Raw genomic sequence first — 56,305 nt, 5'->3', positions numbered from 1 at the left:
CAAGCCTGCATCCGCGCGCGTCCGCCGTGCTGGCGCCACAGGCGCCCACAGCGGCACCTGCTCCTGCACCGGCGCTCGAACCCGTGGATCCGGTCCGCACCGCACCGATCTACCTGCCCGGCCAGGATGCCGGCGCGCCTGGTCTCTCCAATCCTGCCGCCAGTCCCGCCGCCAGTCCGGCCACCGGCACGGCGCGCGTCGCCCTGCTGCTGCCGCTGACTTCCCCGAGCCTGGGCGCTGCCGCCGAAGCGGTGCGCGCCGGCTTCATGGCCGCGGCCGAGCGCGACGGCGCCGGCATCCAGGTCGACGTCGTGCCCACCAGCGACAATGCCGACGAGGCGCTGGCCACCTACACCCGCGCCGGCGCCGCGCACGACATCATCGTCGGCCCGCTGTCGCGGCCGGCGGTCGGCGCGCTGATCGCCAGCGGCAAGGTCGACAAGCCGACTGTCGCCCTGAACCACCCCGAAGTGCGCGGCACGCTGCCGCCGCGCATGCTGGTCGCCGGCCTGTCGATCGAGGACGAGGCGCGCCAGGCCGCCGAATGGGCGGCGCGCGAGCATCCGCACGGACGTGTCTTGATCCTGACCGGCAGCCCGGCCTGGGCCCAGCGCGCCGCCGGTGCCTTCGAAGCCCGTTGGAGCGAACTCGGCCATACCGGCCAGCGCTTCGCCCTGCCCTCGAGCGACGGCCGGGTCGACCCGGCCTTGCTGCAAGACCTCAAGGCACGCCTGGAAGTCGATCCGCCCGAGCTGCTGTTCGCCGCCGTCGACGTGGCCGAATTGCGCCAGGTCCGCACCTTCGTCGGTGCCACGCTGCCCGTGTACGGCGGCGCCTCGATCAATCCCGGCCGCACGCCCGGTCTCGGCGCCACCGAGCTGGACGGCATCCACGTGGTCGACCTGCCCTGGCTGGTGCTGCCGGACCACCCGGCGGTGATGGTCTACCCGCGCCAGGCCGATCCGGAAACCCCACTCTACATGCAGCGCCTGTACGCGCTCGGCATCGACGCCTTCCTGGTCGCACGCCAGCTCGCCGCGCAGCAGGCGGCGGCCCCCGCGGCAGCGTCGAGCATCGACGGCGTCACCGGCCGGCTGACCTTCGGCGCCAACGCCGGCCTGACCCGGCGCGAAGCGGCTGCGGTCTATCGCGACGGCAACTTCACGCCGGTCGAGCCGGGACCCTGACATGTGGCCGACCCGCCTGTCGCAGAAGCAGGAACAGGGTCGGCAGTGGGAAAATACGGCGCAGCTGTATCTTCAGCGTCACGGTTTGGTGCTGATCGAAGCGAATTTCCGGTGTAAACTCGGCGAGATCGATTTGATCATGCGCGAAGGCAGCACCCTGGTCTTCGTCGAGGTGCGCCAGCGCGCCGCCGGGGCCCAGGTCGGGGCCGCTGCCAGCATCGGCCCCGCCAAGATCCGCCGCATCGTGCGCGCCGCCCAGGTCTACCTGCAGCGCTGCCCCCGTACGCCACCCTGCCGCATCGACGTGATCGCGATCGACGGCGGCCGCATCGAATGGCTCAAAAATGCCATCGAGGGCTGACCGGACCGCCTTTACTGGCAGGCTTGCCACCTTTTCAAGTGTAAGCATTTTTTGCAGCACTTGATCGTCTGCCGTTGCCACTGCACTATAATCTTCGACCATGAATACTCAACGCATCCTCGCTCACTTCCAGGAAAGCGCCGACCTCAAACTGAAGTCGGGCGCGCTGCTGGCACAACCCATTTCCGAAGCCATCGAACTGATGTTCAACGCACTTTCGAATGGCAACAAGATCCTTGCCTGCGGCAACGGCGGCTCGGCCGGCGATGCCCAGCACTTCGCCGCCGAACTGGTCGGCCGCTTCGAGCGCGAGCGTTTCCCGCTGCCGGCGATCTCGCTCAGCACCGACACCTCGATCATCACGGCGGTCGGCAACGACTACAGTTTCAACGAGATCTTCAGCAAGCAGGTGCAGGCGCTCGGCCAGTCCGGCGACATCCTGCTGGCGATCTCGACCTCCGGTAACTCCGGCAACGTGCTGGCCGCGGCCGAAGCCGCGCTCGAGCGCGAAATGCGCGTCGTCGCCCTGACCGGCAAGGATGGCGGCAAGCTGGGTCAGCTGCTGACCGAAGCCGACGTCCACATCAACGTGCAGCATTCACGTACCGCCCGCATCCAGGAAGTGCACCTGGTGGCGATCCACAGTATCTGCGACGGTCTCGACGTCGCCCTGTTCGGAGAAGAAGATGCAAGTTAAACCCGCCGCCCTCCACCTGCTGCGTCCCCTGTCCAAGGCCGTGCTGTGCGTCGCCCTGCTGTCTTCGCTGCAAGGCTGCATCGCGGTCGTGGCGGGCGCTGCCGTGGGTGGCGCGTTTGCCACCGTCGACCGCCGCTCGCTGGGCGCGCAGACCGAAGACAAGGCGATCGCCGTCAAGGCGGACACCCGCCTGCCGGGCATCGTCGGCGACGCCGGCCACGTCAACGTCAACAGCTACAACCGCAAGGTGCTGCTGACCGGCGAGGTGCGCGACGAAGCGATGAAGCGCGCGGTCGAGAACGAGGTGCGCAGCATCGCCAACGTCGATACCGTGAGCAACGAACTGGAAATCGCCGGCCCGTCGAGCTATACCTCGCGCTCCAGCGATGCGCTGATCACCAGCAAGGTCAAGCTCAGCCTGGCTGACAAGAACACCATCAAGGCCACCTCGTTCAAGGTCGTGACCGAACGCGGCAACGTGTACCTGATGGGCCTGGTGACCCAGCGCGAAGGCAATATCGCGGCCCAGGTGGCACAGGGCGTGGCCGGCGTCATGCGCGTGACCAAGATCTTCGAATACATCAGCGAAGAAGACCTGCGCTCGCTCCAGCCGCAGCAGGCGCAGGCCCAGTAACAGCCGGTCCGGTACAAAGATGAGGGGGCGGACTATAATGGTTCGTCCCCCCATATGGATGAGATGAGACCATGACTGCTTCCACGCGTTCCTGGATCAAGCCGGCCGCCATCGGCGCGGCCGTGCTGGCGCTTGCCGGCGGCGCCTATGTCGCCGTCTTCAGCCAGCAGCAGGCGCCCGACGTCACCTTCATCGGTATCGATGGCCAGAAGATCAGCTCGCAAGACTTGCGCGGCAAGGTCGTGATGATCAATTTCTGGGCCACGTCCTGCACCACCTGCGTGAAGGAAATGCCGCAGATGGTCGAGACCTACAACAAGTACAAGGGGCAAGGCCTGGAATTCGTTGCCGTGGCAATGAGCTACGACCGCCCCGACTACGTGCTGAACTATGCGGCCACGCGCCGGCTGCCGTTCAAGGTCGCGCTCGACGCGGGCGGCGACCTGGCAAAGCAGTTCGGCGACGTCTCGATGACGCCGACCACCTTCGTCATCGGCAAGGATGGCAAGATCCTCAAGCGCTACCTGGGCGAACCCGATTTCGCCTCGCTGCACGCGCTGCTGGAAAAGTCGCTGCACACGCAAGCCTGAGCGCGCGCAAAGACGCCCCGGCCGATTGCTCCAAGCTTGACGCGCCCGCTGACGCTGTTCCACGCTGGCGCGGCCAAGGAGACTATCCATGCGCAAGCTGATCAGGTATGCCCCTGCACTCGCCTGCCTGCTGGCGGCGGGCTGCACCAGCGTCGATCGCGGTCTGCGTCACACCGTCGTCCTGCACTACCAGCACGTCGCCAACGTCCACCGCATCGATTTCTCCAGCCCCTTGACGCTGGTGCAACGCAGCAGTCCGGTGGACGCCGTGCTGCCGCTGGAATCGCAGGGCTTCTGGGCAGTATTCCTGCTGTGCAGCGTGGATGCGAGCGGCGCGTATGTTCCCAGCTTCTATTTCGACGTCGACCGTTTCCGTGTGCGCTACGGCAAACAACACTTCGGACCGCTGCGGCCCTGGACCCTGCGTCTCGACAACACGACCGACCTGAATACCCGTACCGACACCCCGGCCATCGCCCAGGCCATCGCCATGGAAATCCAGGAAGGCCCGTCGAGCCAGGTCTTCCGGCACGGCTTTTATGGCGGACTGGATTACCGCTTCGCCATCTATATACCGCGCGGCTTGCCCGACTATTCCGGCGATGAATTGACTCTGCGCTATGACGGCGGCCAGACCATGGTGCTGGGCAATGGTTATCCGCCATCGGACATTCCGCTTGCCGGCCTCGGCGGCACGGGCATCGCGTCCAGCTGCCTCCCCTAGTCGGGGCGACTAGGCGGGGGCGCCGAGCCGGGCACGCTGCATGCCATGCCGGCGTTACACTGTCGATCCCGATCGATCAGGCCTGGAGGCGGCGATGGACCAGCAAAACGACGGCATCACGGCGGCGCAGGCTTACCAGGCCATGCTGGCTTTCCTGCAGCGGGAAGTGGAACTGACTGAATCCAGCGACCTGGCCGACCTGGTCAGCGAATACCGGCTCGGCGCCGATGGCCGCCCGGCGGACCCGGCCCTGTGGAACGCATGGCTGGAAGCGGTCGGCAAGGTCGTGCAGGGACGTAAGCCGGCCTGACTGCATACCGAAGCGCACTACCTTCATGCTGATATTGCGTTTAGGGTATTGTTTCCTGCGTGATAGGATGAACCGACAACCAACACCTGGAAGTCGCTTTGCTCTCCAACCTTGAACTCATCGCCCGCCTCGGCCTGGCGGCCCTGCTCGGCGGCGCCATCGGCTTCGAACGCGAACGCCTGTCGTGGGCGGCCGGCCTGCGTACCCATATGCTTGTGTGCGTCGGCGCCTGCCTGTTCATGATCGTCTCCGCCTTTGGCTTCATGGATGCGCTGGCGCACGAGCACGTGTCGCTCGACCCGTCGCGCGTGGCGGCCCAGGTCGTCTCCGGCATCGGTTTCCTAGGCGCCGGTTCGATCCTGCTGCGCGGCGAAATCGTGCGCGGCCTGACCACGGCCGCCAGTTTGTGGTCGGTAGCGGCGGTCGGCCTCGCCGCCGGTGGCGGGCTCTACGTTGCCGCGGTGGCGGCCACCGTCATCATCCTGATCATCCTGGCCGGCATCAAGCCACTGGAACGCTGGTATTTTTCGTCGCGCCAGCGCCGCGAGGTGCTGATCGGCGCCGAACGGGGGCGCCTCACGCTGCACGTGCTGGAACGGGAAATCGGCCCGGTGACTGCGCGCATCAGCACCTTCATCGTCCAGCACAGCGAAGAAGCGGCCAGCAACGACGAGGTACTGATCGCGTTTTCGCGCATGTCGGAAAACGAGTTCCGGGATTTGGCGGACAAGCTGCGGCGGATTCCCGGGGTGCTCAAGCTGGAGGTGAAGGGGCGGCCGGATCGACGTACTACAAGATGAGGTGGAGAGACTGCCGTGTTAGCCCATGAACGTCGTCCCCGCGCAGGCGGGGACCCATACTGAGCTGTCGAAGTCCGTATATCTGAAGCATTCGAGTGGCTTCCAGTTGACCGAATTCTGAGACTCGGTATGGATTCCCGCCTGCGCGGGAACGACGTGCCACTACCTGCGGCCGCTCTCAATGAGCGGATTACCAGCGCCCCTTCTCCTTCTTCGACTGCCGCTTGCGCGCCGCCGCATTCTGCTGCTGCAACAGCGCATCGACCCGCTCAGACGCCTCGCGCGCCAGCTGCTGCGCCAGCTCGAGGCTGGGAAAGTATTCCGGCATCCGGTACGCAAGCCAGGCGTAGGCCGAATACATGCGGCAAGTGTCCTCGACTTCCTGCAGGTTCTGCCAGAACAATTCCTGCTCCTGTACCTGCAGCTTGCACACCTTTTTACGGGCCAGCGATTGCGCCCAGTGGGTCCAGGCGGTTTCCAGCGCCGGTACCCTGGTCGAGATCGGCACTAACGACAGCGTGAATTTCTCGGCCACGCTCAGGTCCAGCGTGTCGAGCCATTCGGCGCGCTCGTTCTGCTCTTCCGTAATGCGTGGATAAAAAAAGCCGTCCGGCACGTCGATGTTGTGGACGAAGCGTTTTAATAGTTTCACCAGCGCCGTTTCGCCGGTCACCGACGAGATCCGGTGCAATTGCTCGATCGACGGTGCCACCGCAAAGCCGCTGGCCTTGACCGGCGGGATCTTTTCCTTCATCAGCGAGCGCATGATCTCGTGGGTGTCGTCGTCGTAGCCGGCAACGAAGCCCTCTTCATGTACGCCGTAGCGCCCGGCACGGCCGGCGATCTGCTTGGCCAGCGCCGCCGAAATCTCTTCCTCTTCGTAGCCGTTGTACTTGACCGCGGTCGTCATCACGATGCGCTGGATCGGCATGTTCAGGCCCATGGCAATGGCATCGGTGCCGACCACGATGTCGGCCTGCCCTTCGCGGAAACGCTCGGCCTGGGCACGCCGCACTTCCGGCGACAGGTTGCCGTACACGGTCGCCACCGACAGTCCCATCTCGGTGATCATGTCGCGCCACATCAGCACGTTGCGGCGCGAGAAGGCAATCACCGCATCGCCGCGCCGCAGGTTGCGGATTTTACGGACGGCCAAAAGCTCCATCGACAGCGGCGCCTTGCGTTTCAGCACGTGCACTTCGAGCGGACATTCCAGGCGCTCGGCCAGCGCCTCGATCGCCCGTCTCGCTTCCGGCGCCCCGACCAGGTAGACGATGGAGGCCGGTGCGCCGCACACGGCGGCGGTCCAGGCGGCGCCGCGGTCGCGGTCGGCCAGCATCTGGATTTCGTCGATCACCGCCACCTGTACCGGGGTTTTGGTGTCCAGCATCTCGACGGTGCTGGCGACGTGGGTCGCGTTCTCGGCCAGGCGCCGTTCTTCGCCAGTGATCAGGCTGACCGCCAGCGGCGCGCCGTCCTCGCGCACCACGTTCTGCAGGCGCTCGTAGTTTTCCAGCGCCAGCAGGCGCAGCGGCGCCAGGTAGACCCCGCTGTCGGCTTGCGCCAGCGCCTCCATCGCCTTGTGGGTTTTGCCGGAATTGGTCGGCCCCAGCAGCGCGATGAAGCGGCGCGCCATCTTGCGCGCGGTCTCGAACGAGGCCGGGTATTCGGCCAGGTTGATGCTTTCCTTGGTGCGCGCGGCGTGGCGTTCTTCCTGGTCGCGCTCGACGGCGTGCTCGAGGCGCTGCTGGATGCGGCCGAACACGTATTCGGCCGGCTCGGACGTCTCCAGCTCTTCCAGCACGTGCAGGAACAGCATCGGATCGAAGCCGGCTTCCTCGCACCGGTCGGCGACGTCGCGCACGAATTCCTCGACTTCCTGGTTGAGGTCATCCATGGCGTCGCGCGTGGCGCGTTCCTCGATCAGTTCACGGCGCGCGGCGAGGTCCATCTTGCGCCATTTGCTCGGCTTGGCCAGCACGCCGCGCGCCGGCACCAGGCGGTATTCGACGTGCAGGCCGTCGACCCGCACCGCGCCCGAAAAACGCAGGAACACGCGGCCTTCGAGCTTGACCAGCTCGGCGCCACGCGCGGCCAGTTTCAGGTCGTGTTCGAGGAAGGCGTCGTCGTCGCCGAGTTGGCTGTCGGAATCTGGATCGTGATTGTTGCGGTTTTGGTTCATGAGGCTGCCAGTGATAACTTGTTGGCAGCATATTAGCGGATACGCGTCCTGCCCGGCACGCATATCCGCCCGTACACAAAACCTCAGCGCAGCGCCGTCTCCAGCTCGCGCACGCGCGCCTTCAAGGCGCGCTCGTCGTTCCAGCGCGGTGTCGTCGCGCACCACCGCGGCGATCCCCGACACCTTTCCGTCACGTCCATGCAGCAGCGCCACCATGAAGCAATGCGCTTTAGAACAGGGTTTCCAGGGCACCGGAGGCAGTGCCGTCGTAGCCCGGCAAGCCGTCCAGTACCTGGCGGAAGGCGGCGCTTGCCATGGCGTCGCGCGCAGCCTGCAGCGGCGGCGTATCGAGTGCGGCACGGTCGCATGCCAGGAAGTAGCGTTCGCGGCAGATCGGGATGAAATCGAGGTCGAAGCGGCGCGCCGCGGTCTCGACGCCGAAGCTGACATCGGCCATGCCGCTGGCCACGAAAGCCGCCACCGCCGCGTGCGTGAATTCGGCACTGTCGAAGCCGGCGATGCGGGCGGTATCGAGCGCGCGGTCGGCCAGCAGCAGCTCCAGCAGCACGCGCGTGCCGGAGCCGTGCTGGCGGTTGACAAAGCGGATGTCCGGCCGCACCAGGTCGTCCAGTCCGCCGATACCTTTCGGGTTGCCCTTCGCGACGAACAGGCCCTGCTGGCGATAGGCGAGGTGCAGGAAGGCGTGGCGCGCCGGGTCCAGCCATTGCCGGTGCGCCGCGGCGGCGGCCGCTTCGAACTTGCCCATCGGGAGGTGGAAGCCGGCCAGGTCGCATTCGCCGTGCGCCAGCGCCGCCACGGCTTCGGTGCTGCTGCGGTATTTGATGTCCACCGCGACGCCCTGCCCGCCCAGCTGCCCGACCAGCGCCGCCACCGCGAAGCCGTGCGATGCGGTCAGGCGCAGCACCTGCGCTTCGAGCGCCAGCACGCGCGCCAGTTCCTGCTGCAGTTCGGACGCCAGGCTGTCGAGCAGCGGGCTCAAGCGCGCGCTAATGCGGCGGTCGGCCCAGATCAGCTTTTCCGCCAGCGGCGACAGCAGCGTGCCCTGCCCTCTCACCTTGTGCGCCAGCTGGGCGCCGAACTGGTCGCCGAACTGCTCCAGCAAACCCCAGGCGTGGCGGTAGGACATGCCGCAGGCCGTGGCCGCCTTGCTGATGCTGCCGCTCTGGCTCACCGCCGTCAGCAGCGACAGCAGCGCCGGCAAGGCGGTGGGGGTGCCGCGCGCATCGCGCAGGATCCAGTCAGGGCGTATCTCGACCTTCAGCATATGCAAATTATTTCCTATTGATTCAGAATTTTGCGGGTGCTAGGCTGGATTTATAACATCAAAACCGGTCCCGCATATGCAGCAGCGAACATAAGCGGGCCAACACGGAGACGCCATGCATATCCAGCCCAGCGCGCCCGCCCCGGACGCCATCCTCGACGACCTGTGCGCACGCCTCGGTACGCGCCAGGACCAGCTGCTGCCCCTGCTGCACGCGCTGCAGGACCGCCTCGGCTACGTCCCGCCCCACCTGGTCCAGCCGATCGCGCAGCATTTCAACCTGTCGCGCGCCGAAGTGCATGGCGTGATCACCTTTTATCACGACTTTCGCAGCGCGGCGCCGGCCGGCTGCGTGGTCAAGCTGTGCCGCGCCGAAGCCTGCCAGAGCATGGGCGGCGACCGGCTGCTGGCGCATGCGCAGCAGGCGCTCGGTTGCGGCCTGCACGGCCGCAGCGCGGATGGCGGCTTCGCGCTCGAACCCGTCTATTGCCTGGGCCTGTGCGCCAGCGCGCCCGCCATGACGGTCGACGACCAGGTGTTCGCCCGCGTGACGCCGGCGCGCTTCGATGCCGTGCTCGCCGATGTGACGCATCCCCAGACCGCGGAGGCCGTATGAGCACGCGCATCTATGTTCCCTGCGATTCGGCCGCGCTGGCCGTCGGCGCCGATGCGGTAGCCGCCAGGATCGCCGCCGAAGCCGCCCGCCGCGGACTCGACATCGAGATCGTCCGCAACGGCACCCGCGGCCTACTGTGGCTGGAGCCGCTGGTCGAAGTCGACACGCCTGACGGCCGCATCGGCTTCGGTCCGGTCGATGCCGCCGACGTCGCCGGCCTGTTCGATGCCGGCTTCCACGCCGGGTTCGACGGCAGCCATGCGCTCGCGCTCGGCCTGGTCGAACAGATCCCCTACCTGGCGCGCCAGCAGCGCTTGACCTTCGCCCGCGCCGGCATCACCGATCCGCTCTCGCTCGACGACTACGAAGCCCACGGCGGCTACCGCGGGCTGCGCAATGCGCTCCTGAAGACGCCGGAAGAAATCGTCGCCGCCGTGACGGCCTCCGGCCTGCGCGGACGCGGCGGCGCGGCCTTCCTCACCGGGATCAAGTGGAACACCGTGCTGAAGGCACCGGGCCTTGAAAAATACATCGTCTGCAACGCCGACGAGGGCGATTCCGGCACCTTCGCCGACCGCATCGTGATGGAAAGCGACCCTTACGTGCTGATCGAAGGGATGACCATCGCCGGCATCGCCGTCGGCGCCACGCGCGGCTACATCTACGTGCGCAGCGAATACCCGCACTCGATCCGGCAGCTGGAAGCGGCGATCGCGACCGCGACGCAGCGCGGCTACCTGGGGCGCAGCCTGCTCTGCAGTGGCCGCAGCTTCGAGCTCGAAGTGAGAAAAGGCGCCGGCGCCTACATCTGCGGCGAAGAGACCGCGCTGTTGGAAAGCCTGGAGGGCAAGCGCGGCATCGTGCGCGCAAAACCGCCGCTGCCGGCGCTGGCCGGCCTGTTCGGCAAGCCGACCGTGATCAACAACGTGCTGTCGCTGGCCACCGTGCCGATCATCCTCGACAAGGGCGCCCAGTACTACCAGGACTACGGCATGGGGCGCTCGCGCGGGACGCTGCCGATCCAGCTGGCCGGGAACATCAAGCATGGCGGCCTGATCGAACTCGCCTTCGGCGTCACGCTGCGCGAGATCCTGTACGAGTACGGCGGCGGCAGCGCATCCGGCCGCCCGATCAAGGCGGTGCAGGTCGGCGGGCCGCTCGGCGCCTACCTGCCGGAATCGCAGTGGGACACGCCGCTCGACTACGAAGCCTTTGCTTCGCTGTGGGCGGTGCTGGGCCACGGCGGCATCGTGGTCCATGACGACAGCGCCGACATGGCGAAGCTGGCGCGCTATGCGATGGAATTCTGTGCGGTGGAATCGTGCGGCAAGTGCACGCCCTGCCGCATCGGCTCCACCCGCGGCGTCGAGGTGATCGACAAGATCCGCGCCGGCACGCAACCGGCGCAGCAGGTGGTGCTGCTGCGCGACCTGTGCGACACCATGCTGTACGGCTCGCTGTGCGCGATGGGCGGCATGACGCCCTACCCCGTGCTGTCGGCACTGAATCACTTCCCGCAAGACTTCGGCCAGCCCAGCACCAATGAGCGCGCCGCCTAGGAGAACAAGATGATCGAAACCATCCTCAAACGCGACCTGGGCACGCCGCCTGCCGCCGTCTTCGCCGACGCCGATATCGAATACGTCACGCTGGAAATCGACGGCGAACGCGTGACCGTCCCCGCCGGCACCTCGGTGATGCGCGCCGCCGCCCTGCTTGAGATCAACATCCCGAAACTGTGCGCCACCGACAGCCTGGAACCCTTCGGTTCCTGCCGCCTGTGCCTGGTGGAGATCGAGGGCCGGCGCGGCTATCCGGCTTCCTGCACCACGCCGGTCGAGCCGGGCATGATCGTGCGTACGCAATCGTCGAAGCTGCAGCAGCTGCGCAAAGGCGTGATGGAGCTGTACATCTCCGACCACCCGCTCGACTGCCTCACCTGCCCCGCCAACGGCAATTGCGAACTGCAGGACATGGCCGGCGTCACCGGCCTGCGCGAAGTGAGATATGGCTACGACGGTGAAAACCATCTGAAGCTGAAGAAGGATGAGTCGAACCCCTACTTCACCTTCGATTCTTCCAAATGCATCGTCTGCAACCGCTGCGTGCGCGCCTGCGAGGAAACCCAAGGCACCTTCGCGCTGACGATCTCGGGACGAGGGTTCGATTCCCGCGTCTCCGCCGGCCAGAACGAGCCGTTCATGGAGTCGGAATGCGTATCCTGCGGCGCCTGCGTGGAAGCCTGCCCGACCGCCACGCTGCAGGAAAAATCGGTGATCTGGCTCGGTCAGGGTGAGCACAGCGTGACCACCACCTGCGCCTATTGCGGCGTCGGCTGCTCGCTGAATGCCGAGATGAAGGGCAACGAGGTGGTGCGCATGGTGCCGGCCAAGGACGGCAAGGCCAACGAGGGCCATGCGTGCGTGAAAGGCCGCTTCGCCTGGGGTTACGCCACGCACAAGGACCGCATCCTGAAACCGATGATCCGCTCGAAGATCACGGACCCGTGGAAGGAAGTCAGCTGGGACGAAGCGCTCGACTACGCCGCCTCCGAATTCAAGCGCATCCAGGCGAAATACGGCGTCGATTCGATCGGCGGCATCGTCTCGTCGCGCTGCACCAACGAAGAAGGCTACCTGGTGCAGAAACTGGTGCGCGCGGCGTTCGGCAACAACAACGTCGACACCTGCGCCCGCGTGTGCCACTCGCCGACCGGCTATGGTTTAAAGCAGACGCTGGGCGAGTCGGCCGGCACCCAGAGTTTCAAGTCGATCGAGCAGTGCGACGTGGTCCTGGTCATCGGCGCCAACCCGACCGACGGCCACCCGGTGTTCGGCTCGCGCATGAAGCGGCGGTTGCGCCAGGGCGCGCGCCTGATCGTGATCGATCCGCGCCGCATCGACCTGATCAAGTCGCCGCACGTGCGCGCCGACTACCACCTGCAGCTGCGGCCCGGCACCAACGTCGCCATCCTGTCGTCGCTGGCGCACGTGATCGTCACCGAGGGCCTGCTGGACGAAGCGTTCATTGCCGAGCGCTGCGAGGAACGCGCCTTCGCCCAGTGGCGCGATTTCGTGGCGCAGCCGGAGAATTCGCCGGAAGCGATGGCCGACGTCACCGGCGTGCCGGCCCAGCTGGTGCGCGAAGCGGCGCGCCTGTATGCGACGGGCGGCAACGCCGCCATCTTCTACGGCCTGGGCGTAACCGAACACGCGCAGGGCTCGACCGCCGTGATGGCGATCGCCAACCTGGCGATGGCGACCGGGAACGTGGGCCGCGAAGGCGTCGGCGTGAACCCGCTGCGCGGCCAGAACAACGTGCAGGGCTCATGCGACATCGGCTCCTTTCCGCACGAGCTGCCGGGCTACCGCCATGTGTCCGACAGCACCGTGCGCGGCGTGTTCGAGCAGGCCTGGGGCGTGCCGCTGCAGGCCGAGCCGGGCCTGCGCATCCCCAACATGTTCGAGGCCGCGCTGGACGGCAGCTTCCTCGGCCTGTACTGCCAGGGCGAGGACATCGTCCAGTCGGATCCCAACACCCAGCACGTGACCGCCGCGCTGCAGGCCATGGAGTGCGTGGTGGTGCAGGACATCTTCCTCAACGAGACCGCGAAGTTCGCCCACGTGCTGCTGCCCGGCTCGTCGTTCCTGGAAAAGGACGGCACCTTTACCAATGCCGAACGGCGCATCTCGCGCGTGCGCAAGGTCATGCCGCCGCGCGCCGGCTACGCCGACTGGGAAGTCACGGTGGCGCTGTCGAACCGCCTCGGCTATCCGATGGATTACCGCCACCCGTCCGAGATCATGGACGAGATCGCGATGCTGACCCCGACCTTCACCGGCGTCAGCTACGCGCGCCTGGACCAACTGGGCAGCATCCAGTGGCCGTGCAACGCCGACGCGCCGGAAGGCACGCCGACCATGCACATCAAGGAATTCGTGCGCGGCAAGGGCCGCTTCATCATCACCCAGTACGTCGGCACGTCCGAAAAGGTGACGCGCAAGTATCCGCTCATTCTCACCACAGGCCGCATCCTGTCGCAGTACAACGTGGGCGCGCAGACGCGGCGGACCGAGAACGTGCAGTGGCACGCCGAAGACCGCATCGAGATCCACCCGCACGATGCCCAGGAGCGCGGCATCGTCGAGGGTGACTGGGTCGGCATCGAAAGCCGCGCCGGCGCCACCGTGCTGCGCGCGCTGGTCACCGAACGCATGCAGCCGGGCGTGGTCTACACCACCTTCCACTTCCCGGAATCGGGCGCCAACGTGATCACGACGGAAAATTCGGACTGGGCCACCAACTGCCCCGAATACAAGGTGACGGCGGTGCAGGTGATGCCGGTGCAGCAGCCGTCCGAGTGGCAGCAGGCCTACCGGCGCTTCAATGCCGAACAGTTGCAGCTGGCCGAGGCGAACGCGGTACCGCCGGTGACGGCTTGAGGAGAACACAAGGATGAATATCGACCACCTGGTCACGATGGCCAACCAGATCGGCGGCTTCTTCGCCTCGTTCCCGGACCGCGAGGAAGCGCAGGTCGGCATCGCCACCCACATCGAGCGCTACTGGGCGCCGCGCATGCGGGTGCGGCTGTACGAGCACATGGACCGCGAGGAAGGCGCCGGCCTGGCGCCGATCGTGCTGGATGCGATGACCCGGCACCGCCGCCGGCAGGAGCTGCCGGTGGCGGAAAACACGTCGGTGCCGAAGGACGAGGATACCGGCGGGGATGCCGGCTGAGGCTTAGAGCGTCCAACAAAGCCTTCAGGGCAAGGGATGCGGCCTACCGACGCGGCGTCGAAGACAGTACGCTAGTACGGCGAGGCGACGCAACGCCGCCATGGAGGCTTTTGTTAGGCGCTCTTAGGCCGCGACGCCGGCTTCGTGCGCCTGCTGGTCGGCGTGGTACGACGAACGCACCATCGCGCCGACGGCCGCGTGCACGAAGCCCATCTCGTAGGCCTTCTCTTCGAACATCTTGAAGACGTCCGGGTGCACGTAGCGGCGCACCGGCAGGTGCGAGTTCGACGGCGCCAGGTACTGGCCGATGGTCAGCATGTCGATGTCGTGGGCGCGCATGTCGCGCATGACTTCCAGGATTTCCTCGTCGGTCTCGCCCAGGCCGACCATCAGGCCCGACTTGGTGACGGCGTTCGGGTACTTGGCCTTGAAGTCCTTCAGCAGGGTCAGCGAGTGCTGGTAGTCGGCGCCCGGGCGCGCTTCCTTGTAAAGGCGCGGCACGGTTTCCAGGTTGTGGTTCATCACGTCCGGCAAGCCGTCGGCGAAGATGTTCAGCGCCTTTTCCAGGCGGCCGCGGAAGTCCGGCACCAGCACTTCGATCTTGGTGTTCGGCGACAGCGCGCGCGTCTTGCTGATGCACTCGACGAAGTGGCCGGCGCCGCCGTCACGCAGGTCGTCGCGGTCGACCGAGGTGATCACGACGTAGCTCAGGCGCAGGTCGGCGATGGTCTTGGCCAGGTTGCCCGGCTCGTTGACGTCGAGCGGGTCCGGACGGCCGTGGCCGACGTCGCAGAACGGGCAGCGGCGGGTGCACTTGTCGCCCATGATCATGAAGGTCGCGGTGCCCTTGCCGAAGCATTCGCCGATGTTCGGGCAGCTGGCTTCCTCGCACACGGTCACCAGGTTGTTCGCGCGCAGGATGTCCTTGATCTCGTAGAAGCGCGACGAGGCCGTGGCGGCTTTCACGCGGATCCAGTCCGGCTTTTTCAGGCGCTCGTGCTGCTCGAGCGGGACGATCTTGATCGGGATGCGCGAGGTCTTGTTGGCGCCCTTCTGCTTGTCGCTGGCGTTGTAGGCGGCTGGTTCGGTGACGGGTGCGGCGACGGGTGCTGCCACTGCTGCAGCGATGCCGGTATCGATTTCGGAAGTCATGTGCTCTTGCCCCAAAGGGTGTCAGTTGGAGTTGATCGTTGCGGCTTCAGGTGCCGAAACAGGTGACGAAACGGGCGCCGGCCCGGTGCTTGCCAAGTGCCGCACCAGCGCATGCGCCAGGGCCTGCTGGACGTCGGCCAGCGGCGCTTCCACGCCCATGGTGCGCATGTCCACGGTGGCCAGCCCGGAATAGCCGCACGGGTTAATCCATGTAAAAGGAGACAGGTCCATCGCCACGTTCAGCGAGACGCCGTGGTAGGTGCAGCCGTTGCCGCGCACTTTCAGGCCCAGCGCGGCGATCTTGGCCCCACGGCGTGGACCTTCGGCGATGTAGATGCCGGGCGCGCCTTCGACGCGTTCACCCACCAGATTATACGCCGCCAGCACATCGATGACCGCCTGCTCGATCTTGTTCACGAACTGGCGCGCATACAGCTTGCCGCCGGGCTTGTTGCGGCGCAGGTCCATCAACAGGTAGATCACGACCTGGCCCGGTCCGTGGTAGGTCACTTCGCCGCCGCGGTCGGTCTGCACCACGGGCACATCGTGCGCGGGGACGCCGGGACCGCTCAGCAGGTGGCCGCGGTCGGCACCGAGGCCGAGGGTGAACACCGGCGGGTGCTCGACGATCCACAACTCGTCGCGCGTGTCCGGGGTGCGCGCATCGGTAAACGCGCGCATGTCGGCGAAGACGCTCTCGTAGTCGGCACGGCCAAGCTCGCGGACAAGCGGGCCACCAATGAGCGGGCCACCAATGAGGGGGCTGTCAACGGCCGGAGCGGCGGGACGATTCGCTTGCATGGAATTTAGAAGGGAAATGGGCTGCCCCGTCATTATAAGCCAGCCGCATTTCCTGTGCCCGCCTTTGCTTGGCCGGGCAGATGAGACGTTGCGCTGTTACAGCACGATCTTGACCATCGGGTGGCCGGAGAGGGCGGTGTACAGGGCATCCAGCTGCTCGCGGCTGGTGGCGCGCACGGTCACGGTCAGGCTGGTGTAGTTGCCCTTGCCCGACGGGCGGACTTCCATCTTGCCTTTGTGGAACTCCGGATCGTGGACGAGGATCACTTCGTGGATGGTGTCGGCAAAGGCGTCATGCGTGGCGCCCATCACCTTGATCGGGAAATCGCTGGGGTATTCGATGAGGGATTCTTTGGGGTCCATGGCCGCTCCATTTAAAAGTGCATTGTAGCCAAACTCGGGACACGGCGTTGGCAGGGCGCCGGGAAGCCTGGCCGAGACAGTTCGATTCTTTTGATTGTTTTGTTTTTGCTGTTTTTTCAGATTTTTTCTTTTGTTTCGCTTGTTCTGTTTATATGTAATTCTTAGTATATAATTTCTAAAATTACAACTTACTTATGATACGTATGCTGAATAACTGGCAGATTTGGGATGAATATATTTCCTAGCGTAAACAAAAAAGCCTTGTCGCGTTTCCACGGCAAGGCTTTGATGACATTCGAAGGTGCCGCGAAGGCCCGGTGAACCGAGTGGCTCAGCGCTCGCGCTGGTCCCGTCCGCGCGCCTCGACATGCGCACGCTGGCCTGCATCGGCGCGCTGGACCGCTGCAGGGGGCGGAGCAGGGCGCGCGGCCGCCACCGGCGGCGGTGCCGGCATGGCCGGACGCGGCGCCGGCGCCATGGCGGGCGGGGCGGGTGCCGGGGCAGGCGCTGCCGGCGGCGGTGTGAAGCGCTGCGGACGCTCGCCGTCGCCGCGGTGGCCGCGCTCGGGGCGCTGCTCGAAACGCGGTTCGGTGCGCGCTTCCAGCACCGGTTGCGCCGGCGCGGGTATCGCCTGGACCGGTGCGCTCTGCGCCGGACGGTTGCGGCGCATCTCTTCCAGCTGTTCGCGCCGGTCCGAACGCTGCCAGCCCTGGCTGCGCCACTCGGCACGCGGGTCGCTGCGTTGATCAACACGGCCCTCGATCTGGCCCGGCTGCAGCACGCCCTGCGGCGGCACGGTCGTGATCGGCGCCGGCGCCGGCTGGCGCGGCGGCGGACTGACAATGGTGCCCGCCTGCGGCGACTGGCGCGGCGGCGGGCTGACGATCGACAGGCCCTGGGCCGACTGCGTCTGGCGCTGCGTCTGCGACATCAGCGCCCCCAGTCCGCTGCCCTGGCGCACGAAACCGTCGCGCTCGACGCGGCCGGTATCGATGCGGTTGGCATCGGCACGCTCATCGCCACGGCGGCCCTCGAAGCGCTCACCACGCTCACCACGCTCGCCGCGGTCGCTGCGATCGCCGCGGTCACCGAAGCGGCGATCGCCGCCACGGTCGCCGTCACGGCGCTCCCAGCCCGGGCGCTCGCCGCGCTGCGGACGGTTCGGCGGTGCCGGTGGCGCGCTGGCCAGCGGCACGCCAGCGCCCACGTTGGTGTTCAGCACCGGCGGCGCGGTGGCGATCGGCGCGCGCGATACATTGATCCGGCCCGGCTGGCGGAAGCGGTCCTGCGGCACCACCGTCAAGCCCTGCGGCCGGAAATCGCGGCCGCGGCCGCGGTCGCGGTCACGGTCATGATCGCGGCCGCCGCGCGGGTCATTGCGCACGTGTCCGTTGAGCCAGCGCAGGTGGTTGTCCGAGGTCCGGTAACCCGGCACGTAGCGGTCGTGCCACGACAGCGGATACCAGCCGTAGCCCGGCGCGCGGGTGCGGTCGCGGAAGGTGATATCCCAGCCGGCGCCGCCGACCCAGCCGACCAGCGCCGGCGCCCACACCGGGCGGCCCTCGCGCCGGCCCGGTGCCCAGGCCCAGCGGTTGCGCACCTGGATCCAGCGGCCGTAGTGGAAGGGCGCATAGCCCCAGGGCGCGTTGTCGACCCAGGTCCAGCCCCACGGATCGAGCCAGGTCCAGCTGCCGTCGCGGTAGGGCACCCAGCTCGTGGCCACGGTGGGCAGCCAGACCGGGCCGTATTCGGCGTCGGTGCTCCAGCTGCCGTAGCGGTCGAGGTCTTCGTAGCCGGTCATTTCGGTGCCGACGTAGCGTGCCGAGACCGAGGTTTCATCGATGCGGTCGCGTCCGGCCGCCCAGTCGTCGAAGGCGTCGCGCTGGGCGGCGAGGGTGCGTACGTCGTCGTCGCTGAAGTCGGCGCCCTTGCCGGCGCGCACCGTCAGCTGCGAGCCGCCGCCTTCGACCAGCGCCACGCCGTCGAACACGTTCACGCTGCTGGTGTCGCGCACGCGCTCGGCATCGATGCGCAGGCTGCCGGGCTGCTGCAGCTGGACGCGCGCCTGCGCCGTGGCCAGTTCGAAGCCGGGCAGCAGATCCGGGTTGCGCACGCGGATGTTGGCGCTGCCGTAGTGCAGGCGCAGGCGCAGGGTGGCGTCGTCCAGCTGCAGGATCTCGAGCGAGGAATCGCCGTCCAGGCGGATCGAGGTCGAGCCGATGCGCAGCTCGGTGCGGGCGCCCGGCGCGGTACTGATCATGTTGCCCGAGGTGACCGGCCAGTTGACCTGGGCCGCCATCATTTCGGCGCCGACGTCGTCGGCGATGCTGACCTGGCCCTGGGTCAGCGCCACCCGGCCGACCTGGGCCGGGACATCGTCCAGGTCGGCGGCCAGCGCCAGCGAGGTCAGGCCGGCCAGGGCCAGCAGGGTCAGGGAAGGTAGGACTCGGTTGCGCATGGTCTCTCCAGGCTCGGGCTTGCTATGTGTATGGACGCAGCGCGTCTACCTGATTACAACGCACGAGCGTTCGAAAGGACAACGTGCGTTACAAACGGTTGCGAAAACCGTCGCAACGGCACCATCAGGCGCCCGATGCGGCGCGCGCAAGACGCCTCAGGCGGCGTGGCGCTTGACGAAGAACAGCAGGGCGCCGACCACGATCAGCACGCCGCCAAAGAAACGGTTCTGGGCCTTGACCGCGCGCTCGTCGCGGAAAAAGCGCTGCATCGACGAGGCCAAAAAGGCGTAGCCGTGCATCACGGTGGCGTCGATGGTGACCATGGTCACCGCCAGGATCGCCAGCTGCGGCAGCACCGGCGCCGTCGGCGCAATAAAGCTCGGCAGCACCGCGACCATGAAGATGATCCCTTTCGGGTTCGTGGCGTTGGTCAGGAAGCCGGTCAGCACGCGCCGGCCGAAGCTCGGATGGGCCGCCATGCCGGCGGTCGACACGTTGGTGGCGTGCGCCTTGGCGCGCCACTGGCCGATGCCGAGCCAGATCAGGTACAGGGCGCCGATGGTCTTGACCACGGTGAAGGCCACTTCGGACGCCAGCAGCAGCGAGCCGACGCCGGCGCCGGCGATGACCAGCACCAGGATCAGGCCGAGCTGCAGTCCCAGCACGGTGGCACTGGCTTTACGGACGCCGTAGGCGAGGCCGTGCGACATCGATAGCACCGCGCCCGAACCGGGAGAAATGGCGATTAGGGTGCCGGCGATGACGAAAGCGATCCAGGTGGCGAAGCTCATGCTGGGAAAGAAATCTGGGAATGAGGAATGAAAAAGAGGCGCAACGCCCGGTCGTCCGTGCGTTGCGGCCTCTCTGGTACGGCAATTACTTCTTTTTCTTCGGGTTGACGGCGGCCTTCAGGGTGGCGCCGGCTGCGAAACGCGGGGTCTTCGACGCAGCGATCTTCATCGCTTCGCCGGTGGCCGGGTTGCGGCCCTGGCGGGCAGCGCGCTTGGTGACCGAGAAGGTGCCGAAGCCGGTGATCCCGACCGTGTCGCCTTTTTTCAGGCGCTCGGTGATGATCTCGATGACGGTGTTCACTGCGTCGTTGGCAGCGGCACCCGACATCTCGGTACGCTTCGCAAATTCAGCGATCAGTTCGCCTTTCTTCATAAATCCTCCGGGGGTAAAAGAGCCGGAAGATTAGCATAATTAATTGCTATATGTAATGTTCTACCGGGCTACGGGTCGGCCGTAAGCCCTTTACTGACGCGGTTTCTGCGGTGTCGACCCTTCAAGCGGCACCCGCGGCCCCTTCCAGGCGCCCGCGCAGGGCGGCGTTGATCAGCGTCTGGTAGCCGGTCCCGGTGCGCTCGGCGCGCGAGCGGAACTCGTCCAGCACCTCGTCATCCAGGTAGATGGTGATGCGGGTCTTGCGCTTCGGCGGACGGGTACGGCGGCGGGGTGCGGTCGGCAGGTCGACATTGCTGTTCATTGCATCTCCTTTGGTCGGTAAAGGCTGCTGCACCGCAGCCGATGGTCCAACTATACGTATTCGCTCCCCATGGCGGCATGGAAAGCGACGAGTTGCAGATTTGCGGGGATGAAACGCAAATAATGCGTCTCAGGCGCGTGCGGACATGACGCCTGAAGCGTGTGCAAGGGGGCGATGCATGTCGGTTAAGATGTGGCCATATTGACATTTGGAGGTAGGCCAATGGCTGCAGGAAGTTTACTGGCACTAATCGACGATATCGCCAGCGTGCTCGACGACGTCGCCCTGATGAGCAAGGTGGCTGCCAAGAAAACCGCCGGCGTGCTGGGCGACGACCTGGCCCTGAATGCCCAGCAGGTCACCGGCGTGAATGCCGACCGCGAACTGCCGGTGGTGTGGTCGGTGGCGCTCGGCTCGCTGCGCAACAAGGCGATCCTGGTACCGGCCGCGCTGGCGATCTCGGCATTCTTGCCGCAGGCGATCACGCCGCTGCTGATGCTGGGCGGCGCCTATCTATGCTTCGAGGGTTTCGAGAAGCTGGCCCACAAATACATGCATAGCGCGGCCGAGGATGCGGCGCACGAGGAAGAACTGGTGACGGCGATGGCCGCCGGCACGGACATGCGCGCGGTCGAGCAGGACAAGATCAAGGGCGCGGTGCGCACTGACTTTATTTTGTCGGCGGAAATCATCGTGATCGCGCTGGGCGTCGTCAATGAAAGCGGTACCAGCTTCGGCGCCCAGGTCGCGGCGCTGGTCGCGGTCGCCCTCGCGATGACGGTCGGCGTGTACGGCCTGGTGGCGGCGATCGTCAAGATCGACGACGTCGGCCTGTGGCTGAGCAAGAAGCCCGGCGCCGCCGCGCGCGGCGTCGGCAACCTGCTGCTGGCGGCGGCGCCGCGCCTCATGAAGGCGCTGTCGGTGATCGGCACCGTCGCCATGTTCATGGTCGGCGGCGGCATCATCGGCCACGCGGTCGAACCGCTGCACCACCTGGCGGAGAGCGCGGCCCACGCGGTGTCGGGCGTGCCGGCGGTCGGCGGCCTGCTGGCGGCGGTCACTCCGACCGTGATCGATGCCGTGGCCGGGGTCGTCGTCGGCGCCGTCGTGCTGCTGGTGGTGACGCTGGTGCAGCGCCTGCGCGGCAAGCACTGAACTTGCACTGAAAAGAACCTTTCCCGGCGCGCCGACTCCAAGGTAAAAGGGGAGGAGGCTGCGTCATGCAGGAAACCCGCTTGCGCCTGCACCTGGCTCTCGGTGCAGCGCGGATGTCGACCTGGGATGCCACGGTCGTCGACAGCAAGGTCACCGACGGCGTCGTCTCGTGGTCGCCCGACGGTGCGGCGCTGATCGGCCTGGCGCCAGTCGAGCAGCAGCAACCCTATCTCGACTTCCTGGCGCGGGTCCATCCGGACGAACGCGCGCACCTGGTCCACTACATGCAGCTGCGCGTCGACCAGGGCGCCCCCTACCATTGCGAATACCGCGTGCTGATGCCGGACGGCATGGTGCGCTGGATCGGCTGCCGCGGCATGGCGGTCTACGAAGACGGCATCCCGGTGCGCACGCTCGGCTTGATCTGGGACGATTCGCCACGCAAGCAGCAGGAAGCCGAGCTGGCCGAACAGAAGGAGCTGGCCGAAGTGACGCTCGGCTCGATCGGCGACGGCGTGATCGCCACCGATGCGCGCGGGCGCGTGCGCTTCATGAACCGGGTCGCCGAGGAACTCACCAGCTGGAACGGCGACCAGGCCGCCGGCATCGACGTCGCCCATGTGGTGCGGCTGCTGGACGAAGCCGACGGCAGCGAGATGGAAAACCCGGTGCACCGCTGCCTGCGCGAACGCAATGCCGTCGGCGTGAGCTCGCATGCCCAGCTGCTGGCGCGCGACGGCCGGCGCATGGCCATCGAGGATTCCTCGGCGCCGATCTGGGGCCGCGACGGTACGATACTGGGCGCGGTGGTGGTGCTGCACGACGTCACCCACGAACGCAAGCTGGCCCACCAGCTCAGCTGGCAGGCTTCGCACGATCCGCTGACCGGGCTGATCAACCGGCGCGCCTTCGAGGTGGCGGTAAGCGATGCGTTGCGCAGCGCCAAGGACGACGGCCATCACCACGCGCTGCTGTACATGGACCTCGACCGTTTCAAGATCGTCAACGACACCTGCGGCCATGGCGCCGGCGACCTGCTGCTGCAGACCTTGTCCCGCCTGCTGCAGCGGCGCATGCGCGAGAGCGACGTGCTGGCGCGGCTGGGCGGCGACGAGATGGGCGTGATCCTGTCGTTCTGCCCGCTGCCGCGCGCGCTGGCGCTGGCCGACGAACTGCGCCAGACGGTCAAGGATTTCCGCTTCGTCTGGGGCGAACGCGTGTTCGAGATCGGGGTGTCGATCGGCATGGTCGAGATCAGCGAGCACAGCAAATCGGTGACGGAACTGCTGGTCGCCGCCGACCAGGCCTGCTACATGGCCAAGGAGCAGGGCCGCAACCGCGTGCACGTGTACCGCGAGAGCGATGCCATGCTGGCGCGCCGTCAAGGCGAGCTGCAATGGGTGTCGCGCCTGACCGAGGCCCTCGAAAAGAACCAGTTCCGCCTGTTCTCGCAGCCGATCGTGGCACTCAACGGCAGCGTCAATGGCGCCGCCAACGGCCACGCCGCCGGGCACCAGGAAGTCCTGCTGCGCATCGCCGGCGCCGGCCGCCTCGATCCGGGCGCGACCAGCGACGGCCTGATCCTGCCCGGCGCCTTCATTCCCGCCGCCGAGCGCTACGACCTGATCGTGCCGCTCGACCGCTGGGTAGTCACCCACGTCTGCCGCCACATCCAGGCAGAACGGCGCCGCGCCGACGGCAGCCGCAAGGCCCAGCTGTACGCCCCCATGTATTCGGTCAACCTGTCCGGCACCTCGCTCGGCGACGACGGCATGCTGGCCCACATCCAGTCTGAAATTGCGCTCCACGGGATCGATCCAGGCCAGCTGTGCTTCGAGATCACCGAGACCGCCGTCATCGCCAACCTGCCCAAGGCCCAGGAATTCATCGCCTCGCTGCGCGCGCTGGGCTGTCATTTCTCGCTGGACGATTTCGGCAGCGGGTTGTCCTCGTTCGCCTACCTGCGCACCCTGCCGGTCGACTACCTCAAGATCGACGGCCTGTTCATCCGCGGCATCGCCGGCAATGACATCAACCGCGCGCTGGTCAAAGCCATCAACGAGGTCGGCCACGTGATGGGCATCCGCACCGTGGCCGAATACGTCGAAGACACGGAAACCCTGGCAGCGGTGCGCGCCCTCGGCATCGATTACGCCCAGGGCTACGCGGTGGGCCAGTTGCGCCAGCTGTCCTGAACGCTGCCCCATCCGGGTGCACGGCCGGCCAGGCACGCTCCCTGCCCATGCACTTCATGCACCATGCATGAGCAAGTGTTGCGCCATTACAAACATGCAAGTTGATTTGTTTGACAACGATCATACCCACAGCCCAGTATCAATACAGGGCTTACCACCAGTAAAGCCCTGACCTCCGTGTCACGTTCCCATCAGGCATGACCGCACGGCTTCATTTCATTCGCAGACAAGAATAAGGAAGCAACGATGCAACAACGATTTGTACCGGAAAAGACCGCACTCGCCCTGGCGATTGCCACCCTGTTTGCCGCGGGCTCGGCCCAGGCCCAGGCCCAGGACACGGCAGGCGCAAGCAGCGCCGCCACCGTGGTCGTGACCGGCACCCGGGTCGCCAACCGCAGCGCGCTCGACACCGCCTCGCCGGTCGACGTCATCTCGGCCGACACCCTCAAGAATACCGGGTCGACCGACCTGAACCAGTCGCTGGCGGTGGCGCTGCCGGCGCTGAACTTCCCGCGTCCGGCGATCACCGACGGCACCGACACCGTGCGCCCGGCCACGCTGCGCGGCATGTCCCCCGACCAGAGCCTGGTGCTGGTCAATTCCAAGCGCCGCCATGCGGCCTCGCTGGTCAACCTGAACGGCAGCATCGGACGTGGTTCGGCCGCGGTCGACCTCAACACGATTCCGTCCGCCATCGTGCGCAGCATCGAAGTGCTGCGCGACGGCGCGGCCGCCCAGTACGGCTCGGATGCGATTTCCGGCGTGATCAACGTCCGCCTGCGCACCGACCGCAGCGGCGGCGAAGGCACCTTCACCTTCGGCGAGCGCAAGACCGACTACAGCATGCTGAATGGCGGCGCGCCGGCGGACGCCACCTGGGGTCCGGGCCCGACCTCGCGCTCGCGCACCGATGGCCAGAGCCGCACCCTCAGCGCCTGGAAGGGCCTGCCGTGGGGCGAGACTGGCTACATCACTATCGCCGGCGAAGTGAAAAGCCAGGAACACACCGAGCGCAGCGGCTACGACCTGCGCCAGCAGTACGCCAAGGTGAACGGCGCCTACGACCCGCGCGAGCAGACCGTCAACCGCTACAACGCCTGGTACGGCGAACCGGAGATGAAGCAGAAGACCCTGTTCGTCAACGCCGGCAACAACCTGTCGGGCGACGTCAAGGTCTACGGCTGGAGCAGCTACCAGCTGCGCGACGCCCAGTCGGCCGGCTACTTCCGCCTGGCGCAGGACGCGCGCAACGTGCAGGCGATCTATCCGGACGGCTTCCTGCCGATCATCGCGCCGACTGTCGAAGACTTCAGCGCCGCCGCCGGCATCAGCTGGACCGTCGGCGACTGGGACCTCGACACGTCGCTGGTGTACGGCCAGAACCGGATGAACTACGACGTCGTGCACACGCTCAATGCGTCCTACGGCGCGGCCAGCAAGACCAGTTTCGACGCCGGCGGTTACAGCTACAACCAGCTGGTCTACAACCTGACCGGGGTGCGCAAGTTCGACGTCAGCGGCCTGGCGTCGCCGGTGAACCTGGCGCTCGGCGTCGAGGCGCGCCGCGAAGGCTACGAATTGCACGCCGGCGAACCGACCTCCTGGAACAATGGCGGCGTGCGCGTGAACGGCGCCGCGGCCGCATCCGGTGCCCAGGTGTTCCCGGGCTTCCGTCCGCAGAACGCCTCCGACAGCTCGCGCACCGCGCTCGGCGTGTTCGCCGACCTCGAGGCGAATCTCACCGATAAACTGCTGGCATCGGCGGCAGTGCGCGGCGAGCGTTACAACGACTTCGGCAGCAACCTGTCCGGCAAGCTGTCCGCCCGCTACGACTTCGCCAAGAGCTTCGCCCTGCGCGGCGCGGTGCAGAACGGCTTCCGCGCACCCTCGCTGCAGCAGCAGAACTTCACCTCGACCTCGACCAACTTCATCGACGGCGTCCCGTACGAGATCACGACCTTCAAACCGTCGGATCCGGTCGCGGTGGCGCTCGGCGCCAAGCCGCTGAAGGCCGAGAAGTCGACCAACTACTCGCTCGGCGCGGTGATGCGCTTCGACCCGGTCAGCATCACCGTGGACGCCTACCGCATCGACGTGCGCGACCGCATCGTGCTGTCCGAAAACCTGACCTCGGCCGCGGTGCGCAACTACATCGTGTCGCAGGGCTTCGCCGGCGTCGGCGGCGGCCGCTTCTTCATCAACGGCGTGCGCACCCGCAGCGAAGGCGTCGACGTGGTCGCCAACCTGCCGTGGAACGCCGGCGCCGTGGGCCGCTTCGACTTCACGCTGGCCGGCAACGTCAACCGCACCAAGGTGACCCGGGTGCCGACCACCGCCCAGCTGGCGGCGCTGAACCCGGCGCCGGTGCTGTTCGACCGCGTCAACGTGCTGACGCTGGAAGAAGGCCAGCCGAAGAACAAGATCGTCGCCAGCGCCAACTGGAAACTGGCGCAGTGGGGCGTGACCGCGCGCGCCACCCGCTACGGCAAGGTGCTGTCGCCCGGGACTACGGCCGCCAACGACGTCACGCTTGATCCGCACACCATCGTCGACCTGGAAGGCCGCATCGCGCTTACCAAGCAGCTGAGCCTGGCGGTGGGCGCCGACAACGTGTTCGACCAGTATTCGGAAACGCTGCCGTTCCGGGTGAACACCACCAACAACGCGCCGTTCTCGAACTACACGCCGTTCGGCAACAGCGGACGTTATATCTACGCGCGCGCCAACTACACCTTCTGATCGTTATTGCGTGCGATGACGCGCCTTGCCTGGCAGGGCGATGAAGGGTAGCAGCAGCGATAAAGGGTGGACGGCTTGCCGTTCACCCTTTATCTTTTTATTTCGCCCATCTGCGCCCTTTATTACTTTTATTTCATCCATCCGGTCTTTTCCCGCCTGCCGATTCAACACATATTCCCCATCTGCATTACAATTTAGTCAACTGTGGCATAGCACCGCCCAGTGCCAGGCCCAGGCCGGCGTACGCCACCGCCAATGACACGAGGATCCTTGCGCGGTGTTTGAACAGGAGCAGGCATGCGGATTTTGTTGACGGGCTCAAGCGGATTCATCGGGCAACACCTGCTGCAGGCGCTGCTGGCGGAAGGCCACCAGGTCGTGTGCGCCGTGCGCGCCGTCAAGCCGAGCAGCGATCCGCGCCTCAGCTACATCCATGCCGATTTCAGCAAAGACACCGATAAATCGACCTGGCTGGCACGCCTGACCGGGATCGACGCCGTGGTCAACACGGTCGGCATCTTCCGCGAAAGCGGCGCCCAGACCTTCGAGAACCTGCATACCCGGGCACCGCGCGCGCTGTTCGCCGCCTGCGCCGAATCGGACGACGTGCACATGGTGCTGCAGCTGTCGGCGCTGGGTGCCGACGACGGCGCCGAGACGCCCTACCACCTGTCGAAAAAGGCGGCCGACGACTACCTGGCCTCGCTGCCGATCCGCGCCTGCATCGTCCAGCCGTCGCTGGTGTACGGCCCCGACGGCACCAGCGCGCGCGTGTTCAAGGCGCTGGCCTCGATGCCGTTCGCGGTGCGCTTCGGCGACGCGCCGCAGCTGGTGCAGCCGATCCACGTCGACGACGTGGTGGCGGCGATCGTCTGCCTGCTGCGCCAGCGCCTGCACATCGACCAGCCGCTGTTGCCCGGTATCGTCCCCTTGCGTACCGCGCGCCGGCTGGCGCTGACCGGGCCGCAGGCGCTGCCCTTCATCGACTACCTGGCAAGCCTGCGCACGGCGATGGGCATGGGCCGCCTGCGCGTGCTGAAGCTGTCCGCCGGCAGCGGACGCCTACTGGCCCGCTGCGGGCGCTGGCTGCCGGGCGGCCTGCTCGATCCGGATGCGCTGCGCATGCTGGACCGCGGCAACACGGCCGATCCGGGCCCGACGCTGCGCCTGCTGGGGCGTCCGGCACGCAGCATCGCCTCGTTCATCGTGGAGCCGCGCGCCGAACGCGCGCGCGCCAAACTCGACTGGCTGCTGCCGCCGCTGCGCTGGGCGATCGTTGTGGTCTGGATCTTCACCGCGATCGTGTCGGGCTTCGTGTATCCGGTCGAGGACAGCCTCGCACTGCTGGCACGGACCGGCATCCCCGAATCCTTGCAAGCGCTGATGCTGTACGGCGCCTCCGCGCTGGACCTGCTGTTCGGCCTCGGCATCCTGTTGCTGAAGCGGCGCCGCTGGCTGTGGCTGGCGCAGCTGGCGCTGATCGGTTTTTATACGGTCGTGATCGGGTTGAAGCTGCCGGAATTCCTGGTGCATCCCTACGGACCGCTGACCAAGAACCTGCCGATGCTGGCGGCGATCTGGCTGTTGTATGAGTTGGACGGAAAGGAAAAGTAATGGAATACCTTGGCATCAAGTGGCTGCACATCCTGTCGTCGACGCTCCTGTTCGGCACCGGACTCGGGTCGGCCTGGTACATGTTCTTTGCCAACGTGAGCAAGGACGTGCGCGCGATCGCCGTCGTCAGCAAGTACGTGGTGATCGCCGACTGGCTGTTCACGGCCACCACCGCCGTCATCCAGCCGGCCACCGGCTTCTACATGGCGCACCTGGCCGGCTATCCGCTCACCAGCCACTGGATCATGTGGTCGGTGATCCTGTACGTGGTGGCCGGCGCCTGCTGGCTGCCGGTGGTGTGGATCCAGATCCGCCTGCGCGACCTGGCAGCCGCGGCGGCGCGCGATAATACCGCTCTGCCGCCGCAATACTGGACCTTGTTCAAAACCTGGGTGGCGCTCGGGATCCCGGCCTTCATCGCCTTCGTGTGCATCTTCTGGTTCATGGTGGCCAAGCCGGTGTGAACAACTCAATCAGATTCGAAAGGAAATCCATGTCTCGTCTCAGCTTCGGTCTTGCCGTCCTGCTGGCTTCCGGCGGCGTCTTCGCCGCCACCCCGGAATGGGTCGCACGCAGCGACGCCTACACCCAACCCGTGCTGAAGGACACCGGCAAGTACCAGCCCGAGGAATCGACCGAGCTGGGCGACGAGAGTTTCGACACCGGGGTGGCCGACTTCAAGCCGCGCGACTACGAACGCCAGCTGGCCGACACCGAAAAGCGCCTGCAGGCGCTGCGCCGCGAGCGCGCGGCGGAAAAAGACGTCAAGGTGCGGCAAGACCTCGACATCCTGATCGACTCGCGCGAAAAGCTCATCGCCAGCATGAAGCTGGAACGCCAGTACCTGCTGAACTACGTGAACGTGGGCGAACTGGTGTACGGCGGCCTGCGCGCCCTGCTCGACACCCGCAACAAGCCGGCCCGGCAGAAGCTGGCGCTGGTGCGCCTGAAGCGCTATGCGGGCACGGAAAGCGGCTACACCCCGATCGCCACGCTGGTGCGCGCCCGTACAGAGGAACGCCTGGCCAGCAAGGGCTTGATCGGGCCTTACGTCGGCGAAGTCGAGGAGGGGCTGAACAACAACGCGACCTACATGAACGGCATCGAGGAACTGCTGAAGAAGGATGGCCTCAGCGGCTGGGAAGCCGACTTCGCGGCGCTGAAGGCGCAAGTAAAAGCCTACGACGAGTGGGTGAAGAGCCGCATCCTGCCGCGCGCGCGCAAGGAAGTGCGCCTGCCGGAACCGGTCTACGTCAACCGCCTGGTGAATGTCGGCGTCGACATCACCCCGAGCCAGATGATCGAGCGCGCCAGCTTCGACTTCCAGGAAGTGCGCGACCAGATGCAGGTGGTGGCGGGCACCATCGCCGCGCAAAGGAAACTGCTGTCGCCCGATTACCGCGACGTGATGCGCGAACTGAAGAAGACCTCGATTCCCGCCGACCAGTTGCTGCCGTACTACCGCGAGCGCTTGAAGGACATCGAAGGCATCATCCGCGCCCACAACCTGGTGACGCTGCCGGCGCGCGAGGCCAACATCCGCACCGCCAGCCCGGCCGAGGCGGCGCGCACGCCGGCGCCCTTCATGAATCCGCCGCGCATGATCGGCAACACCGGAGAATACGGCGAGTTCGTGATCCCGCTGGCGAACCCGAACGCCAAGTCGAAGGAAAGGATGGACGACTTCGACTACGCCGCGGTGTCGTGGGGCGTGACCGCGCACGAGGCGCGCCCGGGCCACGAACTGCAGTTCGCGTCGATGGTGGAGCAGGGCATGTCGGTCGCGCGCGCCCGCTTCGCCTTCAACAGCGCCAACGTCGAGGGCTGGGGCCTGTATTCGGAGGCGCTGGTGCTGCCCTACATGCCGCCCGAGGGCCAGCTGGCCGCGCTGCAGATCCGCCTGCTGCGCATGGCGCGCGCGATGCTCGACCCGATGATCAACACGGGCCGCATGACGCCCGAGCAGGCCAAGGCCTTCCTGATGAAGGAAGTGGTGCTGTCGGAACCCTTCGCCCAGTCCGAGGTCGACCGCTATTCCTACCGCAGCCCGGGCCAGGCCACCGCCTATTATTATGGCTACGTCAAGCTGCGCGCCCTGAAGACGCTGGCCGAGATCGAGCTGGGCGAACGTTTTAACCTGAAGGCGTTCAATGACTTCATCATCGCCCAGGGCATCCTGCCGCCCGAGCTGATGAAGCAGGCGGTGCTGGAGGATTTCATTCCTGCGCAAAAGACGCCGAAGTGAGCCGATGAAATGAGCCGATGAGGGGCAAATATTAACCAGCGGTAAGCTGCGCCATGCCGGACGCGATCCGCGGTAAGGTTGACGCCGTGGCGGCCAGGACGGCCGCCGAGCTCACCTATTCGGAGGATACGATGCGCAAGATGATTTTGATGGCAGTTGCAGGTTTTGTGTGGAAGAAATTCATGGCCAAGCGGGCCTATAACGGTACGGTGCCGGGACGCTTCTGACGGTGTTCACGCAACCCGTTCTTCCAGCCGGGAGAACGGGTTTTTTTACGCCTTGCGAAGGCGTGCGCTCATCCCATCCACACGGAGGACAACAATGCGGGCTTATCAGATCCTACCCGGCGCCGGCATCGACGGACTGCAGAGCGTCGACTATCCCGACCGCGCACTGGGCACCGGCGAAGTGCGCATCCGCGTGCGCGCGGTGTCGCTGAACTACCGCGACCTGATGGTCGCGGGCGGGAATTACCTCGTCAACGTCGACGAGTCCATCGTTCCTTGTTCCGACGGCGCCGGCGAAGTGCTGGCCGTGGGGCCGGGCGTGAGCCGGGTGCAGGTCGGCGACCGCGTCGCCGCGTCGTTCTTCCCTTACTGGCAAGACGGCCCCGCCGCCCCGGACAAAGTGCGCCATGCGCTCGGCGGCGACATCGACGGCATGCTGGCCGAGGAAGTGATCCTGCACGAAGATGCGCTGGCCAGGATCCCGGCCGGGATGAGCTTCATCGACGCGTCCACCATGCCGTGCGCGGGCGTCACGGCGTGGAACGCCATCTTCGAATCCAGCAACAACGTCCGCCCCGGCGACACCGTGCTGCTGCTGGGCACCGGCGGCGTGTCCGTGCTCGGCCTGCAGCTGGCGAAGGCGGCGGGCCTGCAAGCCATCATCACCTCGTCCAGCGACGACAAGCTGGCGCGCGCCAAGGAACTGGGCGCCGCCCACACCATCAACTACCGCACCCATCCGGAATGGCAGGAAGAGGTGCTGCGCCTGACCGGCGGCGTCGGCGCCCACGTGGTGCTGGAAGTCGGCGGCCAGGGCACGGTCAACCGCTCGATCGCGTCCGCCGCAATGGGCGGCAGCATCGCCGTCATCGGCGGCGTCAGCGGCTTCGGCGGCGAAGTCAATCCGGCCTCGCTGCTGGCCAGCGCCAAGCGCCTGGTCGGCATCTACGTCGGCAGCCGCACCATGCTGGAAAAAGTGATGCGCTTTGCCGCCGGGACCGGGCTGCAGCCGGTGGTGGACCGGGTGTTCCCGTTCGACCAGGCGCAGGAAGCCTACCGCTACATGGAATCGGGGGCGCACTTCGGGAAGGTGGTGATTGCGGTGGGGGACTAGTTTGCGGCTCTCGGTACCGCCACAATCAGCACGTCGCTCCTGCGCAGGCAGGGGCCCAAGTTCGTCGCGTACCGTTAGCGTGTGCCGCAGACTGTTCTGAAAACTTGGGCCTTTGCCTTCGCAGGGGCGACGTTTACGCCGGCGATGTTTACAACGGCGCGTCCATTCACTTCTGTATTTTCACCAGCTCGATCTCGAACAGCTTCGGCCACAGCTTCCCGGTCACATACAACTTCTTCTGCCGGCCATCCCAGGCGATCCCGTTCAGCACCGCATCCACCGAGCTGGTACCGCGCTGTTCCGGCGGCAGCAGGCCGGCCAGGTTGATCCAGCCGACCACCTTGCCGCTGTCCGGGTCGATGCGCGCGATCACGTCGTAGCCCCAGACGTTGGCGTAGATCTCGCCGTCGACCACTTCCAGCTCGTTCAGCTGCCCGACCGGCTTGCCCTCGGCGGTCACCGGGATGCGGCGCTGCTCCTCTAGGGTTTTCGGGTCGAGTACGCGGATCTCGTTGCTGCCGTCGCTCATGTAGACGTGCTTGGCATCGCTGGCCAGGCCCCAGCCTTCGCCCTTGTAATTGAAGCGGCTCTTCAGCGCAAAGGTCTTGGCGTCGTAGACGAAGCCGACGTTCGACTGCCAGGTCAGGGTGACGATGCTGTCGCCCACCGCGGTGGAACCCTCGCCGAAGTATTCGTCCGCCAGCGCCTTCTTCTGCTGCACCTTGCCGGTCTTGAGGTCGACCTTGCGCAATGTCGACTGGCCCTTCTGGCCGGTGCTTTCGTACAGCTGGCCGTCGCGGAAGAACAGGCCCTGGGTGAAGGCGGAGGGGTCGTGCGGATAGGTGTTCTTGACCACGAAGCCGTACACGGGGATGGCGGCTTGGGCGGCGGTGGCGCCGAGCAGGGCCACGCCGAGCACGACGGATGCGAATTTTTTCAAGGCTGACTCCAGAGGCAGGCGAATTTCGGCCATATCGATAGCGGCCACATAGTATGCCAGCAACGCGCCAATGCCGAGCAGGTTGACCCGGTTTTACACCGTATGGCCGGGCGTGGCGCTGGCTTGGCGCCGTTTGCGTTAGGATTGGACTGGTTTACCAATAACGCTAGAAGGATTGCCCGATGGACAGTATCGACCTCGAAGTGCTGCACGCCTGCGACCAGTGGCTGCGCGCCGGCTACCGCTGCGAATACGTGACGGTGGTGCGTACCTGGGGCTCGAGCCCGCGTCCGGAAGGCGCGACCATGGCGATCCGTTCGGACGGCCTGGTGGTCGGCTCGGTGTCCGGTGGCTGCATCGAAGACGACCTGATCGCGGCGGTGCGCGAACACGGCATCGTGCGCACCAGCCCCGAAGTGCTCACCTACGGCATCAGCGCCGACGAGGCGCACCGCTTCGGCCTGCCTTGCGGCGGCACCATCCAGCTGGTGGTCGAGCCGCTCGGCGCGCACAGCCGCATCGACCAGTTGCTGGCGCTGGCCCAGCGCCGCGTATTGACCCGGCGCACCCTCGATCTCGCCACCGGCGCGGTCGAGCTGGACGAGGGCGCGGCCGACCAGCAGCTGCACATGGATAAGGACAAGCAGCGCCTGGTGACCCTACACGGCCCGCGCCTGCGCATGCTGATCATCGGCGCCGGCCAGCTGTCGCAATTCCTGGCCCAGATCGCGGTCGGGCTCGAATACCAGGTCACGATCTGCGACCCGCGCGAGGAATACCGCGGCAGCTGGAGCCTGCCGGGTGTGGACGTCGTGCACGAGATGCCGGACGACGTCGTGCTGGCCATGAAACTGGACAACCGCAGCGCCGTGGTCGCGCTCACCCACGACCCCAAGCTGGACGACATGGGCCTGATGGAAGCGCTCAAGACCGATGCCTTCTACGTCGGCGCGATCGGCTCGCGCGTCAACAATGCGCGGCGCCGCGAGCGCCTGCGCGAATTCGACCTGACGGACGAGCAGATCGCCAAGCTGCACGGCCCGATCGGCATTTATATCGGCAGCAAGACGCCGTACGAGATCGCGGTGTCGATCCTGGCCGAGCTGACCGCCGTCAAGAACGGCGTGCCGCTGCCGCAGCAGATGACGGTAGAAGGAGGCAAGGCGCTGGCGAACAATGTGCCGGCGAATCCGCTGGCGTTCGAGGCGAAGGCGGCTTGAGCTTTATTACGGTCGCAGCAACAGCGCGGCCAGCACCAGCATCGTCGCGCCCGTAAACACTTCGACGGCGCGCCAGACGGCTGGTCGCGCCAGCACGAAGGCACAGCGCCGCGCCAATAAACCCAGGCCGGAAAACCACAGCAGCGATGCCAGCATCGCGCCGGCCGCGAACGCAGTGCGGTGGCCCGCCGCCAGGCTGCTGCCGACCGCCCCCAGCAGCACCACCGTATCCAGGTAGACGTGCGGATTCAGCAGCGACATCGCCAGCACCAACGTGAACGCCTGGCGCGCGCTGCCGGCCCGGGCGCCGTCCTGCTGGACCGGCGCCGTGTGCGTCTCCCAGGCGCTTTTCAGGCAGCGGCAGCCGTACCACACCAGGAACAGGGCGCCGCCCCAGCGGCAGATCGCCAGCAACAGCGGCGACGCTTCGACCAGCGCGCCGAAGCCGGACATGCCGAGCCCGATCAGGGTGATGTCGATCAGCACGCAGGTGGCCACCGTCAGCAGCAGGTGGCGGCCGCGCACGCCGGTGCGGATCACGTGCGCGTTCTGGGCGCCGATCGGCATGATCAGGCTGGCACCCATCCCCAGCCCCTGCAGGAATACCTGTTGCGAAAACATCGTCACTTCCTCGGTCAGAAAGCCGACATGATCGCCGCACCGGCACCATCTCATCAATTATATTAATGAAATCTAATGTCGATTAAGCCGGGCTAATCCATGAACATCGATCCGCGCCGCAGTGAAGCCTTCCTGGCCGCCATCGACGGCGGCAGCCTGGAAGCCGCGGCCAGCCAACTCAAGATCACGCCGTCGGCGGTGTCGCAGCGGATTACGGCGCTGGAGCAGGACATGGGCACGCCGCTGCTGGTGCGCTCGCGGCCCTGCCGTCCGACGGCGCCTGGCATGCGCCTGCTGCAATTCCTGCGCCGGCGCGCGCTGCTGGAAGCGGAATTCCTGGCCGAACAGGCCGACGAGACGGGTCCGGTGCGGATCACGCTGGCCGTCAACAACGACACGCTGGCGACCTGGCTGCTGCCGGCGCTGGCGCCGCTGCTGATCGCCGAAGGTTTATTGGTCGAATTCGTGCTCGACAACCAGGGCCACACCTTCGCTTTGCTGGAGCAGGGGCTGGCGCTGGCCTGCGTGTCGGGCGAGACGGCGCCAATGCGCGGCTGCACGGTCACGCCACTGGGCACGATGCGCTACCGGATGGTGGCGTCGCCCGGCTTTGCGGCGCGCTGGTTCCCGGACGGCATCCGGCGCGATGCCGCCCGGCGCGCGCCGGTGATGGTGTTCGACCGCAAGGACACGCTGCAGAGCGCCTTCCTGCTCCAGCACTTCGGGCTGCCCGAGGGCGCGTATCCTTTTTATTATGTGCCGGCCAGCGATCCATACGTGCAATCGATCCGCTTCGGTCTCGGCTATGGCCTGCTGCCGCTCGAGCAGTGCGCGGCGATGCTGGACGCCGGCCAGCTGGTCGACCTGACCCCGGATCTATATGTCGACGTGCCCCTGTTCTGGCATGCCTGGCGCATTCAGCCGCCGCGGCTGGAGCGCATGGGGGCGGCGCTTGTGAAAGCGGCGCGCGCGGTGCTGCTGCCGCTGCCATCGGCATGAGCGCGGGCGAGCGGCAGCCACTGGACCACGCCCCAGGCCAGTTCCGGCACCACGAACAGCCACAATAAGGGCGCGCCGGTGGCGGCCAGCGTCCATGCCATCCAGGCCGAAAACAGCCAGCGTGTCACGCCGTCGTAACGTCCGAGGCGCACACTGGGCGTGGCCAGCCGCAGCGCCGACCAGACCAGCACCACGCTGCCCATCAGGCAGGCGAACAGGATGTGGAAGGGGCCGAAGGCCGGCAGGCCGCCGCCGCCGAGCAGGCGGTCGAGGGCAGACAGCTGTCCGTGCACCCAGCCAAACGTCCAGGGCGTAGCGAAGGGGGCGGTAAGCAGCAGGTCGTACAGGGCACTGGCGCGCACGATGCGCAAATAGGCGGGGGTCGACAGTCGCATGCGGGTTTCCTCCAAAGATGGTCGATCCATGTTCAAGCGTGGAGTACACTCCAGGGTCAAGTCCAATCCACATCATCGGATCATGCAGATCGGAGAACTGGCGTGCGCCACCGGCTTGAGCCGGGATACCCTGCGCTTCTACGAAAAACGCGGCCTGCTGCGATCGCGCCGCCTGGCCAACGGCTACCGCGACTATCCCCTGGAAGCGGTGCAGTGGCTGTGCTACCTGCGCAGCGCCCAGGCGCTGGGTTTTACCCTGGCCGAGATCGAGGCCGGCATGCCGCTCCTGGACACCGGCGCCGCACCCGATACCGCTGCGCCGGCGCTGCACGCGGCCCTGGTGCGCAAGCTGGCCGACATCGACGCCCGCATCGCCGATCTGGCGGTCCTGCGCGGCCAGCTGGCGCGCGAACTCGAACGGCCGGGCGCCGGCTGTCCGCTGGCTGCGCAGCTCGAGACCATCGCGTGAGGACACCATGATGTGGCGTATCGAATTCTCGTCGGCGAAATTCCTCCCCACCTTGCCGGTCGCGTGCCAGAGCAATCCCGGCGTGTACGGCTTCGAGCTGGCCCTGTGGCTGGCGCAGGCGCTGGGACGGCGCGGCATCGCGACCAGCTACCCGGCACCCGAGGACTGGGGCTGGCTGATCGAATACGCGCTGCCGGAGGAGCGCAGCTTCATGATCGGCTGCGCCAGCATGTGCGGCCCGCACCAGGGCTATGACGGCCAGGCGCTCGACTGGTCGATCGTCGTCGAGGAGCACCGCAGCCTGCAGCAGCGCATCCGCAACCTGTCGAGCCGGAGCGAGCTGGACGCCCTGGGCGCGCACATCGTCGGCATTCTCGAGGAAGAGCGGATTCCGCCCGCACGGGTGGGTGTGTAAACGCACCGTTGCCGCCCAATCCGCCTGCTAAGGTAGGAATTTGTTACAAGAAAATGTCTGCCGCTGACAGGGCAGCCGCGTTAACCACGCAGGCGCCCCCTGCTGGCGCGACATACAACGACCGATGGAGAAACCATGAAACGCCTGTTCGCTGCCGCCGCCGTGCTGGCAATGTGCTCCCATGCCGCATTTGCCGGCGAGCTGACCCTGTTTGCCGACAGCGACTTCCGCGGCGCCCGCGTGACCGTCCAGCGCGACATGCCCGACCTGAACCGGGTCGGCATGAACGACCGCGTGTCGAGCATGATCGTGCAATCCGGGGTCTGGCTGGTGTGCGAACACGCCGGCTTCGGCGGCTATTGCGCCGAATTCGGTCCCGGCGAATACCGCGGCCTGCCACGCTTCAACGACAGCATCTCCTCGGTGCGCGAAGTGACGCGCGGCGGACCCGGTCGCGACCGCGGCGATTACCGCGATGGCGGCTATCGTGACGACGGTTACCGTGACGGCGGCTACCGTGACGGCGGCTGGCGCGGTGAGCGTGACGACCGCCGTGGCGGCGACTGGCGCGGTGACGACCGCCGCGGTGACGACCGCCGCGGTGACGACCGCCGCGGTGACGACCGCCGTGGCGGTGGCGACGTCATCCTGTTCACCGACGCGAATTTCGGCGGCGCCGAAGTGGCCCTGGCCGGCAACATGCGCGCGCTGAACGACGTCGGCTTCAACGACCGCGCCAGCTCGATGATCATCCGCGAAGGCCGCTGGGAACTGTGCGAAGACAGCGACTTCCGCGGTTTCTGCGCCGTCTACGGTCCGGGACGCTATCCCGGCCTGGACCGGATGAACGACCGCGTCTCGTCGATCCGCCGCGTGCGCTGAGCTTTACATTCGGGGTCAGAGCACAATGCAAATGCGACCTGATTTTGCTCTGACCCCGAATTGGCAGCGTCCCGGATCAGCCCAGCAGCGCCACGCCTTTGATCTGCACCCACAGCTCGCGCCCGGGCACGATATCAAGTTCGCGGCGCGAGCGTTCCGTGATGCGCGCCAGCAGCGGGCTCGAGCCCATGCGCAGCTGCACCAGCACGTGACCCGGGGTGTCGGTGGCGGCGCAGGCCGTCACCCGCGCCGGCAGCAGGTTGACGATGCTGGTGCCGCCAGGGCGCTGCAGCGCCAGGCTGACGTCGCGCGCGTGGATGCGGCAGCGCAGGTGGGTGCCGATGGCTTCCCTGCGCTGTCCGACGTACAGCACGCCGCCGTCGAAGCGCAGGCGCGACAGCGCATCCGCTTCATGCCCCTCCAGCACCGTATCGAGCACCACGCCGGCATCGTCGGCGAAGCTGGGCGGCAGGTCGGCGCGCGCCAGCGTCTCGCTCAGGGGGCCGCTGGCCACCACGCGGCCGCCATCCAGCAGCACCAGGTGGTCGGCCAGGCGCGCTACCTCGTCCGGCGCGTGGCTGACGTAGATGATCGGGATCGACAGCGCATCGTGCATGCGCTCCAGATACGGCAGGATCTCCTGCCTGCGGCGCAGGTCGAGCGCGGCCAGCGGTTCGTCCATCAGCAGCAGGCGCGGCGAGGCGAGCAGAGCGCGCGCGATCGCCACCCGCTGGCGTTCGCCGCCCGACAACCGGTCCGGCCGGCGTTCCAGCAATTCCCAGATGCCGAGCAGGCGCGCCACCTCGTCGGGTTCGAAGCGGCGTTCGCTGCGCGGCACCCGTTTCATGCCGAATTCGAGGTTGGCGCGCACGCTCAGGTGCGCAAACAGGCTGGCTTCCTGGAACACGTAACCGAGCGACCTGCGGTGGGTCGGCACGAAGATGCGCCGCGCTTCGTCCTGCCACACGGCGCCGCCGACGGCCACGTAGCCATCGTTCACATGTTCCAGCCCGGCGATCGCGCGCAGGCAGGTGGTCTTGCCGGACCCTGACGGCCCGAACAGCGCCGTGATGCCGCGCCCGGGCAGAGTCAAGTCGACGTCGAGCCGGAACGCGCCGCGGTCGATGTGCAGGCGCACCTGGATGTCGTCCATCAGCGCCGTCCCTTCACCACCTGCGGGTTCACCGTGTACAGCACCAGCAGCACCAGGAAACTGAATACCAGCATGGCGCCGGACAGCCAGTGCGCCTGCGCATACTCGAGCGCCTCGACGTGGTCATAGATCTGCACCGACACCACCCGCGTCTTGTCCGGAATATTCCCGCCGATCATCAGCACAACACCGAACTCGCCGACCGTATGCGCAAAGCCGAGCACCGCCGCCGACAGGAAGCCGGGCCGGGCCAGCGGCACCGCCACCGTCCAGAAGGTGTCCCACGGGCTGGCACGCAGCGTCGCCGCGACTTCCAGCGGGCGCTCGCCGATGGCTTCGAAGGCATTCTGCAGCGGCTGCACCACAAAGGGCATCGAATACAGCACCGAGGCCAGCACCAGCCCGGCGAACGTAAAAGGCAGCAAGCCCAGGCCGAGCGCAGACGTCAGCCGGCCGATCCAGCCGTTCGGCCCCAGCGCCAGCAATAAATAAAAGCCGATGACGGTCGGCGGCAGCACCAGCGGCAAGGCCACCACGGCCGCCACGGCGTGTTTCAGGCGCGAGCGCGTGCGCGCCAGCCACCAGGCGACCGGCGTACCGATCGCCAGCAGCAGCAGCGTGACGACAGTGGCCAGCTTGAGGGTCAGCCGGATGGCTGCGAGGTCGGCGTCATCCATCCCGCTTACGGCGCGACGCTTATAACTCGTAGCCGAAGGCGCGGATGATGCCTTTGGCCTTGTCGGACTTCAGGTAAGCCATCAGCGCCTTGGCCGCCGGATTGGCGGCGCCCTTGGTGAGAATCACGGCATCCTGGCGGATCGGGCTGTGCATCGAATCCGGGACGATCCAGCCCGAGCCCGCGCTGAACTTGCCGTCGCGCGCCACCTGCGACAGCGCCACGAAGCCGAGTTCGGCGTTGCCGGTGCTGACGAACTGGTGCGCCTGCGCGATGTTTTCACCCTGCACGATCTTCGGTTGCAGCGTTGCCATCAAATTCAGTTTGGTCAGCGTCTCGACCGCCGCGGCGCCATACGGTGCCGCTTTCGGATTCGCGATCGACAGGTGCTTGAAGGTGCCGCTCTGCAGCACCTTGCCCTGGCCATCGACGTAATGCTCCTTGGCCGACCACAGCACCAGGCGACCGGTGGCATACGTAAAACGCGAGCCCGCCACGGTCTGCTTGTCCCGTTCCAGCCGGGCCGGCGTCTCGTCATCGGCGGCGAGCAGGATCTCGAACGGGGCACCGTTATGGATCTGCGCATAAAACTTGCCGGTGGCGCCGAAGGCCAGCACCGCCTTGTTGCCGGTGTCCTGCTCGAAGGCGGCGGCGATCTGTTGCATCGGTGCCGTGAAATTGGCGGCGACCGCCACCTGCACTTCGCCGGCGTGGGCCTGGGTGCCGGCGGCGAGGACGAGCGTGGCCAGCAGGCCGGCGATGCGTTGCATGCGAGTTTCTCCGTGAAGGTCGTTATGTACTGGAGTATATAACGAACGCTTGCATAGCGGAATCTGCTATCGTGCTGCGGCACGGAGGAGAAACGATGGACGAACCAATCACACTGCAGGGCAGCGTCTGGATGACGATCGGCGGCCAGAACTTCGGCGGCCCGGGCCGGGTCGACCTGCTGGCCAAGATCGCCGAGACCGGCTCGATCAGCCAGGCCGCCAAGGCCATCAAGATGAGCTACAAGGCAGCCTGGGACGCCATCGACGCGATGAACAACCTGGCCGGCGAAGCCCTGGTCGAGCGCCTGACCGGCGGCAAGGGCGGCGGCGGTACCCGCTTGACGGCCCGCGGCGAGCAACTGGTGAAAAACTTCCGATTGCTCGAACAAGTGCACCGCGATTTTGTCGAACAACTCAACCGGCAGGCGGCGGGCGTCGCCGACGATTTCAATCTGATCAGCAGGCTGAACATGAAAACCAGCGTACGCAACCAGTTCTTCGGTACCGTCTCGCGCGTCCTGGCCGGGGCGGTCAACGACGAGATCGAACTCGACATCGCCGGCGGCCAGCGCCTGGTCGCCATCGTCACCCGCGAAAGCACCGAAAGCCTGGGCCTGCAACCGGGCCGCCAGGCATTTGCCCTGATTAAAAGCGCATCCGTGATCCTGGCGACGCAGACCGAAGGCGCCCGCTTTTCGGCACGTAACCAGTTGCGGGGAACAATTTCCCGTCTCACGCCGGGCGCGGTCAACACCGAAGTCGTGCTCGACTTGCCCGGCGGCGGCACGGTGGCGGCCGTCATCACCAACGACAGCGCGCAGATGCTGGAACTGGCCGAAGGCAAGGAAGCCACTGCCATGTTCAAGGCGTCCAGCGTGATCATCGGCGTGCCTGGGTAAGAGCGCCTAACAAAACCTTCAGGGCTAGGCGCATCGTCGAAGACAGTACGAATGTACGGCGAGACGATGCAACGCCGCCATGGAGGTTTTGTTAGGTGCTCTAAGTTCCTGCGTCATTCGACCAGGTGCAGAATCGGCGCGTGGTCGAACAAGCCTTCTCCCTTCCAGCGCGGTGCCGTCGACGGATCGTTCGCCGCCACCGCCTTCCCGGCGTAATCGGGTCCGAGGTTGCGGATCATACGCGGAAAGGCGCGGCAATAGCTCGACTGCACACCGGCCAGGCGCGCCAGGTCGCTGTATTCGATGACCGAATCCAAAGGCAACGCATCCAGCACCATCAGCACCCGTTCGTGCCAGTCGTCGGACCAGGCCGGCAACGACAGGCGGACGTCGCGGATGGGGTCGCCGGGGCGCAGCGTGCCGCCGCTGAGCACGCGCGCCAGCATGCCGCGCCGATCATTCAGCAGGCGTGACAGACCGGGGCGGAAGGCATCCAGCTTGCCGCAGGCTTCGCATTGGAACATCAGCCTGAGCAGGACGTCATTGCCGACCTGCAGTACCATGCCCGATTCGAGCGCTGAGGTATCGATATCGACCAACAGATTCTCGCGCAAGGCGTGCGGCGGCAAAGCCAGGTCGCGGTAGACGCCGGCATCGGCCAGCAGCAGCTGGCGCGGCGAATAACGGTCGGCATGGGCGTCGCCGAGCAGGCCGCGCTCCGCGACCGCATCGGCGCACTCGACCTGGCGCGGCAGAGAATGGCGGGTGGTACGTAGGGTCAATGCTTGAAGGGTTCCGATCTGCATACGGTCCAGATTAGCAAACCTTCGGCCGGCGTGACGATTCGATAAGCATGGCAGCCGGAAGCGCCGCATAATCCCATCAGCTGGCTGATCGATGGGGAAATGGCGATGGAGAATTTTTTACCGGACGAATGCGATATCGTGATGGAAGGCGGCGTGACCTCGGGTGTCGTGTATCCCACCTTCGTGGCCCGGCTGGCGAAAAAATTTACCCTGCGCTCGATCGGTGGCGCCAGCGTCGGCGCGATCGCCGCCATTGCCGCGGCCGCTGCCCAGTACAAGCGCAACCGCGTGCGCCAAGCCGGCACCGGCAGTGATGATGGCTTCTATAAAATCGCCCTGCTGCCGCGGCGCCTGCGCGAATCGGTGGGTAACACCACACGCCTGCTGTCGCTGTTCCAGCCCAGTGCGGCGATGGCACCGCATTTCCGCGTCATCGTCGTCGGTCTGAATGCCGGTATCAAACCGAAAGTAATCGCGCGCGTCGCCCTGGCGCTGCTGTGGAATTTTCCGCTGGGCGCGCTGTGCGGCGCCGCCCTGTGGATGCTCGGCTATCTCGTCAGCAGTGGCTTGCTGGGTGGACATTGGCGTACCGGCGCCGCGTACTGGCTGGCCAGCGGCCTGTGGTTCGGGTTGTCGATGCTGGTCAGCGCCCTGGTCTTCGCGGCGCTGCAATTCGTGCTGGGTGCCTGGCGCGGCCTGCGCCACAATCGCTGCGGCATTTGTTCCGGCCTGCGCACCCAGCCCGGCAATCCGCCGGCACTCACCGAATGGCTGCACGCGCTGGTGCAGGACATCGCCGGCCTGCCCGCGGACCAGCCGCTGACCTTCGGCCATCTGCGCCAATCGACGCCGCCGATCGAACTGGCCCTGATGAGCACCGGCCTGAGCGAACTGCGCGCCCACCGCCTGCCGCATGCGAGCGCCGACCTGGTGTTCCGTGCGTCCGAACTGGCGCATCTGTTCCCACCGGACATTATCGAGTGGATGAAACAGGCATCGCAGCATACCCATCATCGCCAGCAGACCCTGGATCTGCTGCAAGGCTTGAACGACCAGGGCGGCGACTATTACTTCATGCCCGATGCCGACGCCTTGCCGGTGGTGGTCGCCGCCCGCATGAGCCTGAGCTTTCCGGTGCTGCTGCAAGCCGTGCCCTTGTACCGTATCCGCACCCTGCCGGTGGCCGGCAGCAAGGTCGAACTGCTGCGTGTCTGGTTTTCCGATGGCGGTTTAACGAGCAATTTCCCGATCCACTTTTTCGATGCGATCCTGCCGACCCGTCCGACCTTCGGCGTGATCCTGCGCGACGATTTGCACGAGGACCCGCATCAGGACCCCTCCGCATCGCCCGGGCCGGTGCTACGCGTTACCTTGCCGTCCAATAACAACCAGGGCGCAACCCCGGCCTATGTGGCGGTCGACGACGCCGCCCAGTTGCCGTCGCTGGCGCGCTTTGCCACCGCCATCCTGCAGACCATCCGCACCTGGCGCGACGAAGCGTTGACGCGTACGCCGGGCTACCGCGACCGCGTGGTCCTGATCCGCCACAAGAAATCGGAAGGCGGCTTGAACCTGAACATGGACCGCAAGGCAATCGGCCTGATGAGCCGCAGCGGCAGCCTGGCTGCGCGTGCCATCATCGGCCGCTTCCTCGACCCTGTCGCCTCGGAGAACGGCTGGCTGAACCACCGCTGGGTACGCATGCGCAGCACGGCGGCGGTCCTGCAGGACACCCTGGCGCCGCTTGCCGATGCCTGGCACGACACCCGGCTGGCGCCGTCGTACGCGGCAATGTGGCAGGCCCAGGGCGACGCCGCGCTGCCGGCCTACCGGCTCAGCCGGGAAAGCCGGGTGGCCGGCGACATCCTGTGGCAGGGCATACTGGCGATTCCGGAACAGATGCGGCATGCGGATCTGTCGGCACATGCGCCGCGGCCGCAGCCGGAACTGGTGATATCGCCGAAACAGACCTGAGCGCCGGCAAACTTGTCCTCAGCTTATCCTGTGCTTATCCCTGGCTTTCCCCATTCTTATACAGGGCTTGTGCACGCCTTGTACCCCCACTTATCCAGCGGCTTTTCCACAACTTGCCCAGAGACTTTTCCACGATTTTTACGGGCTTATCCTGCTCTTGTGCGCAAGTTATCCCAAGACTTATCCACTTTTGATTGTTGTTGCGCTGCCCATGCCGGCATAGCTGGTTTTGCCGCTAATCAATAGCTTATAGGCACTTGCGCGTGACAATGCCTGCTTGTCACCGCCGCGATCGCATCGATCGATCGATCGCTTCACTTGTTGATGATGTCAGCGCTCACAGGAGCAGCAAGTGCCGGAACTCTTCCCACGCTTTACCCAGGACACGCGCCTGCTGCGCCTGTCCACCCCGCTCGGCCCCGAGCGCCTGCTGGCCGAATCGGTGCGCGGCGAGGAAAGCCTGGACCGCCCTTATCGCTTGCAGGTCTCGGCCTTGTCGCTGGATGCCGCGATCCCGCTCAAATCGCTGCTGGGCCAGCCTGTCCTGCTGGAAGTACTGACGGCCATGCCCGGGATGCCGCGGCGTCCCTTCCACGGCCACATCACCTCCGCACAACTGATCGGCGCGAATGGCGGCTTCGCCCGCTATAGCCTGACGATCGAACCCTGGTTTGCCTTCCTGGCGCTCGGCCGCGACAGCCGCATCTTCCAGGACAAGACCGTATTCGAGATCCTCGATGCCGTGTTCCAGGCCTGGCCGGATCCGGGGACCCTGGTGCCCGCCTGGCGCTACGACATCGCCGACCGTGACACTTATCCGGTGCGGTCGCTGACCTGCCAGTACCAGGAATCGAACCTGGCCTTCGTCCGGCGCCTGATGCACGAAGCCGGCCTGTTTTATTACATCGAGCACAGCGCCGCCCCCGACAGCGAGCGACTCGGCAGCCACACCCTCGTCATCGCCAACCACAACGGCAGTTTCCAGGCGAATCCGCAAGCCGAGGTCCGCTTCACGCAAGCAGGCGCGGTGATGCGCGAGGACAGCGTCGACCGCTGGCATACGCTGTCGCGTCCGGTCCCGGCCACGATCGACATCCAGAGCTGGGACTACCGCAGCCTTGGATCGCGCCGGGTCAGCGCGGGCAGCGGCGACAATACGCTGTTCCCACCCAGCACAGACACGCCGGGAAGCTATGCCTACCCGACGCGCGCCCAGGGTCAGCGCATCGCCGACAACCAATTGCAAGCGCTACAAGTCAGCAGGGAAATCCACAGCGGTGCCGGTACCGTGCGCACCTTTATGCCGGGCACGACGTTCACCCTGTCCGGCCATGCGCGCCTCGACGCCGCCGCAGGCCAGGACGCGGCCCGCTTCACGCTGCTGCGTGTCTGGCACCTGGCCCACAACAACCTGGCGGCCGACTTGCGCGCCGCGGTGACACAGGCGCTCGGCAGCAGTCCCTTCAGTGATGAGGAAGTGCTGGCCACGGACACGGCGCCCGGCGAACGCCCGCTGTACCGCAACCGCTTCGAGGCGATCCGCAGCACGGTCCCTTACCGCAGCAGCGGCATCGACGGCCACGGCGTGCGGCTGCACCCGCGTCCCACAATCAGCGGGCAGCAGACCGCGATCGTGGTCGGCCCGCCCGGCGCCGTCATCCACACCGACCGCGATCACCGCATCAAGGTGCAATTCCACTGGCAACGCAATGCCGGCGATGGCCACCTCAGCCACAGCCGCCTGGACCATCCGGCCCCCGCTGGCCAGACCGGCGCACCGGCCGACGACCGCGCCGGCACCTGGATCCGCATCGCCACGCCACTGGCGCCGATCGCCGGCGCCAACTGGGGCGCCGTCGCCGTGCCGCGCGTCGGCAGCGAAGTGCTGGTCGACTTCATCGACGGCGACATCGACCGCCCGGTCGTCATCGGCAGCCTGTACAACGGCAAAGGCCAGCCCGACGCCCAGCACAACAGCGTCGCCCACGGCGCCGGCAATGCAAGCGGCAACGCCCCGGCCTGGTTCCCCGGCGAGCACGGTGGCCACGCCCATGCAGCAGTCCTGTCCGGCATCAAGAGCCAGGCGCTGAGCAGCAGCCAGGACGGCAGCGGCGCCTACCAGCAACTGGTCTTCGACGACAGTCCCGGCCAGGCAAGAGTCGCCCTGCAAAGCCATGCCGGCACCCACCAGGGCACAGCCGAGCTCAACCTGGGCAGCCTGCGCCATCAAACCGACAACCAGCGCCTGTCATCCACCGGCTTTGGCGCCGAACTCAAGACGGCACACGCGGCCGCGCTGCGCGCCGGTCAGGGGTTGTTGCTGTCGACCGACGGTTCCAGTGGCAACCAGCTTGATGTGCGTGCCGCCGTGGCTGTGATCGAACAAAGCCATGCGCTGCAAGTGTCGATGGCGACGACGGCGCGCGCGCACAAGGCCGTACTGCCCGCCGAGCCTGCGCCGGAAGAACTGCCTGCCGTGAGCGCTTTACGGCATGGCATCGAGGTGCTGGAAAGCACCGGGGAACGGCAGGTAACCGCCTTCAGCGAACCGCAGCTGCAATTGTCTAGCTCCGCCGGCATCGTCGCCTGCACCCCGGCGGATGCCGTGATCGCTGCCGGTCATACCAGCAGCGTGACGGCGGGCCAGGATGTGAATTTCGTTGCGCAGGGGTGTAGTGCGTATGCGGTGAAGGATGGGATCAGCTTGTTCACTTATGGCAAGGCGAGTGCGAAGGACAAGCCGAATCAGGAGACCGGGATCCGGCTGCATGCGGCGAGCGGGAAGGTGAGCAGTCAAAGCCAGTCGGATGCGACGCGTCTGACGGCGGACAAAAGCGTCACGGTGGCCAGCGTGAGCGAGAGCGTGACGGTGACGGCCAAGACCCACGTGCTGCTGACGGCGCAGGGGGCGTACCTGAAGCTCGAGGGTGGGGACATCATGCTGCATGCGCCGGGGAAGCTGGCGTTTAAGGCGAGCATGAAGGAGTTGGCTGGGCCAAAGGATGGCAGTGTAACGCCGCCAGTCATGCCCGCTGCCAGGGACATCTATAACGAAGCCTTCGTCGTTCTGGACGAGGATACCAAACAACCCATGGCCCACGTTCGCTACCGGCTGGAATCGGCAAGCGGCGTGCAGGTCGAAGGCATCACCGATGCGCAAGGCCGGACCCAGCGCATTTTCACGTCGAAGAGCGAAGTGCTGACGCTGCACCTGGCCAAAGACGAATGAAGCCGACGCCTGTTTTACCTCTCAGGAAAAACGATGAGTGAAACCCTTGCCGCGGTCAAGACCGCGCCTACGACCACGCCCCGCGATACGTTTGTCGAGGTGTCGCACACCTTAACGGACGGCGTGCTTCTTTATCGTCCGGACGACAATTCGTTCATCGCCTTGTATCCCGACGAATGGCTGGCCTGTCGTACCGAAGGCCATCAGAACAAGACTGCCATCGAAGAGCTGCAGGAAGCCAACCGCGCAGTCACTGAAAAATCACTGGCCCTGCAACACCTCCTGCAGCAGCCCAACTCTGCAAAAGCAGACCTCGCGCAGGCGCAAAAAGATCTCGACATCGCACTGAATGACTTGACGAAAAAAAGCGCCGCCGCCAAACAGCGGGTTGAAGCCATCACCAGCCAGAAGACCGATCCCAACAAGCTGGTCGAACTTCTACCGCTGACGATGAAGCGCATGGAGGGACGCACCCATACCCCTATCTATGTCAGCGCCCATAAGCTTAAAAGTGCACTGGCTGACAAGCGCGTCTATCTTGTTGAGGGCGCTGCGGAACGTTCGAAACCACCGAAAGAAAAGCTGTTCAACGGTGCCGTGTTGAATCAACGTGAAGTAAGAAACCGCATCCTGAATCAGGTACAGGACAAGGCAAAGTTCGAAAAGAAATGGAAGTTGGCACCGAAAGATGCAGACCAGTTCAGCGGCATCCTGACCGATTGGGCAAAGGTCATGGGTGCGAACGCCACCGCCTTTCTTGAACGAGGACAGAAGGAACTCGCCGAAGGCCTGCTTGGCAAGGAAAATATTGATCCAAACAATCCTTATCGCATCGTCGACCTCAAACCCGAAGCGCAGTTCATGCGCTGGTCCGCGGGGGCCGGAGCCGAAGCGACTTTCATGCCGTGTCAAGGCAACTTCTTCGACAAGCGCGACAAGAACTGGAGCCAGCGCTTCAAACGCGCCGCCAAAGCAGCACAATTCAGTGTCAAGGCCAACGCCGAAGCTTCTTTTGCCGTCGGCGAAGCGAAGGTCGAAACCATTCTTTATTTGCCCCATGCCGCTGGGTGGCACGTCACCGCTGCCGATACCGACCTGCTAATCGATTTCGGCTATTTTCGCTTACGCGGTGACCTCACCTTGTACGCCCTCGCCGGTGCCAGTGTCGCCTTGGAGGCTGGTGCGGCGCTGATGGTTACCGAAGGCAGACAAGGCTTGAGGGGTACACCGGACCGCATCAGTGCCAAGGCTAAGGTCGGCGCGAAAGGTGAAGCCAAAATCTTTGCAGGCCTAAAAGAAGGCGTACAGCTTTCCGGCGCATTGCAGTGGCTGAATCCCGAAGGGATGATCAATCCAGGTGGACCGAAGAAAGCAGACTTGAACAAGGCAATCGCTGCCTATGTCGATATGGCGAGCATTAGCGGAGACGTTGCCGTGATCCAAGGTTTGGCTGCGACATTAGGGTTTGAATGCGATTACCGCAATGGTCACTTTGTCGTTGCAGCTAAGGCAGGCGCTTGTCTTGGACTCGGCGGTTCTGGAAATGTCGCCGCAAAAGTAGGAGTAGAACAGATCGCGCAGTTCTTCATGTGTATCGCACACCAGCTGAAGCAATCGGATTACAAAAAAATGGTACAGCTCATGAATAAGACAGCATTTTTCGCTTTTAATCAGCTTTTATACATGACCCTTGCGAGTAATCGGGCACTTGAAACCTTTGTTGGGCACGAACTTATAGATATTCAACGAGAATATACCAAGGTTACTAACTCAATTAGAGAAATGCATGATGAATTCATAAAAAAAATAGAAGCCCGGCTAATATCCGGTTGGGGTTGGTATGCCTATATGCCACCAGAATCACGAGGCGCCACCATAAAAAGTATCATTGATTCTTTCAACCACTCGCCAAATAGAGAATTAAGAAAAATGGCTGCCTTTTCGATCAACGAACTCATGGCAACCGTCCAGTCAACTGGGCATCTCGAAAATACTCTAGATAGGATCACAGTCGACATTGGTAAAAAATCAGATCGGAGCCTTTCGGTCAAAATGATTGAACTAATAACTGCAGATACTCCTTATCAAAACTGTATAAATCGTTGTGAAATGCGTTTGGCATCCAGTACCCCAATGATGGGTCGTCCTTTTTTAAGAAACGATGCACCTGAATTTCTTGCAACAACATTTCCTTTGCATCATCCTGGATATCTTACTTAATTTTTTTTGGCAACGAATTAACTACACACCGAAAATTCGTAGTGGAATAACTGGAGTAGCCAGGGAACGGCAAAATAATGCGCTTTTCGTAGTCTGGGCCGTTGGGATAGGTTGTTTCCATTGGTTGGGGCACTGCTTTTGTCCGCATGAATACCATTGCGGAAATTTCAGCTTTCCCACCAACGCTGCCGCGCTTTACTTTCTCAATACCCTTTGCAGGCCCAGCCGGGTTATTTTCAGGAGAATTTTTATAATAATTTTCGTCGAACCAATCTTCTACCCATTCATATGTGTTTTCGGACATGCCGTATAATCCAGCAGGATTCGGCGGATAACTTCCAACATCAGGTAAAGGCGGTTCTTTTTCCTCATCCGTCCATTCCTTCGGAAAATTCCTGCGCCTTTCGATCGTTCCATTATCGGTTGCAAACAGCACCCGTCTGCCGCCAGACCGTGCCGCATATTCCCACTGAGCCTCTGTCGGCAGATCGAACGGAAGCTGGGTCAACGTTCCGAGCCAATGGCAATAGGCCTTGGCACCATGCCAGCTCACGCCTGCCGGACGCTTGGGTGCACGGTCCCGGATGCCCAACTCATCCATGTTGATACGTTGCTTACCGGTGGCATCCGTGAACACATCAAAATCATCGTAAGTAACTTTGTATGCCATCATCGAAAACCCATCCAGCGTCACCTTGTGCAACGGCCTGGAATACGTATCGATATCGTAATACTGGCCAGCGCCATTGCCCCAGTCGCCCATGTCGAACGTCCCGCCCTTGAGCGGCCGAAGCGAACCCTTCACTTTCGTGAGAAGCGCCTGCACACGGGTCTCGACAGAAGTTGGTGACGCCGCTTGCGGTGACGCTGCGGCTTCAGCGCCAATTGCAGACATAGGCAAACCGCCGTATGCAAAACATACGGCGACGAGTTGACGACGCATCACAGCTGTTTTCATATCGTGGCTCATATAAGTTATCCAGGCACAGCCCCATCCTGCTGAACCAAAGCAGCCTGCCGCAACTGCGCATCCTCGTTACTCACGCAAACCACCGGCCCAAAACGCTCGAGCACGTAGTGCCGCGCCAATGCCAGCGCCGTGATGAACGGTACGGCGCCGCTGCTGCCGCATGCCACGCCCACGCAGACGATATCGCCCGTTTCGTCGAGCTGGGGCATCGTGACCGATGCGTATACCATCAATTCCAGTACACGGCTCGAGCGGTGACCGGTATCGGCGACGATCATCACCACATCCGTGAAGTCGATATTGCGGCGCTTGATGGCGCGTTTGGTCAGTTCTTCCAATACGTTCGGGTCGACGCGCTTCATGTCGTCGGCCGACACGCCATGCTGCGCTTCCTCCACCGGATCCAGCACGACGAAATCGGTCAGCTGCCGCGCATGCGCCTGCGCCAGATCGGCGAGCACCAGGCCGGCCGCGCCTTCGCCGGGAATCAGGCCCTGCGGCCGGGACGACGTGAACAGCTTGCCCTCGGCAGCCCATTTGTCGACGCAGGCCTGATCGATGTGCGAGGCGCAGGCGACAACCAGGGCTGCCAGCGGCTGCGCTTTTTGCAGGGTGTCGTGGGCCAGGCGGCTGAACACGGCCGATGGCGCCGGTGCGCCTGGATCGGCCGCGACTTCGGCAGGCGTCACCAAGGCATCGGATGCCCAGCCGGACCGTTCGACCATGTGCCTGAGCCATGCAGCGGCTGCCTGGCGCTGCTCGGCATGCCAGTCCGGCGGCAGGAGCGGCACCAGTTGCAGCATCGGCAGCGCGCCCTCGATACCGGCGAAGGCGCCGATCGCAGACAGCGCCAGGTCGCCGGCGACGGCGCTGGCCAGGATCAGCGCACGCCATTGGGCGTCGCTGAACTGCAGGTCTGCCATGCCGCGATGGGCCAGCCATGCGGCGATCTCTTCCTGCAGGGCGGCGTCGCCGGCATCGCTGCTGCGCGCGGTCATGACCGGGAAACCGTCTTCGTCGATCAGTTCACGATCCAGATCCGCACGGGCCTTGCCGCCGGCGATGGCGGCTGCCAGTTCTTCGGCCGATGCGCCATGCGGTGAGCGCAACGCACTGGCCAACACGGCGAGCGGCATTGCTGTGGGAGGTGCAGGGGGCGCGCCTGCCGCCTTGGCGGGCACCGGCTCGGGAACGGAAGTGGCGATGCGCGGCAGGATCAACTTGGCGCCGAGCCATGCGATGCCTGTCAACGCCAGTGGAATCACAAATAGAAAGGCGACGAATTCGCCCGAGCCGGGCGAGCTTCGGGTCGAGCGCCAATAAGCGATCGAGATACCCCAGCAGGCCAGGAAAACAAAGCCGCCAATCAGGCTGTTGACGATCCAGGCAGGCGTTTTCGGGAGGGGGGAAGAAATAATCGAAGCCATGGTCCTAGATAGTGTCGATGGTGGTTTGCTGGCCTGCGATCAGGGTGGCGCCGCACGCTGTTTTATCGCCGTGCCGTGCAACCGGTTTGCCGTCGACGATCATGGTGGTATCGCCGCTGGCAATGGTGTTGTTGCCGTGCTTGGGACAACTCACTTTATCGCCCATGCGTGCAATGCCGGTCCCTGCGATATCGCTGTGGGATGAGGCTTCAAGGACGGCGCCGCCGTGGGATGTCTTGTCGCCCTTTCTGATCAATGGCCCTGCCATGCCGCATCCTTTCTTTTGATGGTCAATCACTGCCGTAAAACAGTTTGACAGTAAGGCGGCGTGATGAGTGGCTGTAGGCAATTCAAATGATTAGGCGCAAAAATGGCCAATTCGGATGGTGTAACTTGGCAACAATTTAGTTTCCCCACTGTGCTTGGAGATCCCATGAAAAAGCAGGCTTTATTTGTTCCCTTGTTTGCCTTGGCCGTATTGGCCGGCTGCGGCAAGCCGGTGCCGAAGGAAAAGCTGGCCTATGTCGGAGAATGGCAGGAACCGAACATGTATCTGCTGATTACCGAGGATGGCTCGGTCACTTATAAACGCATCAAAAACGGCAGCACGACGTCGATCGACGGGCCGCTCAAAGGATTTGAAGGGGACAATTTCGACGTGGGCGTTGGTCCGATGGCGACGACATTTGTCGTCAACAAGCCGCCGTACCAGGTGGGAGATCAATGGAAAATGGTGGTGGATGGCCAGGAACTAATAAAGACGCCGGACGCGGGCTGATTGCAAGAACAGGAATTTCGCGGCTCCGCCTGCCGCGAAATTCCCTTGGTGTTTCAGGATGCCACCGCCATCAATTCCAGCTTCAATCCCTTCATCCCCGACGGCACGTAAATCGAGATCGACTGCGCCTGCAGCATGCGTTCGTACATGTGTCCTTTCGGATCCAGCGTGAAATAACAGGTATCGGGCCGCACCGGCACCGCGGCCGGCAATTGCGGCGCGTATTGCAGGCGCACGCCGGGCAGGGCGGCCAGCACGCATTTCTCGACGTCGTCCGGAGCGCCGACCTTGAAGCGCAGCGGCACCACATCGACCAGTTCCAGCGCCGCGATGTCGGCCGAGACCGCGATATAAAAGGTGGTCTTGTCGTCGATCTTGCCGGAGTCGAGCATGCCCAGGTGGTACGAAGGCCGCGCTTCGTTCAGCGCGATGGCGAAATACTTCGACGAGATCACGGTATCCAGCAATTCGCGGATGATCTGGTGCAGCTTGGCGAAGCCCGGGCCGGGGTCGCCGTGCTGGTAAGAGGGCAGGTCGGCGAGGGTCCAGCTCTTGGAAAACGTCATCAGGCCGCCGGCCACGGCCAGCAATTGTTCGTACAGACGTTCCGGGTGCAGCGATGGATGGTGGAAGTGATGCGTCAGCGTGGCATGGGCGGCACTGGCCGTGTGCAGCAGCCAGAACGAGGACATGTCGCCGGAGCGGAATTCGATCACGTTGCGGCTCGGTTCGCGCTGGTGGCCGTACAGGGCGCTGACCTTGGCCTGCAGCGCGTCGAGCAGGCGCCGCAGTTGCAGGAACAGCGCCGGCGCAGCCTCGACCGACAGGCTGGGCGGCACGAAGGCCGGATCCATCTCGAAGCCGCCGGTGGTCGCGCGGCGCAGGCGCAGCAGCGGGAAGTGGATATACGCGTCGCGCGGCTCGAATTCGGACACCAGGCGCATCGTCTTCTTGAGGTAAGCCAGCTGCACCGGGGCGGCCTGGGTGTACAGGTCCGGGGTTTCCTGGTTGGCCTGCACGAAGCGCGCCGTGTTGCTGGCCTGGCCCGGCTGCACGAAATTGCCGGTGAACGGTTTCAAGCCGGGCAGGGCGGCGTAATACGTCACGCTTTGCTGCGCGTGCGTGAGCTGGCCCAGGTCGATCGCGGGCGGCAGTTCGTCGATGGCGGGCGCATCGAGCAGTTCGCCATCCTGGAAACGCAGCGACAGGTCGAGCAGGCGCAAGACGTTGTCGGCCAGCGCTTCGCGGTCGATCTGCAAGCGCTCCACGCCCCAGGCATACGGATGCGCCGCGCGGATGCCTTTGTGCAGCCGGTGTTCATGGTATGCGTCCTGGCGCTGGAAATGCTGGGGACGCAGTAGCAAGCCTTCGCCCCAGAGTACTTTGCCGCTCATCTTTCCTCCCATGTTGTCGATGGCATCGCGCAACGCTAAGTGAACAACTGAATGAGCAACATAGCCTTTCAAACTAGCTCTTGCATCCCAACAATAGTCAATTTTGCGTTCGCTCAAGCGCGAGTGTGGCGTGCCTAAATGAACTATTTTTTCGGGGCGGCGTGTGTGAAGATGGCGGTTTGCGAACTGCGCACGCCACCATGAAGGGGGTCTTGATGAAGGGTTTTACGCCTGGGTTCTTTGACCGCCTGCTGGGCACCCCGGTGCGCCACGCGGCCGGCACCACGCTGCTGCGCATGTCGGTCGAGGACATGAAGGATGCCGTGGCGCGCGACCTCGAAGCCTTGCTGAATACGCGTTCGGTGCTCCCCGAGGGCTTGCTGAAGGCTTACCCCGAGTGCAGCGAATCGATCGTCAGCTATGGCATGATCGACTTCGCCGACCTGTCCTTGTCGAGCCCATCCGACCGCGCCCATATCTGCGCCTGCATCGAAAAGACGATTGCCTGCCATGAGCCGCGCCTGCGCGAGGTCAAGGCGCTGCTCGAAATGCGCGAGGGCACCATCAACCGCCTGAACTTTTCGATCACGGGACTGCTGGTCGCCAGCGCGTCCGAAGAGCCGGTCAACTTCGATGCCGTGCTGCAGCCGTCGACGCTGCAGTACAGCATCAGCAAGACCGGCCGCACTGCTGCCGCACCGGCAGCCGCGCCGGGAGGAGCCTGAGCTTGGAACAATTACTCCCGTACTACGAAAGTGAACTCGGCTATCTGCGCCGCAACCTGCGCGATTTCGCCGAGCGCTATCCGAAGATCGCCGGGCGTCTCCTGATCAGCGGCGAAGTCTGCGAAGATCCGCACGTCGAGCGCATGATCGAATCGTTCGCGCTGCTGAATGCGCGCATTGCCAAACGCCTGGACGACGATTACCCGCAATTCACGGAAGCCCTGTTCGAGGTGCTGTATCCGCATTACCTGCGGCCCTTTCCCTCCTGCTCGATCGCACACTTCGATTGCGGCGGCGTGGCCAAGCAGCAGACCGGCGCCAGCGTGATCGCGCGCGGCACCCAGCTGAACACGCGGCCGGTGCGCGGCGCCGCCTGCACCTTCCGCACCGTGTATCCGGTGACGGTGGCCCCGCTGACGATGAGCGGGGCCAGTTTCGCCGCCATCCTCCACGCCCCCGAGGCGGTGCGCGCACCGGCGGGCGCATCGTCCAGCCTGAGCCTGAGCTTCAACAGCAGCGCCGAACAGGCCGGCGCCGGCCAGCTCGGCATCGACACGCTGCGCCTGTTCATCGACGGCGAACCCTCGTTCTGCGCCGCTCTGCGCGATGCCCTGTTCATGCGCGGCCTGGCGGCCTGGGCCGAAGCCGACCACGATGGCCGCTGGATCGCCTTGCCGGCCGTGCCGATCCGTGCGGCCGGCTTCGGCGACGACGAGGCGCTGATCGATTTTCCGGCGCGCTCGCACCCCGCCTACCGCCTGCTGACCGAATACTTTTGCTTCCCCGAAAAATTCAATTTCTTCGACGTCGACCTGGGTGCGCTGGCGGCGGTGCTTCCGGCCGGGACCAGAACCATCACGCTGCACCTGGCGCTGGGCGGCGTGCGTGCCGATTCCAACACGGCGCGCATGTTGGGCACCCTGTCGACCAACAACGTGCTGCTCGGCTGCACACCGGTGATCAACCTGTTCCGCCAGCGCGGCGAACCGATCCGCCTGACGCACACGACGGCCAGCTATCCGGTGCTGGCCGACGCCCGCCGCGCCTTTGCCTACGAGGTCGTCTCGATCGATTCGGTGCACCTGGTGCGCCAGACGCCGCAGGGCGAAACCATCGTCCAGTTCCGCCCCTTTTATTCGCTCCGGCACGCGCAGACGCCGGAGCAGAACGGCCATTACTGGGCCATGCGGCGCGACGATACGCTGCTCGACCGCAGCCCCGGCTTCGAGGCGCAGATCTCGATCGTCGATATCGACTTCGACCCGGCCGAGGTCGAAACCGATACCCTGAACCTGGAACTGACCTGCTCCAACCGCGATCTGCCGGCCCTGCTGCCGTATGGCCAGCGCGGCGGCGATCTGTTCCTCGAAGGCGGCTCGAGTGTGCGCGCGATCAGCTTTCTGCGTAAGCCCAGCCTGTCGTACCGCTTCGAGCGCGGGCACAACGCGCACTGGCGCCTGATTTCCCACCTCGCACTGAACCACCTGTCACTGGCCGACGGCGGCGTCGAGGCGTTCCGCGAGATGCTGGCGCTGTACGATTTACCACGCTCGGCGTCGTCGCAGCGCCAGATCGGCGGCATCGCCGGCATCGAACAGCGTCCCGCCAGCGCCTGGCTGTCCGGCAATCCGTTTACCTGCCTGGTGCGCGGCGTCGACGTGCGC

General features: G+C 65.2%; 52 protein-coding genes (2 of these 52 cut by a window edge). 32 read left to right on the top strand and 20 right to left on the bottom strand.

Going from position 1 to position 56,305, the window contains the following annotated elements; all coding sequences use genetic code 11:
• From U1H99_RS14650 to U1H99_RS14615, 8 genes are all read left to right on the top strand, one after another.
• Positions 1-1,187, top strand: partial view of a penicillin-binding protein activator gene (locus U1H99_RS14650; protein WP_323142459.1) — the 3' portion only. 154 nt of this gene lie to the left of the window's left edge; 1,187 of the gene's 1,341 nt are visible here — the last part of the coding sequence; its start codon lies off the left edge, out of view; it ends in the stop codon at positions 1,185-1,187.
• Position 1,188: 1 nt separating this feature from the next.
• Positions 1,189-1,548: a YraN family protein gene (locus tag U1H99_RS14645; RefSeq protein WP_323142458.1), complete on the top strand. Its 360-nt coding sequence runs from the start codon at positions 1,189-1,191 to the stop codon at positions 1,546-1,548.
• Between the two features lie 100 nt (positions 1,549-1,648).
• The gene (locus U1H99_RS14640; protein WP_323142457.1) at positions 1,649-2,245 is read left to right on the top strand and encodes a phosphoheptose isomerase; all 597 of its coding nucleotides are present in this window, start codon (positions 1,649-1,651) and stop codon (positions 2,243-2,245) included.
• Positions 2,235-2,879, top strand: coding sequence for a BON domain-containing protein (locus tag U1H99_RS14635; protein ID WP_323142456.1), 645 nt, complete (start codon positions 2,235-2,237; stop codon positions 2,877-2,879). Before U1H99_RS14640 ends, U1H99_RS14635 begins: the two co-directional genes overlap by 11 nt.
• Positions 2,880-2,950: 71 nt before the next feature.
• Positions 2,951-3,469 (top strand): peroxiredoxin family protein, encoded by a 519-nt coding sequence (locus U1H99_RS14630; protein WP_323142455.1) that lies wholly within the window; start codon positions 2,951-2,953, stop codon positions 3,467-3,469.
• Positions 3,470-3,557: 88 nt separating this feature from the next.
• Positions 3,558-4,193, top strand: a complete 636-nt coding sequence (locus U1H99_RS14625) for a hypothetical protein (protein ID WP_323142454.1) — start codon at positions 3,558-3,560, stop codon at positions 4,191-4,193.
• 94 nt (positions 4,194-4,287) lie between these two features.
• Positions 4,288-4,503, top strand: a complete 216-nt coding sequence (locus U1H99_RS14620; protein WP_323142453.1) for a hypothetical protein — start codon at positions 4,288-4,290, stop codon at positions 4,501-4,503.
• A 98-nt stretch (positions 4,504-4,601) separates the two neighbouring features.
• Complete coding sequence (locus U1H99_RS14615) at positions 4,602-5,303, top strand: MgtC/SapB family protein (protein WP_323142452.1); 702 nt, start codon at positions 4,602-4,604, stop codon at positions 5,301-5,303.
• A 190-nt stretch (positions 5,304-5,493) separates the two neighbouring features.
• On the opposite strand, the gene U1H99_RS14610 is transcribed toward U1H99_RS14615, so the two are convergent.
• Positions 5,494-7,485: a helicase-related protein gene (locus U1H99_RS14610; protein WP_323142451.1), complete on the bottom strand. Its 1,992-nt coding sequence runs from the start codon at positions 7,483-7,485 to the stop codon at positions 5,494-5,496.
• 229 nt (positions 7,486-7,714) lie between these two features.
• Positions 7,715-8,770, bottom strand: coding sequence for a substrate-binding domain-containing protein (locus U1H99_RS14605; RefSeq protein ID WP_323142675.1), 1,056 nt, complete (start codon positions 8,768-8,770; stop codon positions 7,715-7,717).
• Between the two features lie 115 nt (positions 8,771-8,885).
• Between U1H99_RS14605 and U1H99_RS14600 the strand changes: the two genes are divergently transcribed.
• The 4 genes from U1H99_RS14600 to U1H99_RS14585 are packed head-to-tail and all read left to right on the top strand — an operon-like array spanning position 8,886 to position 14,126.
• Positions 8,886-9,386: a formate dehydrogenase subunit gamma gene (locus U1H99_RS14600; protein WP_323142450.1), complete on the top strand. Its 501-nt coding sequence runs from the start codon at positions 8,886-8,888 to the stop codon at positions 9,384-9,386.
• On the top strand, positions 9,383-10,945 hold the full coding sequence (locus tag U1H99_RS14595; RefSeq protein ID WP_323142449.1) for a formate dehydrogenase beta subunit: 1,563 nt from the start codon (positions 9,383-9,385) through the stop codon (positions 10,943-10,945). The genes U1H99_RS14600 and U1H99_RS14595 overlap by 4 nt, the downstream gene beginning before the upstream one ends.
• A 9-nt stretch (positions 10,946-10,954) precedes the next feature.
• A complete protein-coding gene (fdhF, locus tag U1H99_RS14590; protein ID WP_323142448.1) occupies positions 10,955-13,828 on the top strand; it encodes a formate dehydrogenase subunit alpha in 2,874 nt (957 codons plus the stop codon).
• Positions 13,829-13,841: 13 nt separating this feature from the next.
• A complete protein-coding gene (locus U1H99_RS14585; RefSeq protein ID WP_141836575.1) occupies positions 13,842-14,126 on the top strand; it encodes a formate dehydrogenase subunit delta in 285 nt (94 codons plus the stop codon).
• 123 nt (positions 14,127-14,249) lie between these two features.
• Here the strand turns inward: U1H99_RS14585 and lipA are convergent, their stop codons facing one another.
• The 7 genes from lipA to U1H99_RS14550 all read right to left on the bottom strand — a co-directional run bounded on the left by lipA (position 14,250) and on the right by U1H99_RS14550 (position 20,387).
• Positions 14,250-15,278 (bottom strand): lipoyl synthase, encoded by a 1,029-nt coding sequence (gene lipA, locus U1H99_RS14580; protein WP_323142447.1) that lies wholly within the window; start codon positions 15,276-15,278, stop codon positions 14,250-14,252.
• A gap of 21 nt (positions 15,279-15,299) precedes the next feature.
• Positions 15,300-16,112: a lipoyl(octanoyl) transferase LipB gene (lipB, locus tag U1H99_RS14575; protein WP_323142446.1), complete on the bottom strand. Its 813-nt coding sequence runs from the start codon at positions 16,110-16,112 to the stop codon at positions 15,300-15,302.
• 63 nt (positions 16,113-16,175) lie between these two features.
• Complete coding sequence (locus tag U1H99_RS14570; RefSeq protein ID WP_141836569.1) at positions 16,176-16,442, bottom strand: HP0495 family protein; 267 nt, start codon at positions 16,440-16,442, stop codon at positions 16,176-16,178.
• A gap of 331 nt (positions 16,443-16,773) precedes the next feature.
• Positions 16,774-18,900 (bottom strand): DUF6600 domain-containing protein, encoded by a 2,127-nt coding sequence (locus tag U1H99_RS14565; RefSeq protein WP_323142445.1) that lies wholly within the window; start codon positions 18,898-18,900, stop codon positions 16,774-16,776.
• Between the two features lie 156 nt (positions 18,901-19,056).
• Positions 19,057-19,692: a LysE family transporter gene (locus U1H99_RS14560; protein ID WP_323142444.1), complete on the bottom strand. Its 636-nt coding sequence runs from the start codon at positions 19,690-19,692 to the stop codon at positions 19,057-19,059.
• A gap of 85 nt (positions 19,693-19,777) precedes the next feature.
• Positions 19,778-20,065 carry an HU family DNA-binding protein gene (locus tag U1H99_RS14555; RefSeq protein WP_141836563.1) on the bottom strand — a complete coding sequence of 96 codons (288 nt, stop codon included), beginning with the start codon at positions 20,063-20,065 and terminating at the stop codon, positions 19,778-19,780.
• 121 nt (positions 20,066-20,186) lie between these two features.
• Positions 20,187-20,387: a BrnA antitoxin family protein gene (locus tag U1H99_RS14550; RefSeq protein ID WP_323142443.1), complete on the bottom strand. Its 201-nt coding sequence runs from the start codon at positions 20,385-20,387 to the stop codon at positions 20,187-20,189.
• Positions 20,388-20,609: 222 nt separating this feature from the next.
• On the opposite strand from U1H99_RS14550, the gene U1H99_RS14545 reads away from it, so the two are divergent.
• The 8 genes from U1H99_RS14545 to U1H99_RS14510 all read left to right on the top strand — a co-directional run bounded on the left by U1H99_RS14545 (position 20,610) and on the right by U1H99_RS14510 (position 31,679).
• Positions 20,610-21,542, top strand: coding sequence for a DUF808 domain-containing protein (locus U1H99_RS14545; protein WP_323142442.1), 933 nt, complete (start codon positions 20,610-20,612; stop codon positions 21,540-21,542).
• Positions 21,543-21,607: 65 nt separating this feature from the next.
• Positions 21,608-23,737: an EAL domain-containing protein gene (locus U1H99_RS14540; protein WP_323142441.1), complete on the top strand. Its 2,130-nt coding sequence runs from the start codon at positions 21,608-21,610 to the stop codon at positions 23,735-23,737.
• Between the two features lie 246 nt (positions 23,738-23,983).
• Positions 23,984-26,479 carry a TonB-dependent receptor plug domain-containing protein gene (locus U1H99_RS14535; RefSeq protein ID WP_323142440.1) on the top strand — a complete coding sequence of 832 codons (2,496 nt, stop codon included), beginning with the start codon at positions 23,984-23,986 and terminating at the stop codon, positions 26,477-26,479.
• A gap of 297 nt (positions 26,480-26,776) precedes the next feature.
• Positions 26,777-28,093, top strand: coding sequence for an SDR family oxidoreductase (locus tag U1H99_RS14530; RefSeq protein WP_323142439.1), 1,317 nt, complete (start codon positions 26,777-26,779; stop codon positions 28,091-28,093).
• Entirely contained in the window at positions 28,093-28,557 is a 465-nt protein-coding gene (locus U1H99_RS14525) for a DUF2269 family protein (RefSeq protein WP_323142438.1), read from the top strand. The genes U1H99_RS14530 and U1H99_RS14525 overlap by 1 nt, the downstream gene beginning before the upstream one ends.
• A 29-nt stretch (positions 28,558-28,586) precedes the next feature.
• The gene (locus tag U1H99_RS14520) at positions 28,587-30,338 is read left to right on the top strand and encodes a DUF885 domain-containing protein (RefSeq protein ID WP_323142437.1); all 1,752 of its coding nucleotides are present in this window, start codon (positions 28,587-28,589) and stop codon (positions 30,336-30,338) included.
• Positions 30,339-30,391: 53 nt separating this feature from the next.
• Positions 30,392-30,565, top strand: a complete 174-nt coding sequence (locus tag U1H99_RS14515; protein ID WP_323142436.1) for a hypothetical protein — start codon at positions 30,392-30,394, stop codon at positions 30,563-30,565.
• Between the two features lie 94 nt (positions 30,566-30,659).
• Complete coding sequence (locus U1H99_RS14510; RefSeq protein ID WP_323142435.1) at positions 30,660-31,679, top strand: zinc-dependent alcohol dehydrogenase family protein; 1,020 nt, start codon at positions 30,660-30,662, stop codon at positions 31,677-31,679.
• Positions 31,680-31,845: 166 nt separating this feature from the next.
• Here the strand turns inward: U1H99_RS14510 and U1H99_RS14505 are convergent, their stop codons facing one another.
• The gene (locus tag U1H99_RS14505; protein WP_323142434.1) at positions 31,846-32,619 is read right to left on the bottom strand and encodes a glutaminyl-peptide cyclotransferase; all 774 of its coding nucleotides are present in this window, start codon (positions 32,617-32,619) and stop codon (positions 31,846-31,848) included.
• Between the two features lie 182 nt (positions 32,620-32,801).
• On the opposite strand from U1H99_RS14505, the gene U1H99_RS14500 reads away from it, so the two are divergent.
• Positions 32,802-33,839: an XdhC family protein gene (locus U1H99_RS14500; RefSeq protein WP_323142433.1), complete on the top strand. Its 1,038-nt coding sequence runs from the start codon at positions 32,802-32,804 to the stop codon at positions 33,837-33,839.
• Between the two features lie 6 nt (positions 33,840-33,845).
• Here the strand turns inward: U1H99_RS14500 and U1H99_RS14495 are convergent, their stop codons facing one another.
• On the bottom strand, positions 33,846-34,460 hold the full coding sequence (locus U1H99_RS14495; protein ID WP_323142432.1) for a LysE/ArgO family amino acid transporter: 615 nt from the start codon (positions 34,458-34,460) through the stop codon (positions 33,846-33,848).
• A 99-nt stretch (positions 34,461-34,559) separates the two neighbouring features.
• Between U1H99_RS14495 and U1H99_RS14490 the strand changes: the two genes are divergently transcribed.
• Entirely contained in the window at positions 34,560-35,459 is a 900-nt protein-coding gene (locus U1H99_RS14490) for a LysR family transcriptional regulator ArgP (protein ID WP_323142431.1), read from the top strand.
• On the opposite strand, the gene U1H99_RS14485 is transcribed toward U1H99_RS14490, so the two are convergent.
• Positions 35,378-35,854, bottom strand: a complete 477-nt coding sequence (locus U1H99_RS14485) for a hypothetical protein (protein WP_323142430.1) — start codon at positions 35,852-35,854, stop codon at positions 35,378-35,380. The two genes, U1H99_RS14490 and U1H99_RS14485, sit on opposite strands and share 82 nt — an antisense overlap.
• Before the next feature lie 82 nt (positions 35,855-35,936).
• On the opposite strand from U1H99_RS14485, the gene U1H99_RS14480 reads away from it, so the two are divergent.
• The 3 genes from U1H99_RS14480 to U1H99_RS14470 all read left to right on the top strand — a co-directional run bounded on the left by U1H99_RS14480 (position 35,937) and on the right by U1H99_RS14470 (position 37,620).
• Positions 35,937-36,323 carry a MerR family transcriptional regulator gene (locus U1H99_RS14480; protein ID WP_323142429.1) on the top strand — a complete coding sequence of 129 codons (387 nt, stop codon included), beginning with the start codon at positions 35,937-35,939 and terminating at the stop codon, positions 36,321-36,323.
• 7 nt (positions 36,324-36,330) lie between these two features.
• Positions 36,331-36,738: a hypothetical protein gene (locus U1H99_RS14475; RefSeq protein ID WP_323142428.1), complete on the top strand. Its 408-nt coding sequence runs from the start codon at positions 36,331-36,333 to the stop codon at positions 36,736-36,738.
• Positions 36,739-36,873: 135 nt separating this feature from the next.
• A complete protein-coding gene (locus U1H99_RS14470; protein WP_323142427.1) occupies positions 36,874-37,620 on the top strand; it encodes a beta/gamma crystallin-related protein in 747 nt (248 codons plus the stop codon).
• A gap of 76 nt (positions 37,621-37,696) precedes the next feature.
• On the opposite strand, the gene modC is transcribed toward U1H99_RS14470, so the two are convergent.
• From modC to modA, 3 genes are read right to left on the bottom strand one after another with little or no spacing between them, the layout of a single operon-like run.
• A complete protein-coding gene (gene modC / locus U1H99_RS14465) occupies positions 37,697-38,773 on the bottom strand; it encodes a molybdenum ABC transporter ATP-binding protein (protein WP_323142426.1) in 1,077 nt (358 codons plus the stop codon).
• On the bottom strand, positions 38,773-39,450 hold the full coding sequence (modB, locus tag U1H99_RS14460; protein ID WP_323142425.1) for a molybdate ABC transporter permease subunit: 678 nt from the start codon (positions 39,448-39,450) through the stop codon (positions 38,773-38,775). Before modB ends, modC begins: the two co-directional genes overlap by 1 nt.
• Positions 39,451-39,469: 19 nt before the next feature.
• Positions 39,470-40,219, bottom strand: a complete 750-nt coding sequence (gene modA / locus U1H99_RS14455; protein ID WP_323142424.1) for a molybdate ABC transporter substrate-binding protein — start codon at positions 40,217-40,219, stop codon at positions 39,470-39,472.
• Between the two features lie 95 nt (positions 40,220-40,314).
• On the opposite strand from modA, the gene U1H99_RS14450 reads away from it, so the two are divergent.
• Entirely contained in the window at positions 40,315-41,118 is an 804-nt protein-coding gene (locus tag U1H99_RS14450) for a TOBE domain-containing protein (RefSeq protein WP_323142423.1), read from the top strand.
• A gap of 113 nt (positions 41,119-41,231) precedes the next feature.
• Here U1H99_RS14450 and U1H99_RS14445 read toward each other — a convergent pair whose 3' ends face one another.
• The gene (locus U1H99_RS14445; protein ID WP_323142422.1) at positions 41,232-41,900 is read right to left on the bottom strand and encodes an MOSC domain-containing protein; all 669 of its coding nucleotides are present in this window, start codon (positions 41,898-41,900) and stop codon (positions 41,232-41,234) included.
• A 129-nt stretch (positions 41,901-42,029) separates the two neighbouring features.
• On the opposite strand from U1H99_RS14445, the gene U1H99_RS14440 reads away from it, so the two are divergent.
• The 3 genes from U1H99_RS14440 to U1H99_RS14430 all read left to right on the top strand — a co-directional run bounded on the left by U1H99_RS14440 (position 42,030) and on the right by U1H99_RS14430 (position 49,347).
• Positions 42,030-43,898: a hypothetical protein gene (locus U1H99_RS14440; protein WP_323142421.1), complete on the top strand. Its 1,869-nt coding sequence runs from the start codon at positions 42,030-42,032 to the stop codon at positions 43,896-43,898.
• 352 nt (positions 43,899-44,250) lie between these two features.
• Positions 44,251-47,127: a type VI secretion system Vgr family protein gene (locus U1H99_RS14435; RefSeq protein WP_323142420.1), complete on the top strand. Its 2,877-nt coding sequence runs from the start codon at positions 44,251-44,253 to the stop codon at positions 47,125-47,127.
• A gap of 33 nt (positions 47,128-47,160) precedes the next feature.
• The gene (locus U1H99_RS14430) at positions 47,161-49,347 is read left to right on the top strand and encodes a hypothetical protein (RefSeq protein WP_323142419.1); all 2,187 of its coding nucleotides are present in this window, start codon (positions 47,161-47,163) and stop codon (positions 49,345-49,347) included.
• Here U1H99_RS14430 and U1H99_RS14425 read toward each other — a convergent pair.
• From U1H99_RS14425 to U1H99_RS14415, 3 genes are read right to left on the bottom strand one after another with little or no spacing between them, the layout of a single operon-like run.
• Positions 49,340-50,317: a formylglycine-generating enzyme family protein gene (locus U1H99_RS14425; protein WP_323142418.1), complete on the bottom strand. Its 978-nt coding sequence runs from the start codon at positions 50,315-50,317 to the stop codon at positions 49,340-49,342. The genes U1H99_RS14430 and U1H99_RS14425 overlap by 8 nt on opposite strands.
• 5 nt (positions 50,318-50,322) lie before the next feature.
• Positions 50,323-51,744: a hypothetical protein gene (locus U1H99_RS14420; protein WP_323142417.1), complete on the bottom strand. Its 1,422-nt coding sequence runs from the start codon at positions 51,742-51,744 to the stop codon at positions 50,323-50,325.
• Positions 51,745-51,748: 4 nt separating this feature from the next.
• Positions 51,749-52,012, bottom strand: coding sequence for a PAAR domain-containing protein (locus U1H99_RS14415; protein WP_323142416.1), 264 nt, complete (start codon positions 52,010-52,012; stop codon positions 51,749-51,751).
• Between the two features lie 165 nt (positions 52,013-52,177).
• Between U1H99_RS14415 and U1H99_RS14410 the strand changes: the two genes are divergently transcribed.
• Positions 52,178-52,522 (top strand): hypothetical protein, encoded by a 345-nt coding sequence (locus tag U1H99_RS14410; RefSeq protein WP_323142415.1) that lies wholly within the window; start codon positions 52,178-52,180, stop codon positions 52,520-52,522.
• Positions 52,523-52,575: 53 nt separating this feature from the next.
• On the opposite strand, the gene tssK is transcribed toward U1H99_RS14410, so the two are convergent.
• On the bottom strand, positions 52,576-53,916 hold the full coding sequence (gene tssK, locus U1H99_RS14405; protein WP_323142414.1) for a type VI secretion system baseplate subunit TssK: 1,341 nt from the start codon (positions 53,914-53,916) through the stop codon (positions 52,576-52,578).
• Positions 53,917-54,131: 215 nt separating this feature from the next.
• Here tssK and tssE point away from each other — a divergent pair, with 215 nt between their 5' ends.
• Together tssE and tssF are read left to right on the top strand one after the other, a co-directional pair.
• The gene (gene tssE, locus U1H99_RS14400) at positions 54,132-54,641 is read left to right on the top strand and encodes a type VI secretion system baseplate subunit TssE (RefSeq protein WP_323142674.1); all 510 of its coding nucleotides are present in this window, start codon (positions 54,132-54,134) and stop codon (positions 54,639-54,641) included.
• 2 nt (positions 54,642-54,643) lie between these two features.
• Positions 54,644-56,305, top strand: partial view of a type VI secretion system baseplate subunit TssF gene (tssF, locus tag U1H99_RS14395; protein WP_323142413.1) — the 5' portion only. Its footprint extends 183 nt past the window's final position; 1,662 of the gene's 1,845 nt are visible here — the first part of the coding sequence; the start codon lies at positions 54,644-54,646; its stop codon lies beyond the right edge, outside the window.

Source organism: Massilia phyllosphaerae, from assembly GCF_034659755.1.
GTDB lineage: Bacteria > Pseudomonadota > Gammaproteobacteria > Burkholderiales > Burkholderiaceae_D > Telluria > Telluria phyllosphaerae.
The sequence above is the reverse complement of the archived record's forward strand: the minus strand, read 5'-3'. Positions and strand labels throughout refer to the sequence as shown.

Excerpts from the sequence above, each read along its gene's own strand:
- U1H99_RS14645 (WP_323142458.1), top strand. The coding sequence starts at position 1,189 with ATGTGGCCGACCCGCCTGTCGCAGAAGCAGGAACAGGGTCGGCAGTGG.
- U1H99_RS14640 (WP_323142457.1), top strand. The coding sequence starts at position 1,649 with ATGAATACTCAACGCATCCTCGCTCACTTCCAGGAAAGCGCCGACCTC.
- U1H99_RS14635 (WP_323142456.1), top strand. The coding sequence starts at position 2,235 with ATGCAAGTTAAACCCGCCGCCCTCCACCTGCTGCGTCCCCTGTCCAAG.
- U1H99_RS14630 (WP_323142455.1), top strand. The coding sequence starts at position 2,951 with ATGACTGCTTCCACGCGTTCCTGGATCAAGCCGGCCGCCATCGGCGCG.
- U1H99_RS14625 (WP_323142454.1), top strand. The coding sequence starts at position 3,558 with ATGCGCAAGCTGATCAGGTATGCCCCTGCACTCGCCTGCCTGCTGGCG.
- U1H99_RS14620 (WP_323142453.1), top strand. The coding sequence starts at position 4,288 with ATGGACCAGCAAAACGACGGCATCACGGCGGCGCAGGCTTACCAGGCC.
- U1H99_RS14610 (WP_323142451.1), bottom strand. The coding sequence starts at position 7,485 with ATGAACCAAAACCGCAACAATCACGATCCAGATTCCGACAGCCAACTC.
- U1H99_RS14605 (WP_323142675.1), bottom strand. The coding sequence starts at position 8,770 with ATGCTGAAGGTCGAGATACGCCCTGACTGGATCCTGCGCGATGCGCGC.
- U1H99_RS14600 (WP_323142450.1), top strand. The coding sequence starts at position 8,886 with ATGCATATCCAGCCCAGCGCGCCCGCCCCGGACGCCATCCTCGACGAC.
- U1H99_RS14595 (WP_323142449.1), top strand. The coding sequence starts at position 9,383 with ATGAGCACGCGCATCTATGTTCCCTGCGATTCGGCCGCGCTGGCCGTC.
- fdhF (WP_323142448.1), top strand. The coding sequence starts at position 10,955 with ATGATCGAAACCATCCTCAAACGCGACCTGGGCACGCCGCCTGCCGCC.
- U1H99_RS14585 (WP_141836575.1), top strand. The coding sequence starts at position 13,842 with ATGAATATCGACCACCTGGTCACGATGGCCAACCAGATCGGCGGCTTC.
- lipA (WP_323142447.1), bottom strand. The coding sequence starts at position 15,278 with ATGACTTCCGAAATCGATACCGGCATCGCTGCAGCAGTGGCAGCACCC.
- lipB (WP_323142446.1), bottom strand. The coding sequence starts at position 16,112 with ATGACGGGGCAGCCCATTTCCCTTCTAAATTCCATGCAAGCGAATCGT.
- U1H99_RS14570 (WP_141836569.1), bottom strand. The coding sequence starts at position 16,442 with ATGGACCCCAAAGAATCCCTCATCGAATACCCCAGCGATTTCCCGATC.
- U1H99_RS14565 (WP_323142445.1), bottom strand. The coding sequence starts at position 18,900 with ATGCGCAACCGAGTCCTACCTTCCCTGACCCTGCTGGCCCTGGCCGGC.
- U1H99_RS14560 (WP_323142444.1), bottom strand. The coding sequence starts at position 19,692 with ATGAGCTTCGCCACCTGGATCGCTTTCGTCATCGCCGGCACCCTAATC.
- U1H99_RS14555 (WP_141836563.1), bottom strand. The coding sequence starts at position 20,065 with ATGAAGAAAGGCGAACTGATCGCTGAATTTGCGAAGCGTACCGAGATG.
- U1H99_RS14550 (WP_323142443.1), bottom strand. The coding sequence starts at position 20,387 with ATGAACAGCAATGTCGACCTGCCGACCGCACCCCGCCGCCGTACCCGT.
- U1H99_RS14545 (WP_323142442.1), top strand. The coding sequence starts at position 20,610 with ATGGCTGCAGGAAGTTTACTGGCACTAATCGACGATATCGCCAGCGTG.
- U1H99_RS14540 (WP_323142441.1), top strand. The coding sequence starts at position 21,608 with ATGCAGGAAACCCGCTTGCGCCTGCACCTGGCTCTCGGTGCAGCGCGG.
- U1H99_RS14535 (WP_323142440.1), top strand. The coding sequence starts at position 23,984 with ATGCAACAACGATTTGTACCGGAAAAGACCGCACTCGCCCTGGCGATT.
- U1H99_RS14530 (WP_323142439.1), top strand. The coding sequence starts at position 26,777 with ATGCGGATTTTGTTGACGGGCTCAAGCGGATTCATCGGGCAACACCTG.
- U1H99_RS14525 (WP_323142438.1), top strand. The coding sequence starts at position 28,093 with ATGGAATACCTTGGCATCAAGTGGCTGCACATCCTGTCGTCGACGCTC.
- U1H99_RS14520 (WP_323142437.1), top strand. The coding sequence starts at position 28,587 with ATGTCTCGTCTCAGCTTCGGTCTTGCCGTCCTGCTGGCTTCCGGCGGC.
- U1H99_RS14515 (WP_323142436.1), top strand. The coding sequence starts at position 30,392 with ATGCCGGACGCGATCCGCGGTAAGGTTGACGCCGTGGCGGCCAGGACG.
- U1H99_RS14510 (WP_323142435.1), top strand. The coding sequence starts at position 30,660 with ATGCGGGCTTATCAGATCCTACCCGGCGCCGGCATCGACGGACTGCAG.
- U1H99_RS14500 (WP_323142433.1), top strand. The coding sequence starts at position 32,802 with ATGGACAGTATCGACCTCGAAGTGCTGCACGCCTGCGACCAGTGGCTG.
- U1H99_RS14495 (WP_323142432.1), bottom strand. The coding sequence starts at position 34,460 with ATGTTTTCGCAACAGGTATTCCTGCAGGGGCTGGGGATGGGTGCCAGC.
- U1H99_RS14490 (WP_323142431.1), top strand. The coding sequence starts at position 34,560 with ATGAACATCGATCCGCGCCGCAGTGAAGCCTTCCTGGCCGCCATCGAC.
- U1H99_RS14485 (WP_323142430.1), bottom strand. The coding sequence starts at position 35,854 with ATGCGACTGTCGACCCCCGCCTATTTGCGCATCGTGCGCGCCAGTGCC.
- U1H99_RS14480 (WP_323142429.1), top strand. The coding sequence starts at position 35,937 with ATGCAGATCGGAGAACTGGCGTGCGCCACCGGCTTGAGCCGGGATACC.
- U1H99_RS14475 (WP_323142428.1), top strand. The coding sequence starts at position 36,331 with ATGATGTGGCGTATCGAATTCTCGTCGGCGAAATTCCTCCCCACCTTG.
- U1H99_RS14470 (WP_323142427.1), top strand. The coding sequence starts at position 36,874 with ATGAAACGCCTGTTCGCTGCCGCCGCCGTGCTGGCAATGTGCTCCCAT.
- modC (WP_323142426.1), bottom strand. The coding sequence starts at position 38,773 with ATGGACGACATCCAGGTGCGCCTGCACATCGACCGCGGCGCGTTCCGG.
- modB (WP_323142425.1), bottom strand. The coding sequence starts at position 39,450 with ATGGATGACGCCGACCTCGCAGCCATCCGGCTGACCCTCAAGCTGGCC.
- modA (WP_323142424.1), bottom strand. The coding sequence starts at position 40,219 with ATGCAACGCATCGCCGGCCTGCTGGCCACGCTCGTCCTCGCCGCCGGC.
- U1H99_RS14450 (WP_323142423.1), top strand. The coding sequence starts at position 40,315 with ATGGACGAACCAATCACACTGCAGGGCAGCGTCTGGATGACGATCGGC.
- U1H99_RS14440 (WP_323142421.1), top strand. The coding sequence starts at position 42,030 with ATGGAGAATTTTTTACCGGACGAATGCGATATCGTGATGGAAGGCGGC.
- U1H99_RS14430 (WP_323142419.1), top strand. The coding sequence starts at position 47,161 with ATGAGTGAAACCCTTGCCGCGGTCAAGACCGCGCCTACGACCACGCCC.
- U1H99_RS14425 (WP_323142418.1), bottom strand. The coding sequence starts at position 50,317 with ATGAGCCACGATATGAAAACAGCTGTGATGCGTCGTCAACTCGTCGCC.
- U1H99_RS14420 (WP_323142417.1), bottom strand. The coding sequence starts at position 51,744 with ATGGCTTCGATTATTTCTTCCCCCCTCCCGAAAACGCCTGCCTGGATC.
- U1H99_RS14415 (WP_323142416.1), bottom strand. The coding sequence starts at position 52,012 with ATGGCAGGGCCATTGATCAGAAAGGGCGACAAGACATCCCACGGCGGC.
- U1H99_RS14410 (WP_323142415.1), top strand. The coding sequence starts at position 52,178 with ATGAAAAAGCAGGCTTTATTTGTTCCCTTGTTTGCCTTGGCCGTATTG.
- tssK (WP_323142414.1), bottom strand. The coding sequence starts at position 53,916 with ATGAGCGGCAAAGTACTCTGGGGCGAAGGCTTGCTACTGCGTCCCCAG.
- tssE (WP_323142674.1), top strand. The coding sequence starts at position 54,132 with ATGAAGGGTTTTACGCCTGGGTTCTTTGACCGCCTGCTGGGCACCCCG.